Here is a 57,671-nt window from a genome sequence, read left to right as displayed (position 1 = left end):
TGCTGAGCAGCGGACGGCACCCGGAGCCGAGCGGGGAGTGGCCGGCGATTCCCTGGCCGCCGGTCTGAGCCGACACCGGCCCCGGCCGCCCAACGGCCGTATGCCTCCGGCACATCCGGTGGCACATCCGGCCGCGGATCGCAAGACCACCTTTCCAGCCAGAGAGGCCCCTCCGGTTCGTATGCGGAACATCCGTCCGGTTACGCTCAAGGCATGCATGCATGGCCCGCTTCTGAGGTCCCCGCCCTGCCCGGTCAGGGCCGCGACCTGAGGATCCACGACACCGCGACCGGCGGACGGGTGACCCTCGACCCCGGTCCCGTCGCCCGTATCTACGTCTGCGGCATCACGCCGTACGACGCCACCCACATGGGGCACGCGGCGACCTACAACGCGTTCGACCTCGTTCAGCGCGTGTGGCTCGACACGAAGCGCCAGGTGCACTACGTGCAGAACGTCACCGACGTCGACGACCCGCTGCTGGAGCGGGCGGTGGCGACCGGCGTCGACTGGACCGCGCTCGCCGAGCGCGAGACCGCCCTCTTCCGCGAGGACATGACGGCGCTGCGGATGCTGCCGCCGCGCCACTACATAGGCGCCGTCGAGTCGATACCGTGGATCGTCCCGCTGGTCGAGCGGCTGCGCGAGGCCGGTGCGGCCTACGAACTCGACGGCGACACCTACTTCTCGGTGGCCTCCGACCCGCACTTCGGCGAGGTCTCCGGCCTGGACGCCGAGGCGATGCGGCTGCTGTCCGCCGAGCGCGGCGGCGACCCGGAGCGCGAGGGCAAGAAGAACCCGCTCGACCCGATGCTGTGGATGGCCGCCCGCGACGGCGAGCCGAGCTGGGACGGCGGGTCGCTGGGCCACGGCCGGCCCGGCTGGCACATCGAGTGCGTCGCCATCGCCCTGGAGCACCTGGGCATGGGCTTCGACGTCCAGGGCGGCGGCTCCGACCTCGCCTTCCCGCACCACGAGATGGGCGCCTCGCACGCCCAGGCACTGACCGGCCGGCACCCCTTCGCCCAGGCGTACGTGCACGCCGGCATGGTCGCCCTGGACGGCCAGAAGATGTCCAAGTCCAAGGGCAACCTGGTCTTCGTCTCCGCGCTGCGCCGGGCCGGCACCGACCCGGCGGCGATCCGCCTGTCGCTGCTGGCCCACCACTACCGCAGCGACTGGGAGTGGACCGACGAGGTGCTCCGGGACGCCGAGGACCGGCTGGCCCGCTGGCGTTCCGCGGTCTCCCGCCCGGACGGCCCGCCCGCCGAGGCCCTCCTCGCGGAGATCCGCACCGCCCTGGCCGACGACCTGGACGCGCCGGCCGCGCTCGCCGCGGTGGACCGCTGGGCCGCCGCGCAGGAGGCCGACGGCGGCACCGACGAGGGCGCGCCCGGCCTCGTCTCCCGCGCGGTGGACGCCCTGCTGGGCGTGGCGCTGTAGGGACGGGGACGACGGCCGCACGGCCGTCGCCGGACGCGTGAGGGGCGCCCCCCGGAATGGGGGGCGCCCCTTCGTCGTGCGCCGGCCCGGTGCGGGGACCGGCTGCCGCCGGGCGGCCGGTCAGCGCTCGGCGCCGGAGTCCTCCGGGCCCTCGCCGTCGGTGCGGCCGCCGTCCGGTCCCGCGTCGCGCTCCCCGGTGCCCTCGCCGGCCTCCGGGCCGGTGGACGGCTTCGCGGGGCCGGACTCCTCCGGCGGCCGGGGCTCGCGAGGCTCCTTGGGCGTGGCGCGCGGGTGCCGGGTGCGGCCGCCGGCGGTGTCCCGGAGGTAGGAGCCGTCCCGGCCGTCGGCGACGCCGCCCTCGCTCGCCACCCCGGGGCCGGCCTGCGGGTCGCGGCGGCGCAGATAGCGCTCGAACTCCCGGGCGATGGCCTCGCCGGACGCCTCCGGCAGTTCGGCGGTGTCCCGGGCCTCCTCCAGCGACTGGACGTACTCGGCGACCTCGCTGTCCTCCGCGGCGAGTTGGTCCACGCCCAGCTGCCAGGCGCGGGCGTCCTCGGTCAGTTCGCCGAGCGGGATCCGCAGGTCGAGCAGGTCCTCCAGGCGGTTGAGGAGGGCGAGGGTGGCCTTGGGGTTGGGCGGCTGGGAGACGTAGTGCGGCACCGCGGCCCACAGGCTGACCGCCGGGACGCCGGCGTGTGTGCACGCCTCCTGGAGGATGCCGACGATGCCGGTGGGGCCTTCGTAGCGGGACTCCTCCAGATCCAGCCGGCGGGCCACGTCGGCGTCGGAGCTGACGCCGCTGACCGGGACCGGCCGGGTGTGCGGGGTGTCGCCCAGCAGCGAGCCCAGCACCACCACCATCTCGACGCCCAACTCATGGGCGAAGCCGAGGAGTTCGTTGCAGAACGAGCGCCAGCGCATGCTCGGCTCGATGCCGCGGACCAGGACCAGGTCGCGGGGGTTCCCCTTGCCGTCCGCGTCGCCGACCCGGACGACGGAGAGCCGCGTCGTGGGCCAGGTGATCTTGCGGACGCCGTTCTCCAGGAAGACCGTGGGGCGGTTCACCTGGAAGTCGTAGTAGTCCTCGGCGTCGAGCGCGGCGAAGACCTCGCCCTTCCACTCCCGGTCCAGGTGGGCGACCGCGGCGGAGGCGGCGTCGCCGGCGTCGTTCCAGCCTTCGAACGCGGCCACCATGACCGGGTCGATCAGCTCGGGCACCCCCTCCAGCTCGATCACCCAGCCCCTCCTTCCGGCCGGTCGGGCCGCCCGGGGCGGCCGCCGGCAGCAGTTCCATTGCGTGCGCTCCCAAGACTACGGCTTCCCCGGGGCCGATCCGCAGCCCCTTTACGAGCACGTGTGCGGACGGTGCGGAGCGGCGCACGGCCCGCCCCGCGGCCTGGCCGTCCGTATTCCGCCAGCACCGCCCGCCGCCGTACCGGAGGATCGAGCCGTACCGCGGAGGAAGCCCCCGGAAGCGCCGCAAAGCTTCCGGGTCGGCCCAACTCGGTACTTGTTGGTGGGATTTGGATATGGAACAGGTGAGGACGATGACGACGACGACTTCCGCCGGCCCGGTGGCCGGCACCCGCCCGCTGACCGGCAGGGCGGCCCTGGTGACCGGCGGCAGCCGGGGCATCGGCGCGGCCGTCGCGGTGCGGCTGGCGGCCGACGGGGCGGCGGTCGCGCTGACCTACCGTGACCGGGACGATCTGGCCGCCCGGGTCGTCAAGGAGATCGAGGAGGCCGGCGGGCGGGCCTGGGCGCTCCGGGCCGACGCCGCGGACCCGGAGGCGGTGCGGGCCTCGGTGGCCGCCGCGGCGGACCGGATGGGGCGGCTGGACGTCCTCGTCAACAACGCGGGTCTGGGCGTCCTGGGCCCCTTCGAGGGCATCGGGCTCGACGCCGTGGACCGGGTGCTGGCGACCAATGTCCGGGCCCCCTTCCTGGCGGCGCAGGCCGCGGCCGCCCACCTGGTCGAGGGCGGCCGGATCATCTCGATCGGCAGCTGCATGGCCGAGCGGGTGGCCTTCCCCGGCGGTTCCCTCTACGCCACCAGCAAGGCCGCGCTGACCGGCCTGACCAAGGCGCTGGCCCGGGAGTTGGGCCCGCGCGGCATCACCGTCAACCTCGTCCACCCGGGGCCCATCGACACCGACATGAACCCCGCGGACGGCGAGAGCGCCGCGTTCCAGGCGCAGTTGACCTCGCTCGGCAGCTACGGGCGGCCGGCGGACGTGGCGGCGACGGTGGCCCATCTGGCGGGCGACGGCGGCCGGTACATCACCGGTGCCGCGCTCGCGGTCGACGGCGGCTTCGCCGCCTGACGGGCGGCCGCGGGCGCCCGACGACGCCCGATCACGCCCGCGGTCACCGCCCGTCCCCGTCCGCCGGGGAGCCGTCCGCCGCGTCCGCCCACAGCGTGCTGGGCGCCTCGCGGCGGACCACGGGGGCGATCTCCTCGGCGAACCGGTGCAGGGTCTCCAGCTGTTCGGCGTGGTCCAGCCCGAAGCCGTCGACGCTGAGCGACTGCAGGTCGTGGCCGTACACCGCGTGCCAGCCGAGGATCTTGTCGATGATCTGCTGCGGCGAGCCGATCAGCTGCGGGCCGTTCGCGATGGCGTCCTCGATCGTGCGGAAGGGGGTGTTGTAGCCGGGCCGGCCCGCCAGGTGCGGCCGGAAGCTCTGCGCGACCTTCGCCTCGTAGAGGTCCTTGTAGCGGGCGATCGCCTGCCGTTCGCTGTCGGCGATCAGCAGCCCGCCGGAGCCCGCGGCCACCCGGGCCCGCGCCGGGTCGTGCCCGTACGCCGCGAACCGCTCGCGGTAGTACGCGATCAGCCCGGCGTAGGCGGCGCGCGGCTGGATCGCGTTGGCGGTGAACAGCGGATCGCCGTGCTTCGCGGCCAGTTCGGGGGAGTTGCGGCTGGTGGCCGAGCCGTGCCAGATCCGCGGCGGGTCGCCGTAGGGGCGCGGCAGGGTCGTGACGTTCTTCAGCGGCGGCCGGAACTCGCCCGCCCAGTCGACGTTCTCCTCGTGCCACAGCCGGCGCAGCAGCTCGTACTTCTCGGCCTGGAGGTCCCACTGCCGCTCCTCGTCGAGGCCGAAGAGGTCGAAGTGACCGGCCTCGGCGCCCTTGCCGACGACCAGCTCCAGCCGGCCGCGGGCGAGTTGGTCGAGCGTCGCGTAGTCCTCGGCGACCCGCACCGGGTCCAGGACCGCCACGACGGTGACCCCGGTCAGCAGCCGGATCCGGGACGTCCGGGCGGCCAGCGCGCCCAGCACCACCGACGGGCTGGAGGAGAGGAAGGGACCGGCGTGCCGTTCGCCGACGGCGTAAGCGTCGAAGCCCAGCCGCTCGGCCGCCTCGGCGGTCCCCACGACCTCGGCGAACCGGTCGGCGGGGGCGGCCAGTTGCCCGGTCAGCGGGTGTGGCGCATGGCCGATCAGGGAGAGCACGGAGAATTTCATGGCGTCCTTCCGGCGTGGGGGCCACCCCGGCGGTGGTCCTCCCACTGTGCGCGCCGGACGTTGCCGCGGTGTGTCGGCCGCGTGGCACCATGCCGCCGGACGGCCGCGGCGCGCGCCCCGAACGGGGCCGCGCGCCGCGGTGAGCTCCGGAAACAGGGGTCGGGGCGGCCCGTGGACCGCCCCGACTCACCTCACCCGTGCAGGTTCCTGACTGTTCGTCAGCGCTCCAGCATGCTCTCGACCCGGGCGCGGATGTCGTCCGTGGCCAGGCCGCGGATGGTCAGCGTGGTCCGGCGGCGCAGCACGTCGTCGGCGGTCTCGGCCCACTCGTGGTCCCGGGCGTAGGCGACCTGCGCCCAGATCTCCGGGGCGTCCGGGTGGATCCGCTCGGCCAGCGCCGGGTCCTCGTTCGCCAGCCGGGCGATGTCGAAGGAGAGCGACCCGTAGTGGGTGGCCAGGTGGCGCGCGGTGTCGGCGGCCATCCGCGGGCCGGGCGTGCCGCCGTCCACCAGCAGCCGGTGGGCGACCGCGTTGGGGTTGGCGATGCCGGGCAGCGGGAGCTTCTTCGGCAGCTGCGCGATCGGCTCCATGTCCTCGGCCAGCGGGTGGCCGGGCAGCGCGGCGAGCTTGTTCATCACCGTGCGGCCGATGTGCCGGAAGGTCGTCCACTTGCCGCCGGCCACCGACAGCATCCCGCCGCGGCCCTCGGTGACCACCGTCTCGCGCTTGGCCTTCGAGGTGTCGCCGGGACCGCCCGGCAGCACCCGCAGACCGGCGAACGAGTAGGTGATCAGGTCGCGGGAGAGCTGCTGGTCACGGACGGAGAAGGCGGCCTCGTCCAGGATCTGGGCGGTGTCCTTCTCGGTGACCGCGACGTCCGCCGGGTCCCCCTCGTACTCCTCGTCGGTGGTGCCGAGCAGCAGCATGTCCTCCCAGGGGAGGGCGAAGGTGATGCGGTACTTGTCGATGGGGGTCGCCAGCGCGGCCTTCCAGGGGGAGGTGCGCTTGAGGACGAGGTGCGCGCCCTTGGAGAGGCGGATGGAGGGGGCCGCGTTCGGGTCCTCCATCTTGCGCAGGTGGTCCACCCACGGGCCGGTGGCGTTGAGCACCAGGCGGGCGTTGACGCCGAACTCGGTGCCGTCCAGGCGGTCCTTGAGCTCGGCGCCGGTGACCCGGCCCTGGGTGAAGCGCAGGCCGGTGACCTCGGAGTGGTTCAGGACCGTGGCGCCGGCGGCGACCGCCGCGCGGACGGTCATCAGCGCCATCCGGGAGTCGTTCATCTGGTCGTCGCCGTACACGGCAACGGCCTTGAGGTTCTCCGTCCGCAGCTCCGGGACGTCGCGCTGGGCCTTGGCCGGGCTTATGACGTGGCCGACGCCGTCGCCGAACGCGGAGAGCGCGGAGTAGGCGAAGACGCCCGCGCCGAGCTTGGCCGCGCCGTGCGGGCCGCCCTTGTAGACCGGCAGGTAGAAGGTGAGCGGGTTGGCCAGGTGCGGGGCCACCTCGCGGGAGACCGCGCGGCGCTCGAAGTGGTTCTCCGCGACCAGCTTGACCGCACCGGTCTGCAGGTAGCGCAGACCGCCGTGCAGCAGCTTGGAGGAGGCGGAGGAGGTGGCGCCGGCGAAGTCGCCGGCGTCCACCAGGGCAACCCGCAGTCCGGCCTGCGCGGCATGCCAGGCGGTGGAGATGCCCAGGATGCCGCCGCCGATCACCAGGAGGTCGTACGTCGCCTTGGACAGCTGCTCCCGGGTTTCGGCGCGGCTCGGCAGGGAACCGGCGGCCGGGTGCGTCCCGAGGGCCGGGACGCTCTGCAGGGTGCTCATGATGTGCTCCTCAGTCAGCTCTCGTCGTCGAGCCAGCCCATGGTCCGCTCAACGGCCTTGAGCCAGTTCTTGTACTCGCGGTCACGGGTGGCCGCGTCCATGCGGGGGGTCCACTCGGCGGCCCGGCGCCAGTTGGCGCGCAGCTCGTCGGTGCTGGACCAGAAGCCGACGGCCAGTCCGGCCGCGTAGGCAGCGCCGAGGCAGGTCGTCTCGGCCACCATCGGGCGCACCACGGGTGCGTCCAGGAAGTCCGAGATGGTCTGCATCAGCAGGTTGTTGGAGGTCATTCCGCCGTCGACCTTGAGCGCGGTCAGGTCGACGCCGGAGTCCTTGGTCATGGCGTCGGTGATCTCGCGGGTCTGCCAGGCGGTGGCCTCGAGGACGGCACGGGCGATGTGCGCCTTGGTGACGTAACGGGTCAGACCGGCGATGACGCCGCGGGCGTCGGAGCGCCAGTAGGGCGCGAACAGGCCGGAGAAGGCCGGCACGAAGTAGGCGCCGCCGTTGTCCTCGACGGTGCTGGCCAGCGTCTCGATCTCGGCCGCGCTGTTGATCAGCCCCATCTGGTCGCGCATCCACTGGACGAGCGAGCCGGTGACGGCGATGGAGCCTTCCAGGGCGTAGACCGTCTGCTGGTCGCCGATCCGGTAGCCGACCGTGGTCAGCAGCCCGTTGTAGGAGTTCACCGGCTGGTTGCCGGTGTTCATCAGCATGAAGGTGCCGGTGCCGTACGTGGACTTGGCCTCGCCCTCGGCGAAGCAGGTCTGGCCGAAGAGCGCGGCCTGCTGGTCGCCGAGCGCGGAGGCGACCGGCACGCCCTGGAGGACGCCGGCGGCGGTGGTGCCGTAGACCTCGGCGGAGGACCGGATCTCGGGCAGCAGCGCGGCGGGGATGTCCAGGGAGGCGAGGATCTTCTCGTCCCACTGCAGGGTGTGCAGGTTCATCAGGAGGGTGCGCGAGGCGTTGGTCACGTCGGTGACGTGCTTGCCGCCGTTGACGCCACCGGTGAGGTTCCAGATGACCCAGGAGTCCATGGTGCCGAAGAGGATCTCGCCGCGCTCGGCGCGCTCGCGCAGGCCCTCGACGTTGTCCAGCAGCCAGCGGATCTTCGGACCGGCGAAGTACGAGGCCAGCGGCAGGCCGGTCTCGCGGCGGAAGCGGTCCTGGCCGACGTTGCGGCCCAGCTCCCGGCAGAGCGCGTCGGTGCGGGTGTCCTGCCAGACGATGGCGTTGTGGACCGGCTCGCCGGTGTTCTTGTCCCAGAGCAGAGTGGTCTCGCGCTGGTTGGTGATGCCGATCGCCTTGACGTCGTCGGGGGAGAAGCCGGGGTTGCTCTGCGCGGCCTTGTCGATGGCGCCCTCGACGACCTGCTGGACGTTGGTCCAGATTTCGGCGGCATCGTGTTCGACCCAGCCCGGCTTCGGGAAGATCTGCTCGTGTTCCTTCTGGTCGACGGAGACGATCCGGCCGTCCCGGTCGAAGACGATGCAGCGGCTGGAGGTCGTGCCCTGGTCGATCGCCGCGATGAAGGGGCCGTGGCTGTGCGAGGAGGTGCTGGGGGTGTCGCTCATGGTGTGCTCCAGGGGTCGGTGCGGGCGTGGTGGGCGGGGCGGCTCAGGCGAACGCCAGTTGGTAGATGCCCCCGGCGATGGCCCCGCCGATCAGCGGGCCCGCCACGGGGATCCAGGCGTAGCCCCAGTCGGAACCACCCTTGTTCGGCAGCGGCAGCAGCGCGTGCACGATGCGCGGGCCGAGGTCGCGGACCGGGTTGATGGCGTAGCCGGTCGGTCCGCCCAGGGACAGGCCGATTCCGGTGACGACCAGGGCGACCAGCAGTGTGCCGATCGCGCCCACGCCCTTGCCGTTGTCGCTCAGCCCGAGGGTGAGGATCGACAGCACGAGCACAGCGGTGGCGATGATCTCGGTGACGAGGTTCTGGACCACGTTCCGGATCTCCGGGCCGGTGGAGAAGATGCCCAGCACGGGGCCGGCCTTCGGTGCGGCGGCCGGGTCGACCATGCCCTCCTCGCCGAAGTGGCCGGTGAGGACCTCCGGGTCGGTCAGATGCGCCCGGAACTGCCCGTAGTAGACCAGCCACACCAGCACCGCGCCGATCATGGCGCCGAGGAACTCGCCGGCGAAGTACACCGGCACCTGGCTCCACTCGATGGCGCCCTTGATCGCGAGACCGATGGTCACGGCGGGGTTGAGGTGTGCGCCGGACTTGGCGGCGATGTAGGCACCCGTGAGGACGGCGAAGCCCCACCCGAAGGCGATGGCGACCCATCCGGCGTTGAACGCCTTGGAGCGCTTGAAGGTGACGGCGGCGCACACGCCACCGCCCATCAAGATCAGAACAGCGGTACCGATGGTCTCGCTGATGAAGATGTCGGAGCTGGACACCCGCGACTCCTTTGTCCTTCGTCCAGGGGAAGGCGAACCCCGGGTCCCTCCGGTGGTCCGCACCCTCCGAGAGGGCGTTGGTCGGCCCGCGGCAGTCCACACCATAACGCTTATTTCCGTCAGGTGTTCGGCAATGCCGACCGACGAACGGCAGTTTTGTTTACCTCCTAGACCCCGTCAAGGGTGCTGTGGCGAAAAACTTAGGTGAACATTTAGGGCGTAAGCGGTCAGAACCGTCCTGCCCCGAGGTCCCGGGAGACCGCTCGTGCGCAATCCCTCACAGCAGCGACGATTTCCGGCCGCAGTTCGCCGTCGCGGCACACCCGCTCGACGGCCCCGGTGACCCCCACCGCACCCACCGGCATCCGCCGCCGGTCGTGGATCGGCGCCGCGATCGAGGCCACGCCCTCCCAGGTCTCCTCCACGTCCGCGGCCCAGCCGCGCGCCCGCGTGAGGTCCAGCACCCCCTCGAAGTCCGCCAGCCCGGTCGTCGTGCGCGGGGTGAAGGACTCCCGCTCGGACTCCACGGCCTCGCTGTGCGCCACCGGGTCGTACGCCGACAGCACCTTCCCCAGGGCCGTGCTGTGCAGCGGCTGCATCGCGCCGACCTCCAGCACCTGCCGGCTGTCGTCGGGGCGGAAGACGTGGTGCACGATCAGCACGCCCTGCTGGTGCAGGACGCCGAGATAGACGCTCTCCCCGCTGGAGCGGGCCAGGTCGTCGGTCCACACCAGGGCGCGGGCCCGCAGCTCGTGGACGTCCAGGTAGCTGTTGCCCAGCCGCAGCAGCTCGGCGCCGAGCTGGTAGCGGCCCGAGGCGGCGTCCTGCTCCACGAAGCCCTCCTGCTGGAGGGTGCGCAGGATGCCGTGCGCCGTGCCCTTCGCCAGTCCGAGCGAGGAGGAGATGTCGGAGAGGCCCAGCCGCCGTTCTCCCCCTGCGAGCAGCCGCAGCATCGCGGCTGCTCGCTCCAGCGACTGGATGGTGCGTGCCATCGGGCGACCTCCGAAATATCTGGTTCGACAATGCTGAACGATATCGGCCCATGCCGACCATGGGGAGGGGACCCGGCAATCGACGATCATGGCCGACGGACCGGTCGGACCACCGGAACGGCTGTCCACGCCGTGGAACGGGGAACACCTGTCCCGGCCCGGAAGCTACGCTGGCCGGGTGCGCCCTCTTCAGGAGGGGGTGCAAAGCCGACAGCCGTCGCAACCACGGGAGCACTTCCATGGCTTCGAATTCGCCCGCGTCCACCAGCTCGTCCCGCGTCACCTCACTCCGCGAAGCACTCGCCTCACGGGTCGTGGTCGCCGATGGCGCCATGGGCACGATGCTGCAGGCACAGGACCCGACCATGGAGGACTTCCAGCAGCTGGAGGGCTGCAACGAGATCCTCAACGTCACCCGCCCCGACATCGTCCGGTCGGTCCACGAGGCGTACTTCGAGGTCGGCGTCGACTGCGTGGAGACCAACACCTTCGGCGCCAACTTCGCCGCGCTGGCCGAGTACGACATCCCCGAGCGGGTCTTCGAGCTGTCCGAGTCCGGCGCCCGGATCGCCCGCGAGGTCGCCGACGAGTTCACCGCCGCCACCGGCCAGCAGCGCTACGTCCTCGGCTCGATGGGCCCCGGCACCAAACTCCCCACTCTCGGCCACGTCGCCTACGTCACCCTGCGCGACGCCTACCAGCGCAACGCCGAGGGCATGATCGCCGGCGGCGCGGACGCCCTGCTGGTGGAGACCACCCAGGACCTGCTGCAGACCAAGGCCGCCGTGCTCGGCGCCCGCCGCGCCCTGGAGGCCACCGGCACCCACCTGCCCATCATCTGCTCCGTCACCGTCGAGACCACCGGCACGATGCTGCTGGGCTCGGAGATCGGCGCGGCGCTGACGGCGCTGGAGCCGCTGGGCATCGACATGATCGGCCTGAACTGCGCCACCGGCCCGGCCGAGATGAGCGAGCACCTGCGCTATCTGGCCCGCCACTCCCGCGTCCCGCTGTCCTGCATGCCCAACGCCGGCCTGCCGGTCCTGGGCAAGGACGGCGCGCACTACCCGCTGACCGCCGCCGAACTGGCCGACGCCCAGGAGACCTTCGTCGCCGAGTACGGGCTGTCGCTGGTGGGCGGCTGCTGCGGCACCACCCCCGAGCACCTGCGCCAGGTCGTCGAGCGGGTCCGGGGCTTCGCGCCCACCGGCCGCGAACCGCGCCCCGAGCCTGGCGCGGCCTCCCTCTACCAGACCGTCCCGTTCCGCCAGGACACCTCCTACCTGGCGATCGGCGAGCGCACCAACGCCAACGGCTCGAAGAAGTTCCGCGAGGCGATGCTGGACGGCCGCTGGGACGACTGCGTGGAGATGGCCCGCGACCAGATCCGCGAGGGCGCCCACATGCTCGACCTCTGCGTCGACTACGTCGGCCGGGACGGCGTCGCCGACATGGAGGAGCTGGCCGGCCGGTTCGCCACCGCCTCCACCCTGCCGATCGTCCTGGACTCCACCGAGGTCGACGTCCTCCAGGCCGGGCTGGAGAAGCTCGGCGGCCGCGCCGTGATCAACTCCGTCAACTACGAGGACGGCGCCGGCCCCGAGTCCCGCTTCGCGAAGGTCACGCGGCTGGCCGCCGAGCACGGCGCGGCGCTGATCGCCCTGACCATCGACGAGGAGGGCCAGGCCCGCACCGTGCAGAAGAAGGTCGAGATCGCCGAGCGGCTGATCGAGGACCTGACGGGCAACTGGGGCGTGCGGGAGTCCGACATCCTCATCGACTGCCTGACCTTCACCATCTGCACCGGCCAGGAGGAGTCGCGCAAGGACGGCATCGCCACCATCGAGGCGATCCGCGAGCTGAAGAAGCGTCACCCGGACGTCCAGACCACCCTCGGCCTCTCCAACATCTCCTTCGGCCTCAACCCGGCCGCCCGCATCGTCCTCAACTCCGTCTTCCTGGACGAGTGCGTCAAGGCCGGCCTGGACTCCGCCATCGTGCACGCCTCCAAGATCCTGCCGATCGCCCGGTTCGACGAGGAGCAGGTGACCACCGCCCTCGACCTGATCCACGACCGCAGGGCCGAGGGCTACGACCCGCTGCAGAAGCTGATGGAGCTCTTCGAGGGCGCCACCGCCAAGTCCCTCAAGGCCGACAAGGCCGCCGAGCTCGCCGCGCTGCCGCTGGAGGAGCGCCTCAAGCACCGCATCATCGACGGCGAGCGCAACGGCCTGGAGGCCGACCTCGCCGAGGCGCTGACGGAGCGTCCGGCCCTCGACATCGTCAACGAGACCCTGCTCGACGGCATGAAAGTGGTCGGCGAACTGTTCGGTTCCGGCCAGATGCAGCTGCCGTTCGTGCTCCAGTCCGCCGAGGTCATGAAGACCGCGGTGGCCTATCTGGAGCCGCACATGGAGAAGTCCGACGACGAGGGCAAGGGCACCATCGTGCTGGCCACCGTCCGCGGCGACGTCCACGACATCGGCAAGAACCTCGTCGACATCATCCTGTCCAACAACGGCTACAACGTCGTCAACCTCGGCATCAAGCAGCCCGTCTCCGCGATCCTGGAGGCCGCCGAGGAGCACCGGGCCGACGTCATCGGCATGTCCGGGCTCCTGGTCAAGTCCACGGTGATCATGAAGGAGAACCTCGAGGAGCTCAACCAGCGCAAGATGGCGGCCGACTACCCCGTCATCCTCGGCGGCGCCGCCCTCACCCGCGCCTACGTCGAACAGGACCTCCACGAGATCTACGAGGGCGAGGTCCGCTACGCCCGCGACGCCTTCGAGGGCCTGCGGCTGATGGACGCGCTGATCGCCGTCAAGCGCGGCGTGCCCGGCGCGACCCTCCCCGAGCTCAAGCAGCGGCGGGTGCCCAAGCGCACCGCGACGTCAGCGGCCGGCGCCGCGGGCCAGGCCGCCGAGCCGGAGCCGGAGGAGGGCACGGTCCGCTCGGACGTCGCCACCGACAACCCCGTGCCCACCCCGCCGTTCTGGGGCACCCGGGTCATCAAGGGCATCCAGCTGGCCGACTACGCCTCCTGGCTGGACGAGGGCGCCCTGTTCAAGGGCCAGTGGGGGCTGAAGCAGGCCCGCACCGGCGAGGGCCCCAGCTACGAGGAGCTGGTGGAGACCGAGGGCCGGCCGCGGCTGCGCGGCTGGCTGGACAAGCTCCAGACCGAGAACCTCCTGGAGGCGGCCGTCGTCCACGGCTACTTCCCATGCGTCTCCAAGGGCGACGACCTCATCCTGCTCCACGAGGACGGCACCGAGCGGACCCGCTTCACCTTCCCCCGCCAGCGCCGCGGCCGCCGCCTGTGCCTGGCCGACTTCTTCCGCCCGGAGGAGTCCGGCGAGACCGACGTCGTCGGCCTGCAGGTGGTCACCGTCGGCTCCCGGATCGGCGAGGCCACCGCCGGGCTGTTCGAGGCCAACTCCTACCGCGACTACCTCGAACTCCACGGCCTGTCCGTGCAGTTGGCCGAGGCACTGGCCGAGTACTGGCACGCCCGGGTGCGCGGCGAGCTCGGCTACGGGGGCGAGGACCCGGCGGACGTCGAGGACATGTTCGCGCTGAAGTACCGCGGCGCGCGCTTCTCGCTCGGCTACGGCGCCTGCCCCGACCTGGAGGACCGCGCGAAGATCGCCGACCTCCTCCGGCCGGAGCGGATCGGCGTCCAGCTCTCCGAGGAGTTCCAGCTCCACCCGGAGCAGTCCACCGACGCCATCGTCATCCATCACCCGGAGGCGAAGTACTTCAACGCGCGGTAACCAGGCCCCGCGGGCCGTACCGGAGCGCGTGGTGAGGTGCGGTGGTGCGGCGAGCCCGGCCGGAACGCCCGCGGAAGCGGATCCTCCGCGTTCCCCGGGCGTTCCGGCGCGCACGGTCGTACACTTGTCGATCCGGTAGTGGCCGGTCGCTGTCCCCCGCCGGGGGTGGCGGCCGGCCCTTTCGTCCCTCCGGGGACGTTGCAACGGAGGTGGACGGATGACCAACAGCATCCCCGCAGTCGGCGCCCTTCCCCGAACTCTCAACTCCGATCGAGCAGGGGAGACCCCCATGGCCGAAGCCGCGACCCTCCAGGCCGTCCTCCTGGATCTGGACGGCACCCTCGTCGACACCGAGGGCTTCTGGTGGGAGGCGGAGGCGCAGGTCTTCGCCCGGCTCGGCCATGTCCTCGACGACAGCCACCGGGAGGTCGTCGTCGGCGGACCGATGTCCCGCAGCGCCGGCTACCTGCTGCGCGCGACCGGCGCCGACATCGGCCTGACGGAGCTGAGCACCCTGCTCAACGAGGCGTTCGTGGCCCGGATCGGGAGCGGTGTCCCGCTGATGCCGGGCGCCCGCCGGCTGCTGTCCGAGCTGGCCGCGCACCGCGTGCCCACCGCGCTGGTGTCCGCCTCGCACCGGACCATCATCGAGCGGATGCTGTACTCCCTCGGCGCGGAGAACTTCCGCCTGACCGTCGCCGGCGACGACCTGATGCGGACCAAGCCGCACCCGGACCCGTATCTGACCGCCGCCGCCCGCCTGGGCGTCGACCCGACCCGGTGCGCCGTCGTCGAGGACACCCTCACCGGGGTGCGGGCGGGCGAGGCGGCCGGCTGCCAGGTGGTCGCGGTGCCGTCCGTGACCCCGATCCCGCCGGCCCCGGGACGGCGCGTGGTCGGCTCCCTCGAAGAAGTCGATCTTCCCTTTCTCCAGGCCCTCATCACGGAAAGCAAAGGTTCCGTGCACTGAGCGTACTGCGCGTATTGCCCGGAAACTCACGGCAGCGATCCGCTTATTTTCCGTGACGAATACCCGAGGGAATTCCGGGGGCGGACGGGGTGCTGGAGTGCGTGACGTTTCTCACGTGCCGGGCCGTCGACAGGGGGCTCGACGGGTGATCCAGGGGGTCCCGTCGGTGGTTTCTACGGGGGTAAGTGTCCGGATTGATGGGGCAACGCGCAATACGTTCCGCCATCCGGATATCGATCACGCCGTTCCCGTAATCCCACCGCCCTATCGATGTAACTTCCGTGCGTCGATGAGCCGCTGGCGGTGCCTACTAATCTCGACGCGAGCAACACCTCTGCGCTGATAAGGAACCTGTCGACGATGAATCGCAAGACCCTGGTGCTACCGGCGCTGGCCGGTCTCCTCGCCCCGGCTCTCGCCGCTTGCGGCAACGGCGACGGCGCGGGCTCGGGCGGCTCGCCGATCGTCGTCGGCGTCGCCTCGCAGATCGAGGCCACCAAGGCGGCCCCCGCACCGCTGGATCCCGCGCAGGCGTACGACGTCGACGCCTGGAACGTGTTGCGCAGCACCTTCCAGACGCTGATGCGACTGCCCCGCACCGGCACCGCCGTGGTGCCCGAGGCCGCCGAGTCCTGCGGCTTCCGGGACACCCAGAACGAGCAGTACCGCTGCACGCTGCGCAGCGGTCTGAAGTTCTCCAACGGCCACGACCTGACCGCACAGGACGTGAAGTTCTCCATCGACCGGATGCGGACCATCAACTACACCAACGGCCCGGTGTCGCTGCTCGACGACATCGACCGGGTGGAGACGCCCAGCAACCGCGAGGTGGTCTTCCACCTCACCAAGCCGGACGCCACCTTCCCGCAGAAGCTCGCGACCCCCGCCGCGGCCATCGTCGACAGCCAGGTGTACCCCAAGAACAGCCTCTACAAGGGCTGGGAGACGGCCGGCTCGGGTCCGTACACCGTCAAGACCGAGCACAGCGGCGACCGCCTCACCAAGGCCGTCTTCACCAAGAACCCCGAGTACAAGGGCGGGTTGCCGGTGAAGAACGACTCCGTCGAGATGCGGTTCTTCGACGACCCCGCGGACATGGAGGCCGCCCTCCGCAAGGGCGACATCGACCTGCTGACCCGCGGCCTGACGCCCGCCCAGGTCCAGGGCCTGCAGAACTCCCAGGACAAGCACCTGGTGCTCCAGGAGATGCCCGGCCAGGAGATCCGCTACATCGCCTTCAACACCAAGGACCCGGCCGTCTCCAACAAGGCCGTCCGCCAGGCGGTCGCACAGGTCGTCAACCGCTCCCAGCTGATGCGCGACGTCTACTCCTACACCGGCGACCCGCTCTACTCGCTCGTCCCCACCGGCCTCTCCGGGCACATCAACTCCTTCTACACCAAGTACGGCAGCACCCCCGACGTCGCCGCCGCCAAGCAGACCCTGCAGCAGGCGAACATCACCACCCCGGTGAAGTTCACCCTGACCTACAGCAAGTACCACTACGGCCCCAACACGGCCAAGGAGTTCGCCGCCCTCCAGAAGCAGCTCAACAGCACCAAGCTGTTCGACGTCAGCATCAAGGGCATCGACCGCTGGCAGCAGTTCCGCACCGACGCCTCCAGCGGCAAGTACACCGCGTACGGCATGGGATGGTTCGCCGACATCCCCGACGCGGACAACTACATCGCGCCGTTCGTCGGCAAGGGGAACTTCCTCAACTCCCCCTACCGCAACGACAAGATCGAGTCGCAACTGATCCCCACCACCCGACAGCAGACCGACCGCAACGCCGCCGGGGCCGGCTTCAAGCAGGCCCAGGACATCCTCGCCGACGACGTGCCCTTCCTCCCGCTGTGGCAGAGCAAGCAGTACGTCGCCGCCCGCGACAACATCACCGGCGTCGAGTGGGCGCTCAACTCCTCCTCGGCGCTGCAGCTCTGGGAGCTGGGCCGCGGTGTCTCCAGCTGACCGCGCGCACCTCCCGGCACCGTCCTCCGCCACGGCACCCCGCCGCGGCCCGACCGGCTCCACCAGAACGTGAGGAACCACCGAGTGAAGCGTGACCAGTGGCTGTCCGCCCCGATCGGAGCCGGGCTGGCGACAGTCCTGCTCGCGGTCGCCGGATGCGGCACGGACACCTCGCAGTCGTCCGGCCACGGCGAGCCCGTCGTCATGGGCACGACCGACAAGGTCAAGGCCACCGACCCAGCCTCGGGCTACGACCCCGGCTCCTGGCTGCTGTTCAACAACGTCTTCCAGTCACTCCTCAGCTTCCCCAAGGGTCAGACGACCCCGGAACCGGAGGCCGCCGAGAACTGCGGCTTCACCGGCTCCGACAGCAAGGTCTACCGCTGCACCCTCAAGGACGGCCTGACCTTCAGCAACGGGGACAAGCTCACCTCACAGGACGTCAAGTTCTCCTTCGACCGCATCCGGCGGATCAAGGACAAGGACGGCCCCGCCGTGATGTTCGCCGCCCTGGACAACGTCGAGACCCCGGACGCCAAGACCGTGGTCTTCCACCTCAAGACGCCCGACGCCACCTTCCCCATGAAGATCGCCTCGGGCGCCGGCTCCATCGTCGACCACACCGCCTACCCCGCCGACCGGCTGCGCACCGACGGCAAGGCCGTCGGCTCCGGCCTCTACAGCCTCGACTCCTACGGCACCGAACAGGCCAAGTTCTCCGTCAACGCGTCCTACAAGGGCCCCGCCAAGGCCAAGAACTCCGGGATGACCCTGAAGTTCTTCACCGGCCCCGAGCCGCTCCGCAAGGCCGTCGAAAGCGGCAAGGTGGACCTCGCCTACCGCGGTCTGGCCATGAAGGACATCGCCGCGCTCGACAAGGCGTCCCGGGACCAGCAACACGGCACCCAGGTCGTCGAGGGCGGCAGCGCCGAGGTCATGCACCTGGTCTTCAACCTCAAGGACCCGGTCGCCGGCAAGCTCGGCGTCCGCAAGGCCGTCGCCTACCTCCTGGACCGCTCCACCCTCGTCCGGGACGTCTACCAGCGCACCGCCGAACCCCTCTACTCGGTCGTCCCGGCCGGCATCACCGGCCACAACACCGCCTTCTTCAACACCTACGGCGACCGCCCGCAGCCCGACAAGGCCGCCGCCGCGCTGCACGACGCCGGCCTCCAGGGCAAGGTTCCGCTCACCCTCTGGGCCACCCCCGACCGCTTCGGCCCCGGCACCGTCGCCGCCGTCCAGGAGATCGCCCAACAGCTCAACGCCAGCGGCCTGTTCGACGCCAAGGTGCGCAGCGTGCCCACCGGCGACTACGACCAGGGCGTGGCCGCCGGCCGCTTCGGCGTCTACGTCAAGGGCTGGGTCCCCGACTACCCGGACCCGGACAACTTCACCCAGCCGTTCTTCGGCAAGGACAGCGTGCTGGCCAACCACTACAGCTCGCCGGAGATCACCGGCCGGCTGCTGCCGGAGACCGCCGACCAGCCCAACCGCGGTGCCACCAAGGCCGCCTTCCGCGAGCTGCAGGACATCATCGCCAAGGACCTGCCGGTCATCCCGATCTGGCAGGGCAAGCAGTACGCGGTCGCCCGCCGGGGAGTCTCCGGCCTGGAATGGACCCTGGACTCCTCGACCGTCTTCCGCTTCTGGGAGATCAGCAAGTCCGCCGAGGCCTGAGCCGGCCGGACCGGCGAGCACCACGACGGCAGAGGACCACGACGGCGGGGCCGGACCGGGACGATCCCGGACCGGCCCCGCCGCCGCATCGGCCGCCGCGCCGCCCCTACTGGGCGCCCGGCCGCACCAGCCCGCTCTCGTACGCGTACACCGCCGCCTGCACGCGGTCCCGCAGCCCCAGCTTCGTCAGCACATGCCCGACGTGCGTCTTGACCGTCGTCTCGCTGACGAACAGGTCCGCCGCGATCTCCGCGTTGGACAACCCGCGGGCCACCAGCTTCAGGACCTCCACCTCCCGCTCGGTGAGCGTGTGGAGGGTGTCCGGCACCTGCTCCTCGCCCGACGGCAGATGCCCGGCGTACTTGTCCAGCAGCCGCCGGGTGATGCTCGGCGCGAGCATCGCCTCGCCCGCCGCCACCACCCGGATCGCCTGCACCAGTTCATCGGCCGGGGCGTCCTTCAGCAGGAAGCCGCTGGCCCCGGCCCGCAACGCCTCGACGACGTACTCGTCCAGGTCGAACGTCGTCAGCACCAGCACCTTCGCCGGACCGTCCTTCGCCGGGCCGGTGATCTGCCGGGTCGCCTCGACGCCGTCCATCCGTGGCATCCGGATGTCCATCAGGACCACGTCGGGCTGCAGCGCCCGCACCTGCTCCAGCGCCTGGAGCCCGTCGCCCGCCTCGCCGACGACCGCCAGATCCTGCTCGGCCTCCAGAATCATCCGGAAACCCGTACGCAGCAGGGGCTGGTCGTCGACCAGCAGGACGCGAATGGCCACAAGCTCTCCTTCGGCGGGGCGGGATCTCCTCGGTCCGCTCCATTCTGCCCTGCGGACCACCCCCACCGTCCGCCGGGCACACCGTAGGCACCGCCGCCCCCCGGGGGCGCCCCCGGGCCAACCCCCGGACCCCCGGCCCGGTCAGCCCCCGCCGGCCACCGGCAACGGGTACACCGGGGGAGTGCCGCCGAACTCGGGGCAGTGCGCCTGGTGGTCGCACCAACCGCACAGCTTCGTCGGCCGCGGGCGCCAGTCGCCGGACTCCGTCGCCTGCCGGATCGCCTCCCACAGCGCCAGCAACTTCCGCTCCACGCCCCGCAGATCACGCTCGTCCGGGTCGTACGTCAGCACCTCGCCGCTGCCCAGATACACCAGTTGGAGCCGGCGCGGCACCACACCCCGCAACCGCCACATCACCAGCGCGTAGAACTTCATCTGGAACAGCGCGCCCTCGGCGAACTGCGGCCGCGGCGCCTTGCCGGTCTTGTAGTCCACCAGCCGGACCTCGCCCGTGGGCGCCACATCGACCCGGTCGATGAACCCCCGCAGCCGCAGCCCGGAATCCAGCACCGTCTCCACATACAGCTCACGGTCGGCCGGCTCCAGCCGCGTCGGATCCTCCAGCGTGAACCACCGCTCCACCAGCGCCTCGGCCTCCGCCAGCCACTGCGCCAACTGCGCCCCGTCCGCGTCCTGCGCGAACAGCTCGGCCAACTCCGGGCGCTTGGCCAGCAGCTTCTCCCACTCGACCGGCACCAGCGCGCGGGCCCCGGCGGCCGTGCGCTCCACCGCGGGGGCGTCGAAGAGCCGCTCCAGCACCGAGTGCACCACCGTGCCCCGGGTCGCCGCCGGACTCGGCTTCTCCGGCAGCCGGTCGATCACGCGGAAGCGGTAGAGCAGCGGGCACTGCATGAAATCGCTCGCCCGCGACGGCGACAACGCCACCGGCGGCTGCGCCCCGCCCCGCGCCGGCTCCCCGCCCTGCGCCGGCACCGCGGCCGCCGCCGGCCCGCTGCCCGGCGCCGCCGCCTCGGTCTTCTCCGTGCTCCATCCCATGCCACCGAACCCTACGGCCCGCCACTGACAATCGCCGAAGCGTCACCGGCCGTGAGCCCGCGCCCGGCCGCCCCCGCGTCGGCTCGCGGCCGGAAGCTCCGCATACCATCGACGTCGGGCACCTTTGCCCTGCATGATCGAGTTGTCAGACAGTGCAGGTGCCGAAGCCGTATCGACGAGGGGACGCCGTGGACGAGAGCGGGAAGCCGCAGGACCCCCAGGAGTCCGGGCAGGACCGGCCGCCGCGGCCGACGGAGCACGCCCCCGACGGACCCCGGACGCAGCCACCGGCCGCGCCGGCCCGCCCCCAGGGCACCGGACGGGGCCGCCCCGAGCGCAAGGCCCCCGGCGGCGGCATCCTCATGGGCCGCCCCTTCGGCGTGCCCGTCTACGTCGCGCCCAGCTGGTTCCTCGTCGCCGCCCTGATCACCTGGGTCTTCGGCGGCCAGCTGGAGCGGGTCCTCCCCGAGCTCGGCGCCGCCCGCTACCTCGTCTCCCTCTTCTTCGCGGTCGCCTTCTACGCCTCCGTGCTCGTCCACGAACTCGCCCACACCGTCGCCGCGCTGCGCTTCCGGCTCCCCGTGCGCCGCATCCAGCTGCAGTTCTTCGGCGGCGTCTCCGAGATAGAGAAGGAGACCGAGACCCCCGGCCGGGAGTTCGTCCTGGCCTTCGTCGGCCCGCTGCTCTCCCTCGTCCTCGCCGGCGTCTTCTACGCCGGCATGAAGGTCGTCGAGCCCGGCACGGTCCCCGGCGTCCTGCTCGCCGGCCTGATGATCTCCAACCTCATCGTCGCCGTCTTCAACCTCCTCCCCGGCCTCCCGCTGGACGGCGGCCGGATGCTGCGCGCCGTCGTCTGGAAGCTCACCGGCAAGCCGATGAGCGGCACCATCGCCGCCGCCTGGGTCGGCCGCGCACTGGCCGTCACCGTCCTCATCGGTCTGCCGCTGCTCACCCACACCGGCGCCCTCGGCCGCGCCCCCGAGGAGATCGGCGGCGCCGACTCGCTCACCGACGCCCTGCTCGCCGCGATCCTCGCCGCCATCATCTGGACCGGTGCCGGCAACAGCCTCCGCATGGCCCGCCTGCGCGAACGCCTCCCCGACCTCACCGCCCGTACGCTCACCCGCCGCGCCATCCCCGTCGAGAGCGACACCCCGCTCTCCGAGGCCCTGCGCCGCGCCGACGACGCCGGTGCCCGCGCCCTGGTCGTCGTCGACCGCCAGGGATTCCCCACCGCCCTGGTCCGCGAGGCCGCCATCGTCGGCATCCCCGACCACCGCCGCCCCTGGGTCGCCGTCGGCACCCTCGCCCAGGACCTCAAGGACGGCATGCGGGTCGCCGCCGAACTCGCCGGCGAGGACCTCCTGGACCACCTCCGCGCCACCCCCGCCACGGAATACCTCGTCGTCGAACCCGCCGGCGAGATCTACGGCGTCCTCTCCACAGCCGACGTGGAACGCGCCTTCGTGGCCGCCATGGCCCGCACCCCCTGACCGGCCGCCCGGAGGGCCCGCCCCCGTCCGACGGGCCTCTTCTCCGGGCCGCCCGGCCGCCCGTGGTACGGCGCACGCCAAACGGCCGGTAGGCTGGTCACATGTCCGAACCGACCGGTGCCGCCCGCCGTCGCGGGCCCTTCAAGGTCGGGGACCAGGTCCAGCTCACCGACCCCAAGGGACGCCACTACACCTTCACGCTCGAAGAGGGCAAGAGCTTCCACACCCACAAGGGAGCCTTCCCCCACGACGAGCTGATCGGCGCGCCCGAGGGCAGTGTTGTCCGTACCACCGGAAACGTCGCCTACCTCGCGCTGCGTCCCCTGCTCCCCGACTACGTCCTGTCCATGCCCCGCGGTGCCGCCGTGGTCTACCCCAAGGACGCGGGGCAGATCCTGGCGATGGCCGACATCTTCCCCGGCGCCCGCGTCGTCGAGGCGGGGGTGGGCTCCGGCTCGCTCAGCAGCTTCCTGCTGCGCGCCATCGGCGACGACGGCATGCTGCACTCCTACGAGCGCCGCGCCGACTTCGCCGAGATCGCCACCCAGAACGTGGAGCGCTACTTCGGCGGCCCGCACCCCGCCTGGACGCTCACCGTCGGCGACCTCCAGGACAACCTCTCCGACACCGACGTCGACCGCGTCATCCTGGACATGCTCGCCCCCTGGGAGTGCCTGGAGGCCGTCTCCAAGGCCCTGGTGCCCGGCGGCATCCTCTGCGCCTACGTGGCGACGACGACGCAGCTGGCCCGCACCGTGGAGGCGATCCGCGAACACGGCACCTTCAACGAGCCGTCGGCCTGGGAGACCATGGTCCGCACCTGGCACGTCGAGGGCCTCGCCGTCCGCCCCGACCACCGCATGATCGGCCACACCGGCTTCCTGCTGACCGCCCGCCGCCTGGCAGACGGCGTCGAGCCCCCGCTGCGCCGCCGCCGGCCCGCCAAGGGCGCCTACGGCGAGGACTACACCGGACCGGGCGGCGGAACCCCCCAGGGCGGCCGGGAGAAGCCCACCGCCGGCAAGCCCGACGGCACCGCCGCGGCCGACCTGACCGCCGACCTCGCCGACGGCTCGCCCGAGCACGGCTGACGCCACCCGGCAGGCCACCGAACCGACCGGCGCCGCCGACGAGTTCCGCTTCGCGGGAACCGTCGGCGGCGCCGCTTCGTCGCCCCTGCGGGAGGTCGCGGAAAACTCCGCAAACTCCGTCCCCGCCGGTTCCTTGCCGCCGCCCGCTGTGGAACGATGCTGGGCACTCCCACCGCCACAGCACCTCACAGGAGTTACCCCACGTGCAGCCCTTGGCAGGCCAGGACCTGTTGCACACCCAGCCCCACCCCATCCACTGGCTCGCCACCGCCACCGCCATCTCGGCGGTGATCGCGGTCTCGTCCCTCCTGCAACCCACCGGCGCCCTCGCCACGACCACCGGCCCGTCGTCCGCCGAGGCCGCCCCCGTCCCCGCCGCCCCCGACCCGAGCCGGGTCGTCTTCCCGGTGAACTGCGGCCCCAACCGCCTCGACGTGGTCCGCAAGGTCTCCGGCGACCTCGACGGCACCGGTGGCACCCAGACCGTCGCCGTGGTGCGCTGCCACAGCGAGGCCGGCACCCCGCCCAGCGGTGTCTACGTCCTCGCCCGGCCCTCCGACCCCACCGACCCCACGGCCGCGCCGCGCGTCGTGGCGACCCTCCTGGCGCCCTCCCAGCGCCTCTCCGTCCAGGACATCACCCTCGACGCCCGCGTCGTCTCAGCGACCGTCCAGGGCTACTCCTCACCCGACGTGCCGCGCTACATGCCGGACGTGCACAAGACCATCAAGTGGCAATGGCAAGGCGGGAAGTTCGTCCAGAGCGAACTCCCCGCCGATACTGCAACTGACGGTGTCTGACCCCTCACACGCCGTGCGTGCGTCCGCTGTTCCGCTACGCCGCGCCTACGTCGTATCCACGCCGCGTCCGCGCGGCGTCCACGGCGCGGGCGCGGCCCGTCACTCCGCGTCCGGCCCGTAGACCTCGACGAGATCCGTGACCCTGCGCACGTGGATGCACTCGCCGGGGCACTCCTTGGCCGAGTCCCGCACGTCGTTGAGCAGCGGCAACGGGACGCGCGTTGTGGCGCCCTTCTCCTGCAGCAGCTCGTCGTCGGGGCTCTTGACATAGGCCAGGCCGTCGATGTCCAGCTCGAAGACCTCCGGCGCGTACTGCGCGCAGATCCCGTCCCCGGTGCACAGGTCCTGGTCGATCCAGACTTCCAGCTCCGGTGCTTCGTCCTGCGCGGTCATCTCGCCTGCCGTTCCTGCGTACGTGAACCGTTTTTGTCTAAGTGGCGCCAGCCCTGACGGGTGTTGACCGACTCGACGATACAACCGGTCGCTTTCCGATGTTGTTGGGTGGGTATTCCCCTGGCGTGAGGACGTGCGCAAGGGTGAAGATCGGACACACCCCGACAGTCTTTTCGATCTAGGGGTTTCAACCTGCACCGGCCCAGGTAGGGTCTGGAAGCGTCCAGCTCCTTGGAGGAGGTGAGGACCGTGGCAGCCCACGACGACGACATCAACCGCGGCATCCGGCCGGGGCGCGGGTCTGAAGATCCAGCCGGTCAGGTTGCCTATCTTGAGCAGGAGATCGCCGTCCTGCGACGCAAGCTCGCCGACTCTCCGCGGCACACGAGGATTCTCGAAGAGCGGATCGTCGAGCTGCAGACCAACCTGGCCGGCGTCTCCGCCCAGAACGAACGCCTCGCCAACACGCTCCGCGAGGCCCGCGACCAGATCGTCGCCCTCAAAGAAGAGGTCGACCGGCTCGCACAGCCGCCCGCCGGCTTCGGTGTCTTCCTGCGCGCGAACGACGACGGCACCGTCGACATCTTCACCGGGGGCCGCAAGCTCCGGGTGAACGTCAGCCCCAGCGTCGAGGCCGAGGACCTCCGGCGCGGCCAAGAAGTGATGCTCAACGAAGCACTCAACGTGGTCGCGGCCATGGAGTTCGAGAGCGCCGGCGACATCGTCACCCTCAAGGAGATCCTGGAGGACGGCGAGCGCGCGCTGGTCATCGGGCACACCGACGAGGAGCGGGTGGTGCGGCTCGCCGAGCCGCTGCTGGACATCACCATCCGCCCCGGCGACGCCCTGCTCCTCGACTCCCGCTCCGGCTACGTCTACGAGGTCATCCCCAAGAGCGAGGTCGAGGAGCTGGTCCTCGAAGAGGTCCCGGACATCGACTACACCAAGATCGGTGGTCTGAGCGGCCAGATCGAGCAGATCCGCGACGCGGTCGAGCTCCCCTACCTCTACCCGGACCTCTTCAAGGAGCACGAACTCCGGCCGCCCAAGGGCGTCTTGCTCTACGGCCCGCCCGGGTGCGGCAAGACCCTCATCGCCAAGGCGGTCGCCAACTCCCTTGCCAAGAAGGTCGCCGAGGTCACCGGCCAGCCCGCCGGGAAGAGCTTCTTCCTGAACATCAAGGGCCCCGAACTCCTCAACAAGTACGTCGGCGAAACCGAGCGGCACATCCGCCTGGTCTTCCAACGCGCCCGGGAGAAGGCGAGCGAGGGCACGCCCGTCATCGTCTTCTTCGACGAGATGGACTCCCTCTTCCGCACCCGCGGATCCGGCGTCAGCTCGGACGTGGAGAACACCATCGTCCCCCAGCTGCTCTCCGAGATCGACGGCGTGGAGGGCCTGGAGAACGTCATCGTCATCGGCGCCTCGAACCGCGAGGACATGATCGACCCGGCGATCCTGCGTCCCGGCCGCCTCGACGTGAAGATCAAGATCGAGCGTCCGGACGCGGAGGCCGCCAAGGACATCTTCTCGAAGTACCTCACGGAAAACCTCCCGCTGCACTCCGACGATCTCGCCGAACACGGAAATTCCCGCAAGGCGGCGGTCAGCGGAATGATCCAGTCGGTCGTCGAGCAGATGTACGCGGAATCCGAGGAAAACCGCTTCCTGGAGGTCACCTACGCCAATGGTGACAAGGAAGTCCTCTACTTCAAGGACTTCAACTCCGGCGCGATGATCGAAAACATCGTGGGCCGCGCAAAGAAGATGGCCATCAAGGCATTCCTCGAACACAATCAGAAAGGTCTGCGAGTCTCCCACCTCCTCCAGGCATGCGTGGACGAGTTCAAGGAGAACGAGGACCTGCCCAACACCACCAACCCGGACGACTGGGCCCGGATCTCCGGAAAGAAGGGCGAGCGGATCGTCTACATCCGCACCCTCGTCACCGGAAAGCAGGGCGCGGACACCGGCCGCTCCATCGACACGGTGGCGAATACCGGCCAATACCTGTAACACCGCTCGCCGGCTGCGGATGTCCTGCACGGGGCGTCCGCAGCCGGACGCTTTTCCGGGGGCGGCCCACCGCCCCGGCGAGCCGGCGACGGAACAGGGAAAACCGGACTGGAGCAATGACTGTAATGATCTCCCCAGCGCCGCAAAGGCGTTCTAGGCTCTTCGGTACCGCTGCGTCCCACTGTGCGGGCGCGGGGGCCGGACACGGACCGGAAGCGCAGCGGTTGAGGAGCGCCCGCCCCACCCTGGGGCGCCGCCGGGCAAGGAGGGCCGCATGACCGTACGGCGAGTAATGGGAATCGAGACGGAGTACGGGATCTCCGTCCCCGGCCACCCGAACGCCAATGCCATGCTCACCTCGTCCCAGGTCGTCAACGCCTACGCGGCCGCGATGCACCGGGCACGACGTGCCCGCTGGGACTTCGAGGAGGAGAACCCGCTGCGGGACGCCCGCGGCTTCGACCTCGCCCGCGAGGCCGCCGACTCCAGCCAGCTCACCGACGAGGACATCGGCCTGGCCAACGTCATCCTCACCAACGGGGCCAGGCTCTACGTCGACCACGCCCACCCCGAGTACAGCGCCCCCGAGGTCACCAATCCGAGGGACGCCGTCCTCTGGGACAAGGCCGGCGAACGGATCATGGCCGAGGCCGCCGAGCGCGCCGCCCAGGTCCCCGGCGCCCAGCCCATCCACCTCTACAAGAACAACACCGACAACAAGGGCGCCTCCTACGGGACGCACGAGAACTACCTGATGAAACGGGAGACCCCGTTCTCGGACATCGTGCGCCACCTGACGCCGTTCTTCGTCTCCCGGCAGGTCGTCACCGGCGCCGGACGCGTCGGCATCGGCCAGGACGGCCACGAGCACGGCTTTCAGATCAGCCAGCGCGCCGACTACTTCGAGGTGGAGGTGGGCCTGGAGACGACCCTCAAGCGGCCCATCATCAACACCCGCGACGAACCGCACGCCGACGCCGAGAAGTACCGCCGGCTGCACGTGATCATCGGCGACGCCAACCTCTCCGAGATCTCCACGTACCTCAAGCTGGGCACCACCGCGCTGGTGCTGTCCATGATCGAGGACGGCTTCATCGCCGTCGACCTCGCCGTCGACCAGCCCGTACGCACCCTCCACCAGGTCTCCCACGACCCCTCGCTGCGCCACCTGATCACCCTCCGCAGCGGGCGCACGCTGACCGCGGTGCAGCTCCAGATGGAGTACTTCGAGCTCGCCCGCAAGTACGTCGAGGACCGCTACGGCGCCGACGCCGACGAGCAGACCCGGGACGTGCTCGCCCGCTGGGAGGACGTGCTGGGCCGGCTGGAGAACGACCCGATGAGCCTGTCCGGCGAGCTGGACTGGGTCGCCAAGCGGGAGCTGATGGAGGGCTACCGCCGCCGTGACGGCCTGGACTGGGACGCCGCGCGGCTGCACCTCATCGACCTCCAGTACGCCGACGTACGCGCCGAGAAGGGCCTCTACAACCGCCTGGTGGCCCGCGGCAGGATGAAGCGGCTGCTGGACGAGGCCGCGGTGGAACGGGCCGAGCTGAAGCCTCCGGAGGACACCAGGGCCTACTTCCGCGGCCGCTGCCTGGAGCAGTACGCCGACGACGTGGCCGCCGCCTCGTGGGATTCGGTCATCTTCGACCTGCCCGGCCGTGACTCTCTGCAACGAGTGCCCACGCTGGAGCCGCTGCGCGGGACCCGGAAGCACGTGAAGGAGCTGCTGGACCGCTGCCGGACGGCAGAAGAGCTGGTCAGGACGTTGTCCGGGCGCTGAAACGGGGCAGGTTCATGGCAATTCCGTCGTGATCCACGGCTGATCGACGGCTGAAAAGGCCGCGCCGCGGGAATCATCGAGGTGACTCCCGGGCGTTGCAGCAAGTGCAGGGCCGATGTCGGACCCTGCTTGTAGGGTCGGATCTTGAAGGTCACATCGAGCGGGGCAAACCGAGCGGGGTGAGGGATATGGCGACCAAGGACAGCGGCGGCGGACAGCAGCGGGCCACCCGGTCGACCGAAGAGGTCGAGGAGCAGACCCAGGACGCGCAGGTCTCGGAGGACCTCAAGGAACGCCAGGAGAAGCTGAACGACGACGTGGACTCCGTCCTGGATGAAATCGATGATGTGCTCGAAGAGAACGCTGAGGATTTCGTGAGGTCGTTCGTTCAGAAGGGTGGAGAGTAGATTCCCCTTCGATTCGAAGGGGATCGGGGGGCTGGTGGATAGAGAGGCAGGGGCGAAGCGGTGCTCGCGATGTCGTATGCACAAGACACGAGCGGGCTTCGCGTCCAACAAGGCGATGAGCGACGGCTTGCAGGCGTACTGCCGGGAGTGCTCTGCGGAGTACTACCGGCAGCGCCAGATCGCCAAGGGGCGGACGGTGCGCGAGAAGGCGCCCGTGCCTCGGGGGTACAAGCGGTGTCCGCAATGTCGTGAAGTGAAGTCGCACGATCAGTGGGAACGCAACAAATCGTCGTCGGATGGCTGGGCGAGTTACTGTCGCTCATGCCGGGCGGAACGCAATCGCGAGAGTTATTTCCGGCGCAAGTACGGCCTCACGCCAGCCGAATTGGAAGCACTGATCGCGAAGCAGCAGGGTCTGTGTTGCATTTGTCTGGCCGCTCCAGCGGAGCATGTGGATCACTGCCACCAGACGGGTAGAGTCCGTGGCGTACTGTGCTTCGGCTGCAATGCAGCCCTAGGACAGTTCAAGGAGCGCCCCGACGTCATACGGCGAGCCATCGCATACCTGGAAGGAAACTCGTGGAAGCCAACCCTCTGAGCACCGGGCGTCTACCGGCTGCCTTCCTGACGCCCGGATCGTCCTCGTTCATGGACTTTCTCAGTGAGCACTCGCCCGAGCTGCTGCCGGGCAAGCGCCCGCTGCCGACCGTGCAGGGCGCCTTCGAGGCCCCGCACGGCACGACGATCGTGGCGGTCTCGTTCCCCGGCGGTGCGGTGCTCGCCGGTGACCGCCGGGCGACGATGGGCAACGTCATCGCCCAGCGCGACATGGAGAAGATCTTCCCGGCGGACGAGTACAGCGCGGTCGGCGTCGCCGGTACCGCCGGCCTCGCCATCGAGATGGTCAAGCTGTTCCAGCTGGAGCTGGAGCACTTCGAGAAGGTCGAGGGGGCCCAACTCTCCCTGGAGGGCAAGGCGAACCGGCTCTCGACGATGATCCGCGGCAACCTCGGGATGGCCATGCAGGGCCTCGCCGTGGTGCCGCTGTTCGCCGGCTACGACCTCGACCGCGAGAAGGGCCGGATCTTCTCCTACGACGTCACCGGCGGGCGTTCGGAGGAGCACGGATTCGCGGCCACGGGCTCCGGCTCGGTCTTCGCGCGCAGTGCGCTGAAGAAGCTGTTCCGGGAGGACTTCACGGAGCAACAGGCCGCCACCGCCGTCGTCCAGTCGCTCTACGACGCCGCCGACGACGACTCGGCGACCGGCGGGCCGGACATGGCGCGGCGGATCTACCCGATCGTCACGGTGATCACCGAAGAGGGCTTCAAGAAGCTGACCGAGGCCGAGGTCTCGGAGATCGCCCGCGCGGTGCACGAGCGCCGCCTCGACCAGCCCGACGGCCCGCGTGCCGCGCTGCTCTGACGGGACGGATGATTTGCGGTGAGCCCCCAGACAGCGAGAGAGCTTTTGACAGGAAGGGACGGATAGCCGGTGTCGACGCCGTTCTATGTCTCACCCCAGCAGGCCATGGCCGACCGTGCCGAGTACGCCCGCAAGGGCATCGCGCGCGGCCGCAGCGTCGTGGTGCTGCAATACACCGACGGCGTGCTCTTCGTCGCCGAGAATCCCTCCCGGGCCCTGCACAAGGTCAGCGAGATCTACGACCGGATCGCCTTCGCGGCGGTCGGCAAGTACAACGAGTTCGAGAACCTCCGGATCGGCGGCGTCCGTTACGCCGATCTGCGCGGTTACACCTATGACCGGGAGGACGTGACCGCCCGCGGGCTGGCCAACGTCTACGCCCAGACGCTCGGCACGATCTTCTCCAGCGCGGCCGAGAAGCCGTACGAGGTCGAGCTGATCGTCGCCGAGGTCGGCAACGCCCCCGAGGACGACCAGATCTACCGGCTGCCGCACGACGGTTCCATCGTGGACGAGCACGGTTCGGTCGCGGTGGGCGGCAACGCCGACCAGATCAGCAGCTATCTCGATCAGCGACACCGGGACGGGATGAGCCTGGCGGAGGCGTTGCGGCTGGCGGTCGACTCGCTCGCCCGGGACACCAACGGCGGTGAGCGGACGCTGACCGCCGAGCAGCTCGAGGTCGCGGTGCTGGACCGCACCCGCCCGCAGAAGCGGAAGTTCAAGCGGATCCTGGGGCGTCAGCTGTCCCGGCTGCTGGAGGAGCAGGCCGCTGCCGAGGGGGAGAAGGGCGCGCCCGCGGCGGATGCGGGGGAGTCCTCGGGTGCCTCCGCGGCGGGTGGGAACGGCAAGGGTGCCGGCAAGGGCACGGCCGCGGGGAAGAGCGGCTCGGGTGCGGCGGACGCGGACGCCGGTGAGCCGGAGTCCGGCTCCGCGGACGACTGACGATCGCGGTACTCCGTTTCCGGGCCCCGGGCCCGGATCGCGCGCCCCGGTGGGTCAACTCCCGCCGGGGCGCGCGGTGTTGTGCGGGGCGTCCGGCGGCGGTGCCGTGGAGCCGCGTGGGACGAGGGTGACGGGGAGGGTGGCCGCGTCGGCCGGGGCGCCGTCCAGGACGGCCATCAGGGCCCGGAGTCCGGCCTCGCCGAACTCCTCGGCGGGGAGCCGGACGGTCGTCAGTTCCGGTTCCACGGCGACCGCGAGGGCCAGGTCGTCGTAGCCGGTGACCGAGATGTCCTCGGGGATCCGCAGGCCGAGGCGGCGGACGGCCTTGCAGGCGCCGGCGGCGATGATGTCGTCGTCGCAGAGCAGGGCGGTGGGGCGGGGGCCGGGGGCGGTCAGCGCGGTGTGCGCGGCGCGGAGTCCGGCGTCGACGCCCAGTGCGGTGGGGACGCGGCGCAGCTCGACGTCCGGGACGCCGGCCAGGGCGTCGGCGAGGGTGCGGGCGCGGACGGCGAAGGTCCAGGAGTCGACGTCGGCCGCGAGGTGGGTGATCCGGCGGTGGCCGAGGCCGGTGAGGTGGGCGGCCAACTGCCGTACACCGTCGGCGATGTCGAGGTTCACGGTGGCCGAGGCGGTCGTGTCGGCGGGGTCGCTGTCGAGCATGACCAGCGGGAGTCCGGCGGGGCGCAGGGCGGTGAGGGCGTCGGCCGCCATGGAGGAGGCGATGACGCCGTCGAGGGCGGCGGAGGCGGAGGCGAACGGGTCGCGGGCCGGGCCGATGCCCTCGGGGGAGGGGTAGAGGACCACGCCGAAGTCGTGGTCGGCGGCGATCCGGGCGGCTCCGGTGTAGACGCGTGCGAAGAACTCGGTGGTGAGGGCGGGGACCACGAGCAGGGCGGTGCGGGTGCGGCCGGTGCGCAGGCTGCGGGCGGCGAGGTTGGGGCGGTAGCCCAGCTCGCGGGCGGCGGCGCGGACCGCGTCCGCCTTGCCGGGGGAGACCCGGCCGCGCCACTTCTCGCCCAGGACCAGGGAGACCGCGGCCTGCGAGACGCCGGCGGCGCGGGCGACGTCCCGGCTGGTGACCCGGGCGGGGGGCCGGCCGGGGGTGTCCTGCGGGGACGGTGGGACAGCGGCCGCGGCGGCCTCGTGGCTGGTCACCGGGTGCGTCACTCCTTGGGGCCGGTGCTGCGGGGGTGGACCCGCGGGTTGCCGCCATGGTACGTATGACGCCGGACGTTATACGTAACACTTCCAGTGTGGGACCGGGCGGAGAGGGGCAGCCGTGGCTGCGGGATATGCGGATTTGCTCAGGACCCGGTATGCCGCCCGGCTGCTGACCGGGACCCTGGTCGGCAGGTTGCCGAACGCCACCGCGCCGCTGGCGCTGGTCCTCTTCGTCCGCGCCCAGGGCGGCAGTTACGCCCTGGCCGGCGCGCTCTCCGCGGTCTACGGCGTCTGCACCGCCCTCGGCCAGCCGCTGCTGGGCCGCGCGGTGGACGTCCACGGGCAGCCCCGGGTGATGCTGCCCGCCTCGGTGGTCTCCGCGCTGGGCATGGCGCTGCTGGTCGTCGTCGGGGTGGCACCGCGGTGGGCCGCCTGTCTGGCCGTGGCGGTCGCCGGGTTGTTCACGCCGCCGCTGGAGGGCGGGCTGCGGGCGCTGTGGCCGGTGGTGCTCCGGCGGGCGGACCGGGTGCATGCCGCGTACGCGCTGGACGCGGTGGCGCAGGAAGTCATGTTCGCCGTCGGGCCGTTGCTGGTGACGCTGTGCGTGGCGGCCTGGTCGCCCGGGGCGGCGCTGCTGGTGGTCAACGCGATCGGGGTGCTGGGCGCGCTCTCGGTCGTGGTCTCCGCGCCGTCGCGGGAGTGGCGCAGTGCGCCCCGGGAGGCGCACTGGTTGGGCGCGTTGCGGTCGGCCGGGATGCTGGTGCTGATCGGCGCGTTCTTCTTCGTCGGGCTGGCGCTGGGGTCGATCGGGGTGGCCGCGGTCGGCTATGCCGACGGGCACGGCGGCGGCATGGTCTCCAGTTGTCTGCTCTCCGCGCTCGGTGTGGGCGCGTTGGCCGGCGGTCTGGTCTACGGGGCCCGGCAGTGGCCGGGGCGTCCGGAGACCCGGCTGCGGCTGCTCGTCGCGCTGCTGGCCCTGGGTTATCTGCCGCTGTTCCTGGTGCCGGGGGTGGTCGGGATGACGGTGCTCAGCGGGCTCGCCGGGGTGTTCCTGGCGCCGGCGCTGGCCTGCGCGTTCGTGGTGGTGGACCGTCATGCGCCGACGGGGACGGTGACGGAGGCGTTCTCGTGGCTGGTGACGACGTTCGGGGTCGGTTCGGCGGTGGGGGCCTCGGTGGCCGGGCCGGCGCTGGAGGTCGGTGGACCGGCCGCGGGGTTCGCGGTCGCGGGCGCCTCCGGAGTGGCCGCTCTGCTGGTGCTTTTGTCGATGAAGCGATTGCTCGGGGATCCGGTGCAGCCCGCCGTGGGCGCGGTCCGGGCGGAAAATGATCGAAACGGGGCTGTCGAACCCGGTTTCAGAGCAGGCCATCAGGCGTAATGTTCAGTCATGGACCGCCGCATTTTCGGGCTGGAGAACGAGTACGGCGTCACGTGCACGTTCAGGGGACAGCGCCGACTGTCGCCTGACGAAGTGGCGCGGTACCTCTTCCGCCGTGTCGTGTCATGGGGCCGCAGCAGCAATGTCTTCCTGCGGAACGGCGCGCGCCTGTACTTGGACGTGGGATCACACCCGGAATACGCAACTCCCGAGTGCGACAACGTGACCGAGCTGGTCACCCACGACAAGGCCGGCGAACGCATTCTCGAAGGTCTGCTCGTCGACGCCGAACGCCGCCTGCACGAGGAGGGAATCGCGGGCGACGTCTATCTCTTCAAGAACAACACCGATTCGGCGGGAAACTCCTACGGCTGCCATGAGAACTATCTCGTGGCCCGGCACGGTGAGTTCTCCCGGCTCGCGGACATCCTCATTCCGTTCCTGGTCACCCGGCAGCTGCTGTGCGGTGCCGGCAAGGTGCTGCAGACGCCGCGCGGCGCGGTCTACTGCGTCAGTCAGCGCGCCGAGCACATCTGGGAGGGCGTCTCCTCGGCGACCACCCGGTCCCGGCCGATCATCAACACCCGGGACGAACCGCACGCGGACGCCGAGCGCTACCGCCGGCTGCACGTCATCGTCGGCGACTCCAACATGTCCGAGACCACGATGATGCTCAAGGTCGGGGCCACCGACCTGGTGCTGCGGATGATCGAGGCGGGCACCGTCATGCGCGATCTGACGCTGGAGAACCCGATCCGGGCGATCCGTGAGGTGAGTCATGACACCACCGGTCAGCGCAAGGTGCGGCTGGCCAGCGGGCGTGAGGCGTCGGCGCTCGAAGTGCAGCAGGAATACTACGAAAAGGCCGTCGATTTCTGCGATCGCCGCGGAATCCGCACCGGTACCGTCGAGCGTGTCCTGGAGTTGTGGGGCCGTACTCTGGAAGCCGTTCGGGACCAGGAACTGGACCGGATCGCGACCGAGATCGACTGGGTGATGAAACATCAGCTCATCGAGCGGTACCGCACGAAGAACAACATCAGCATGTCCCATCCGCGGGTGGCGCAGATAGACCTCGCGTATCACGACATCCACCGCCGTCGGGGGCTTTATTACCTCCTGGAGCGGAAGGGGCAAGCGGCGCGGATCTGCAACGACTTGAAGATCTTCGAGGGCAAGTCGGTGCCGCCGCAGACCACGCGTGCGCGGCTGCGTGGGGACTTCATTCGTCGGGCCCAGGAACAGCGCCGTGATTTCACGGTCGACTGGGTGCATCTGAAGTTGAACGACCAGGCGCAGCGGACGGTCCTGTGCAAGGACCCGTTCCGTTCCGTCGACGACCGGGTGGAGAAGTTGATCGCCGGGATGTGAGCGTCCGGAATGCGGGCGGATGCGCCGGGAGCGTGAATGCTCTCGGCGCATCGTCGTGTCGTGGCGGGCCGCTGTGTTCACCGGAGGCGGCCATGGCGACAGGTCGTAGAGTGGCGGGCATTGCCCACCTTCCCCACGAGCCCGAGTTGGACAGATGCTGAATTCTCCCGGGGGGCGCTTCGTCCGCCCCTTCGCCACGCACACCCGCCGTGCCGCCGCTGCCGCGCTGGCGGTGCCCGTTCTGCTCCTCACCGCCGCCTGCGGGTCCGACGACGGCAAGACCTCCGACGAGGCGGTGGTCAAGGTGACGGGCACGCCCGGTGCGAAGCCGACGATCTCCGTGCCCAAGGACGCCAAGCCGGCGGACAAGGCCGTCACCAAGACCCTGGTCGAGGGCAAGGGCGCGGTCGTGAACAAGGGCGATCTGGTCCGGCTGGACTTCTCCGCGCAGACCATGAAGGGCCAGAACCTCGGCAGCAGCTGGACGCCGCAGCCCGGCGCGAAGCCGGGTGCGCCGCGTACCCAGGTCGTCACCGAGGTCACCGACCAGATGACGCAGCAGATGCTGCCGCCGAAGGTGCTGACGGCCGCGGCCGGGCAGAAGGTCGGCGGCCGGTTCGAGGTCGAGGGCACCGCCAAGGCGCTGATCGGCGAGGGCCTCAACCCGCAGTCGGGGATCAAGCCGGAGGACGGCCTGGTCTGGGTGGTCGACGTGGTCGGCGCGAAGAAGGTGGACAAGAAGGCGAAGGCCGAGGGCACCCAGGCGGCGCCGGAGGACGGTATGCCGGAGGTGAAGGCCGCGGACGACAAGGCCGCCGAGATCACCGTCCCCAAGGGGGAGAAGGCGCCCACCGACCTGGAGCAGCAGGTGCTGATCAAGGGCAAGGGCCCGGAGGTGAAGGCCGGTGACGGTCTGATCGCCCAGTACACCGGGGTGAAGTGGGAGGACGGGAAGAAGTTCGACTCGTCGTGGGACCACGGCGGTGCGACGGCCTTCCAGATCGGCACCGGGCAGGTCGTCCAGGGCTGGGACCAGGCGCTGGTGGGCAAGCACGTCGGGGATCGGGTGGAGATCGTGATCCCGCCGAAGCTGGGTTACGGCGCCAGCCCGCAGCACGAGCTGGCGAAGAACACCCTGGTCTTCGTGGTCGACATCGTCGGCACGGTCTGACCGGGCGGTCCGCGGGATCTGCAAGACTGGCCCGGTAATCGAAAAGATTCGCAAGTAGGAGCACATTCGTGAGCATCGACAAGCCCGAGATCGACTTCCCCGAGGGCCCGGTCCCCACCGACCTGGAGATCGTGGACCTGTGGGAGGGCGACGGGCCGGTCGCCAAGGCCGGGGACATGGTCTCCGTGCACTACGTCGGCGTCTCCTTCAGCACCGGTGAGGAGTTCGACGCGAGCTGGAACCGCGGCAAGCCGCTCCAGTTCCAGCTGGGCGCCGGCCAGGTCATCGCGGGTTGGGACCAGGGTGTGCAGGGCATGAAGGTGGGCGGCCGGCGCCGGCTGACCATCCCGCCGCACCTCGCCTACGGCGAGCGCGGCGCCGGCGGTGGCCGGATCGCGCCCAACGAGTCGCTGATCTTCGTGTGCGACCTGGTCTCCGTCTGAGACCTCGTACGACACCGGGAGGGTCCGTGCCGGCCGGCACGGACCCTCCGCTTTTGCCGGACGCACCCAGGGCGGTACGGTCACCCGTTGGGAGCCAACGAGAAAGGGCGTCGATGGCGATTGCCAAGGCCGAGCGGCTGATGAATCTGGCGCTGTGCCTGCTGGGGACGCGACGCCCGCTGACCAAGCACGAGCTGCGGTCGTCGATCGAGGCCTACGTCGAGGGTTTTGGGCCGGGCGCGGGGACCGCCTTCGGGCCGGGCGGCACGGCCGGTGACGACGCCTTCAACCGGATGTTCGAGCGGGACAAGGACGACCTGCGCGAGCTGGGCCTGGTCATCGAGACCGTGGACGGCATCGACGGCGAGGTCGGCTATCTGGCCCGCCGGGACAGCAACCGCCTGCCCCCGATCACCCTGGACGCCGAGGAGTCCGCGGCCCTCGGACTGGCCGCCAAGGTCTGGCAGCAGGCCCGGCTGGCCGGCGCGGCCAGCGGCGCGCTGCAGAAGCTGCGGGCGGCCGGGATGCCGCTCGCCGGGGAGCCCGACGAGCCGGACGCGGGGCAGCCGCACAGCGCGCTGGAGCCCCGTATCCCCACCCACGAGGCGGCCTTCGAACCCCTGATGCTGGCGTGCCGGGACCGCCGCCCGGTCGTCTTCGACTACCGCAAGTCCAACGCCGCCCACCCCGAGCCGCGCCATGTCGAGCCCTGGATCCTGGAGTGCTGGCGCGGCCACTGGTACGTCGCCGGCTGGGACCGGGACCGCGGCGCGGAGCGGGTCTTCCGGCTCTCCCGGATCACCGGCAAGGTCCGTTCCCGGCAGGGGAAGTTCACCGTTGCGGTGCCCGACCACGTCACCGTGCGGGAGACCGTCGAGCGCTGGGCGGGGGAGACCGCCACCGGCACCGCGCGGATCAGGCTCCGCACCGGTCACGGCTATCCGCTGCGGGCCCGCGCGCTGGCCGTCCGCGAGCTGGACGGCGACTGGGACGAGCTGGAGATCCCCTACGGGCACGGACTCGACGCCTGGCTGGTGGAGTTCGGGCCGGACGTGGTCGTGCTGGAGCCGGCGGAGCTGCGGGCCGAGGTCGTCGACCGGCTGCGCGCGGTGGCCAAGGGCTGAGAGGGGCACGGAACATGGCTGCGAACGCGATCGACCAGACCCGCCGGATGCTGTCGCTGGTGACGTATCTGCGCGAGCGTCCCGGCGCGCGCGTCGAGGACGTCGCCCGCGCCTTCGGCATCACCGAGGACGAGCTGATCGCCGACCTCGACGTGCTGCCGATGTGCGGGACGAGCTTCCGCGGCGGCGATCTGATGGACATCGACACCGACGGCGACCGGATCTGGTGGCACAACCCCGACGACGTCGCCGAGCCGCTGCGGCTGGCCGCCGACGAGGCCACCGCGCTGCTGGTCGCGGCCCGTGCGGTGGCGACCCTGCCGGGGCTGCGCGAGGGCGACCGGCAGGCGCTGCTGCGGGCCACCGCCAAGCTGGAGGCGGCGGCCGGGGAGGCGGCCGGGGCCAGCTCCCGGCTGTCGGTGACCTTCGAGTCCGAGGGCGGGGTGTTCGCCGACGTGGACCGCGCCATCGCCGAGCGGCGCCGGCTGTGGCTGCGTTACTACTCGCCGGCCCGCGACGAGCTGACCGAGCGCGAGGTGGACCCGATCCGGCTCTTCGCCGTCGGCCACACCTATATGGAGGCGTGGTGCCGGCTCTCCGAGGCCCGGCGCACCTTCCGGCTCGACCGGGTCGCCGAGATCAGGCTGCTGGACGCGCCCGCCGACCCGCCGCCGGTCGAGCTGCGCGATCTCTCCGAGGGGTTGGTGCAGCCGGCGGCCGAGGACCCCGAGGTCGCCGTCGAGGTGGGGCCCGGCGGGCGCTGGGTCGCCGAGTACTACCCGCACGACAGCGCCGAGGAACTCCCCGACGGGGGCCTGCGGATCACGCTGCGCACGCCCGATCCGGCGTCGCTGCGGCGGCTGGGGCTGCGGCTGGGCGGGGACGGCCGGATCGTGTCGCCGCCGGCGCTGGCGGCGAGTGCCCGGGAGGCCGCCCGGCAGGCGCTCGCGGCGTACGGCGAGTGAGACCGGCCCGCCCGGGAGGCGGGCCGGCGCACCGATGACCGTAGGAGAAGGCAGCGAAGGATGACGACCACGATGGCGACGACCACTCTGGCGGACATGGCCGCTCCGGTGCTCTTCAAGGCGGCCTGCCCGGAGTGCCGGGGGCGCTTCGAGCTGGCCTCCGACGCCTTCCGGCTGGCCATCGGCGCCAGCCGTCGCACCACCTTCTACTCCTTCACCTGTCCCGACTGCGGGCGCGCGGTGCGCAAGCCGGCCGGGGAGCGGATCGTGGAGCTGCTGACCGGCGGCGGGGTGCGCACGCTGCGGCTGCACATCGGCTGACCGGCGGCCGGGCCGTGTACCGCGCCGCCGCCGGGCCCTCCGGGGCGGGCGGTCCCGCCCGATAGGCTCGTCCCATGTTCTGGCCCATGCTCGCTGTCGCCCTCGGTTTCCTGGGGATCGCCGTCCTCGGCGTCCTCGCCGTCCGCGTCTTCGCGGAGGTACGGCGGCTGGCCCGGGAGGTGGGCACGGCGACCGCGCGGATCCAGCGGGCGACGGAGGATCTGGAGCGGTCCGCGGTGCCGCTCGCGGCGCGGCTCCACGACGTGGCACGCGACCGGACCTGAGGGCGGCACCCCGCTGTCGGGGTCGTCCGGAAGGTAGGCTGCCCAACGGTTCGAACGATGAGGCGGCGCGGGCAATCCACAGGATGCACGGGGATTGCCGGACGTTCACCGCCGGACGTTACGATCGAGGGACCACCAGGACGCCAGTCCGACCCCATCGGCAGGCACCACAGGAGACGCCGCCCCGGCGAGAAGGTAGTCGCACATGCTAGCCAACCTGAGGCTCCCCGAGATTCTGCTGATCATCGCCGTGATCTTTCTGCTGTTCGGCGCGAAGAAGCTTCCGGACATGGCGCGTTCGCTCGGCAAGTCGGCTCGCATCCTCAAGAGCGAGGCCAAGGCGATGAAGAAGGAGAGCGAGGCGGAGCGTGCGGCCGACGGCGGCGCGGCGCAGGCTCCTGCCGACGCCGCCCAGCAGGCGCCTCGTACGATTCAGGCTGCGCCCGGTGACGTGGCCAGCTCGCGCCCCGTGGCCGAGCCGAACCGCACCACCCAGAGCTGACCGAGCCGATCCGGCCGCGCCGACGCCGTCGGTGCGGCTGACGTACGAGACGAGGAAGTGGGTTGCTCAAGTCTGCCCGCAATCAGCAGAAGGACCCCGAGGGGCGGATGCCCCTCGCGGCGCATCTGCGTGAGCTGCGCAACCGGCTGCTGAAATCGGTATTGGCGATCCTCGTGGTCACGGCCGTCGCCATGTGGAAGTACGAGCCGATCGCGCACTTCATCACGGGGCCGACCATCGCGGCCGTCGGCTGCCCGGAGGGCGGCGGGCATCCCCACCCCTGCGCGCAGATCGTCGCGAACGGCTTCATCGCGCCGTTCACCATCATGCTCAAGCTGTCGCTGACGGTGGGCCTGGTCGCCGCCAGCCCGCTGTGGCTCTACCAGCTCTGGGCGTTCCTCGCGCCCGGTCTGCACCGGCACGAGAAGAAGTACGCGCTGGGCTTCGTGGGCGCCGGCGTGCCGCTCTTCCTCGGCGGTGCCTACCTCGCCTACGCGGTGCTGCCGACCACCGCCGGTGCCCTGGTGGGGCTGACTCCCAGCGACTGGTCCAACCTCTTCCCGGCCGACGACTTCTTCGACATCGTCACGCGCATGGTGCTGGTCTTCGGCTTCTCCTTCGAGCTGCCGCTGCTCCTGGTGCTGCTGAATCTCGGCGGTGTGCTCACCGGCAAGCGGGTGCTGAGCTGGTGGCGGTTCATGGTCATGGGGATCACGATCTTCGCGGCGGTGGCCACCCCGACCGGTGACCCGCTGACCATGTCGCTGCTGGCCGCGCCGATCGTGCTGCTGTACTTCGGCGCCGTGGGCATCTGTCTCTTCAACGACCGCCGGCGCCAGCGTGCCAACCCCGACCGGGCGCTGGCCGACGACGAGGCGTCCGAGCTCGACCTGACCCCGTCCGAGGTCGACGCGATCGAGCCGGTCGCGCCGAGCCGGATGCTGCCGGAGCAGTCCGGCGGGGAGGGCGCCGAGGGCGGCCGCCGCGGTTACGACGACGTCACATGAGGTGACGGGTAGTCGCGGGGTCACGTGAAGTGACGTACCGCGGACCGGATTTCGTGGCCCCCGTGCTCTGTGAGCCGGGGGCCGCGCCATATGCGGGCGAGGGGCGGGGGAGGTGTCGCCGGGCGCCGGCGGTGGGTAAAGGGCCGCCATAAAGATCCGGTCGATGTCAGAGGTGGCCGGTAGGCTCGTAAGCACGATGACCGAGGACATGTCCCCTGCTGAGCGCTATGCCGCCGCGAAAATCCGCGCGGCGGAGCAGGCCACCGCACTCGCGCCGTTCCGGGAGCTGTACGACTTCGAGCTGGACCCGTACCAGATCGAGGCGTGCCAGGCCCTGGAGGCGGGCAAGGGTGTGCTGGTCGCCGCTCCCACCGGATCCGGCAAGACGATCGTCGGCGAGTTCGCCGTCCACCTGGCCCTGGAGCAGGGCCGAAAATGCTTCTACACCACGCCCATCAAGGCGTTGTCCAACCAGAAGTTCCAGGACCTGGTCAAGCGCTACGGCCCCGAGAAGGTCGGCCTGCTGACCGGCGACAACAGTGTCAACGGCGAGGCCCCGGTGGTCGTGATGACCACCGAGGTCCTGCGGAACATGCTCTATGCCGGCTCGCAGTCGCTGGCCGGCCTGGGCTACGTGGTGATGGACGAGGTGCACTACCTCTCCGACCGGTTCCGCGGTGCCGTCTGGGAAGAGGTGATCATCCACCTCCCGGACTCCGTGACGCTGGTGTCCCTGTCGGCGACGGTCTCCAACGCCGAGGAGTTCGGCGACTGGCTGGACACCGTCCGCGGCGACACCTCAGTGATCGTCTCCGAGCACCGCCCGGTCCCGCTGTGGCAGCACGTGCTCGCCGGCCGCCGGATCTACGACCTCTTCGAGGAGCGGGACGGCGCCGCCGGCGGCCGCCGCGAGGTCAATCCCGACCTGGAGCGGCTGGCGCGGATGGAGAACAGCCGGCCGACGTTCGGCCGGGACAAGCGGCGCGGCCGGGCGATGCGCGAGGCCGATCGCGAGCGGGAGCGGCGGCAGCGCGCCCGGATCTGGACACCGAGCCGGCCCGAGGTGATCGAGCGGTTGGACAACGAAGGGCTGCTGCCGGCGATCACCTTCATCTTCAGCCGGGCCGGTTGCGAGGCGGCCGTCCAGCAGTGCCTGTACTCCGGCCTGCGGCTCAACGACGCGGAGGCCCGCGAGAAGGTCCGTCGGATAGTCGAGGCCCGGACGGCCGGCATCCCGGACGACGACCTGCATGTGCTCGGCTACTTCGAGTGGCTGGAGGGCCTGGAGCGGGGCATCGCGGCGCACCACGCCGGGATGCTGCCGACCTTCAAGGAGGTCGTCGAGGAGCTGTTCGTCAAGGGCCTGGTGAAGGCCGTCTTCGCGACCGAGACGCTGGCGCTGGGCATCAACATGCCGGCGCGGTCGGTGGTGCTGGAGAAGCTCGTCAAGTGGAACGGCGAGCAGCACGCCGACATCACCCCCGGCGAGTACACCCAGCTGACCGGCCGGGCCGGGCGGCGCGGGATCGACGTCGAGGGCCATGCGGTGGTGCTGTGGCAGCGCGGGATGAACCCGGGCGCGCTGGCCGGCCTCGCCGGGACCCGTACCTATCCGCTGCGCTCCTCCTTCAAGCCGTCGTACAACATGGCCGTCAACCTCGTCTCGCAGTTCGGGCGGCACCGTTCGCGGGAGCTGCTGGAGATGTCGTTCGCGCAGTTCCAGGCCGACAAGTCGGTGGTCGGCATCACCCGCCAGGTGCAGCGCAACGAGGAGGGCCTGAGCGGCTACCGCGAGGCGATGGTCTGCCACCTCGGCGACTTCGAGGAATACTCCCGGCTGCGGCGGGAGTTGAAGGACCGTGAGACCGATCTCGCCCGGCAGGGCGCGGTCCAGCGGCGGTCGGCGGCCGCGGCGGCGCTGGAGAAGCTCCGGCCGGGCGACGTCATCCATGTGCCGACGGGGAAGTACGCCGGGCTGGCGCTGGTGCTCGATCCCGGCATGCCCTCCGGGCGGACCGACGGCCACCGTGGCATGGAGGCCCATGACGGCCCGCGGCCGCTGGTGCTCACCGCCGAGCGGCAGGTCAAGCGGCTCGGTTCGATCGACTTCCCGGTGCCGGTGGCGGCCCTGGACCGGATGCGCATCCCGCGTTCGTTCAACGCCCGCAGCCCGCAGTCGCGCCGTGATCTGGCGTCCGCGCTGCGCACCAAGGCCGGCCATCTGGTGCCCTCGCGGCACCGCAAGCCCCGTGCGGAGGCGGCCGACGACCGCGAGATCGCCCGGCTGCGCAAGGAGATCCGCTCCCACCCCTGCCATGGGTGCGACGAGCGGGAGGACCACGCCCGCTGGGCGGAGCGCTACCACCGGCTGCTGCGGGACACCCGCCAGCTGGAGCGCCGGATCGAGGGCCGGACGAACACCATCGCGCGCACCTTCGACCGGATCTGCGCGCTGCTGACGGAGCTGGACTACCTCGAAGGCGACACCGTCACCGACGAGGGCCGCCGACTGGCCCGGCTCTACGGCGAGTTGGACCTGCTGGCCAGCGAGTGCCTGCGGGACGGCATCTGGGAGGGCCTCGGCCCCGCCGAGTTGGCGGCCTGCGCCTCGGCGCTGGTCTACGAGGCGCGGCAGGCGGACGACGCGGTGGCGCCCAAGCTGCCGGCCGGCCGGGCGCGGGACGCCCTCGCGGAGATGGTGCGCATCTGGGGCCGGCTGGACGCCCTGGAGGAGGAGCACCGGATCAGCCAGGCCGAGGGCGTCGGCCAGCGCGAGCCCGATCTGGGCTTCGCCTGGGCCGCGTACCGCTGGGCCTCCGGCGCCGGCCTCGACGAGGTGCTGGGCGAGGCGGACATGCCGGCCGGCGACTTCGTCCGCTGGTGCAAGCAACTGGTCGACGTCCTCGGGCAGATCGCCGCGGCGGCACCGGCCGACGGCACGGTGGCCCGGTCCGCCCGCAAGGCGATGGACGGCGTGCTGCGCGGGGTCGTGGCGTACTCGTCGGTGGGGTGACGGCCGCCGGGCCGCGCCGTCGGAACGGGAGGTTCCGGCGGCGCGGCCCGGCGCATGTCGTGGCGGGGGTGATCAGGACGCCGCGCGGGCCGCCGCCCGGTCGGTGCCGTTCTCGGTGTGCCGCTCGGCATCGGACCCGGCAGTACGCTCGGCGTCGCGCTTGGCGACCTCCTCGCGGACGAGCGGGATGACCTGCCGGCCGAAGTCGATGGCGTCGTCGAGCAGGTCGTAGCCGCGCGCGGAGAGGATGGTCACACCAAGGTCGTAGTAGTCCAGCAGCGCCTGGGCGACGGTCTCCGGCGTGCCGACCAGGGCGGTGGAGTTGCCGGCGCCGCCGGTCTCCGCGGCGGTCGGCGTCCACAGCGCGCGGTCGTGCCGTTCGCTCTGCGCCGCCACCGCCAACAGCCGCTGCGAGCCAGCATTCTGAGGTTGTGTCAGCGGGTGTCGGCGGCTGAGCGTGCCGCCCGCCTTGCGGGCCCTGATCCGGGCCAGGGTGTGGTGCGCCTTCTCCCAGGCCAGCTCCTCGGTGGGCGCGATGATCGGCCGGAAGGCGACCTGGATCCTGGGCACGTCGGTGCGGCCGGCCGCCGCGGCCGCCGCCCTGACCGAGGCGATCTGCTCGGCGGTCTGCGCCAGCGGCTCGCCCCACAGGCAGTAGATGTCCGCCTCGGCGCCGCCCGCCGTGTACGCCGCCGGCGACGAGCCGCCGAACGACACCAGTGGGTGCGGCTGCTGGAGGGGGAAGGTGTCGGAGACGAAGTCCTGGAAGGCGTAGTGCGCGCCCTCGTGGTCGAAGGGCTCGTGGCGCGTCCAGACCTTCTTGACGATCTGGATGTACTCGCGGGTGCGGGCGTAGCGCTCGTCCTTGGTGAGGGTGTCGCCCTCGCGGCGCTGCTCGTGGTCGTTGCCGCCGGTGATGAAGTGCACCGCGAGCCGGCCGTCGCTGATCCGGTCCAGCGTGGCGAAGGTCTTGGCGGCGAACGTCGGGTAGGAGACGTTGGGGCGGTGTGCCACCAGGAGTTGGAGCCGCTCGGTGTGGGCGGCGACGTAGGCGGCGGCCGGGGAGGGATCGGGGGAGCCGGAGCCGTAGGCGAACAGGACCCGGTCCCAGCCGTGGTCCTCGTGGGCGCGGGCGAGTCGGCGGGTGTAGTCCGCCTCGAAGGAGGCGCCGGAGCGGGGGGTGACTTCGGAACCGTCATGGGTGGCGGCTATGCCGAGGAACTCGACAGGCATGGGTGCGGCCTCGTCTTCCGGTCTCGTCGATCATGCGTGGGAGGGCATGCGAGCGCATGCGGTCTGCCGGGGAATGCCGGTGCAGAGGGGGCATGCGGGTGCGCGCGGGGCGGGGCGCCCGGCGCGGCACCGGGACGTCAGAGGCAACAGGAGGCGGACCACACGCGACCGAAGTCGATGTGGTCCCGGGTGACCAGCCGTTGCCGAGGTCGCATGCAGCCAGTGGAACAGGCGGATCCATGCGCCGTCAACCATTGCTCGGGAAGGCAAGTCCCTGGCGGGGCCGATCCTTTGGCGTGGTGGCGTGGTGGCGTGGCGCCAAGGGGGGATCACCCCGCGGCCGGCGGAGAGCGGGCCGGCGTGGGTGCCGGCGAGAAGGAGACCGCGGTGCCGACGCGGGTGCGGAGAAGGGCGGCGCGGGCTCGTCGTGAGCCGCGCCGCCCTCAGGGCCGGCGGGGTGGGTCAGGCGGCCGTCGCGGGCTCCTGTTCGGCCTCGACCTGCTGGTTCCAGGCGCGCTTGCCGGCCTGCCAGCCGTCCTCGTCGTGGCCGGTGCGCCAGTAGCCGGAGATCGACAGTGCCTCGCGGGGGACGGCGTGCTCGATCCGGAGCAGCCGGCGCAGCTCCTTGACGAAGCCCGCCTCGCCGTGCACGAAGGCGTGGACGCGGCCGGCGGGGAAGTCCAACGCCCGTACGGCGGCGACCAGTTCGCGGCCGACCGGGGCGGTGTCGCGGTACAGCCAGGTGATCTGCGCGCCGGGCGGCACGGTCAGCTCCTGCCGCTCCTCGGGGCCGGCGACCTCGATGAAGGCGTGCACCACGGCGTCCGCCGGCATCCGCTCCAGTGCGGCGGCGAGGGCCGGCAGGGCACTCTCGTCGCCGGCGAGCAGGTGCCAGTCGGCCGTCGGGTCCGGGGCGTAGGCGCCGCCGGGGCCGAGGAACATGATCTCGTCGCCCGGCCGCGCGGCCAGCGCCCACGGCCCGGCCAGCCCGGTGTCGCCGTGCACGACGAAGTCCACGGTCAGCTCGCGCGCCTCGGGGTCCCAGGCGCGCACGGTGTAGGTGCGGGTCCGGGGCCACTGGTCGCGCGGCAGCTCGGCCCGGATGCGCCCCATGTCGAACGGCTCGGGGTAGCCGATGTGCGGCAGCGGGAAGACGAGTTTGACGTAGTGGTCGGTGTACGGGCCGGTGTCGAACGCGGCCAGTCCCTCGCCGCCCAGGACGACGCGCATCATGTGCGGGGTGAGACGCTCGGTGCGCCGCACCCGGGCGCGGTGCAGTGTGGGCGTGCTGCGGGCCGGTCGCTCTGCTGCCACGGTGTCTCCCCTGACGCGGTCGAGGGCGGCGCGCCCCGTGGCCGCGCCGCCGCTTAGGTATACCTAACCTAACAGGTCATCGGGCGAGAGTGATCAGCAACCGCTGCAATGCGCCACCCAGGCCCCACCGGGCGGCCAGCGCCTCCAGCCGCTCGGGGTCGGCCGGCTCGTCCGGCAGGGCGAGGTCGACGTCCGGGACCGGTACGTCGGTCGCCACCCGGACGACCTTCGGGGCGACGGCCAGATAGGGGCCCGCCTCGACGATCCGTTTGCGCTGCGCCGGGGTGATCCGCGAGGCCGGGTCCTGGGCGGCGGCCACGACGCCGGCCAGGTCGCCGTAGGCGTCCAGCAGCTTGGCGGCGGTCTTCTCGCCGATGCCCGGGACGCCCGGCAGGCCGTCGCTGGGGTCGCCGCGCAGCAGCGCCAGATCCGCGTACCCCGGGCCGTCCACGCCGTACTTCTCGCGCAGCAGCGCCCCGTCGGTGAGTTGGAGGGTGCCGACGCCCTTGAGCGGATAGAGCACGCGGATGCCGCGGGCGTCGTCGACGAGCTGGAAGAGGTCGCGGTCGCCGGTGACGATGTCGACCGGCCCCTTGGCCCGCGCGGTCAGGGTGCCGATGACGTCGTCGGCCTCGTAGCCCGCGGCGCCGATCCGGGCGATGCCCAGCGCGTCCAGCACCTCCTCGATCACCGGGACCTGCGGGGAGAGGGTGTCCGGGATCTCTTCCTCGTCGGGAGCGGTCGAGCCGGCGGGGGCCTCCTCGGCGACCCGGTGTGCCTTGTAGGAGGGGATCAGGTCGACCCGCCACTGGGGGCGCCAGTCGAAGTCCATACAGGCGACGAGGTCGTCGGGGTGGTGGTCCTGGACGAGCCGGGCGACGAAGTCCAGCAGGCCGCGCACCGCGTTCACCGGGGTGCCGTCCGGGGCTCTGACCGATTCCGGTACCCCGAAGTAGGCGCGGAAGTAGAGGGAGGCGGTGTCGAGGAGCATCAGGCGTCGAGTCACACCCCGCATGATGCCGTATGCCCCAAACGTGCCTTCGTTGTGAGGTGAATCACCGATGTGTTTGAGCCTGATGAACCCGGGCAGGCGCGCAGCCGGAGCGGACCCGGCTGCGCTGTGCAACGGGCGGCCGGTGAAGACGAGCCGAACTCGTCCCGCACCACGACCTGCCAGCGGGGGCGGCAGGTCGTTTCTCGTGCGACAAGAGAGGTATATGTGTCCAGGCTGCAAGCCGAGCACCTCTTCAAGGTGTTCGGCAGACGACCCGAGGACGCCGTCCACCGACTCCAGGCCGGCGCGAGCCGGGACGAACTGCGGGCCGAAGGCGCCACCGCCGCGGTGATCGACGCCTCCATCGAGGTGGACGAGGGCCAGATCTTCGTCGTCATGGGTCTGTCCGGATCCGGCAAGTCCACGCTGCTGCGCATGCTGAACGGGCTGCTGGAGCCGACCTCGGGCACCGTCCGCTTCGACGGCCAGGACCTCACCTCGCTCAGCGACAAGGAGCTGCGCGCCGTCCGCTCCCGGAAGATCTCCATGGTCTTCCAGCACTTCGCGCTCTTCCCGCACCGCAGCGTGCTGGAGAACGCCGCCTACGGCCTGGAGGTCCAGGGCGTGCCGCGCGCCGAGCGGGAGCAGCGTGCGACCCAGGCGCTGGAGCTCGCCGGGCTCAAGGGCTGGGAGAAGTCCTGGCCGGACGAGCTGTCCGGCGGTATGCAGCAGCGGGTCGGGCTGGCCCGCGCGCTGGCCACCGACGCCGATCTGCTGCTGATGGACGAGTCGTTCAGCGCGCTCGACCCGCTGATCCGCCGCGACATGCAGGACCAGCTGCTGGAGCTGCAGAAGACGCTGAAGAAGACCATCGTCTTCATCACCCACGACCTCAACGAGGCGATGCGGCTCGGCGACCGGATCGCGGTGATGCGCGACGGCCGGATCGTCCAGACCGGCAGCGCCGAGGACATCCTGGTACGGCCCGCCAACGACTACGTCGCCTCCTTCATCCAGGACGTCGATCGCAGCCGGGTGCTGACGGCCGGCGCGGTGATGGCCGAGGTCGGCACCGTGCTCGGGATGACCGGTCCGGACGGTGCGAAGCTCACCACCGCCGCCGAGTTCCGGGCCGCCGCGCCCGCCACCGTCGGCACCGGGACCCCGCTCGTGGAGCTGTTCGGCGCCTGCTCGGCCAGCTCCGTACCGGTCGCGGTGACCGACGAGGGCGGCGAACTGGCCGGCGCGGTCACCGCGGAGCGGCTGCTCGCCGTGCTGGGGGAGCCGGGCCGGCCGGCGGCGCAGGCCGGCGCGGTGCCGCCCCCGTCGGGCCCGGCATCCTCCGGTGCGAGCACCGGCTCCACCGGAGCGGCTGACGCCGCGCCCCATGGTCGGACCGAGGGGACGGTGGCCGCCGATGCCTAGGATCCAGATAGGCAGCTGGGCGAACGACGCCGTCAACTGGCTGCGGGACAACCTCGACTGGCTGTTCAACCTCCTCACCACCGTCCTGAACGGCCTCTACAACGCCATCCACACCGTCCTCGCGGCCCCCCAACCGCTGCTCCTGGCCGGCATCCTGGCGGTGCTCGCCTGGTGGCTGCGCGGGCTGCCGGCCGCGGTGCTCACCTTCCTCGGCTTCGCGCTGATCGACTCCATCGAGCAGTGGAGCCCGACCATCGAGTCGCTCTCGCTGGTGCTGGTGGCCTGCCTGATCACCGTCGTGGTCGCGGTGCCGCTGGGCATCTGGGCGGCCCGCAGCCGGATCGTCGGCGGCATCCTGCGCCCGGTCCTGGACCTGATGCAGACCATGCCGGCGATGGTCTACCTCATCCCCGGCATCCTCTTCTTCGGCCTCGGTGTCGTCCCCGGCATCGTCGCCACCATCGTCTTCTCGATGCCGCCCGCGGTGCGGATGACCGAGCTGGGCATCCGGCAGGTGGACGAGGAACTCGTCGAGGCGGCCGAGGCGTTCGGCACCCACCCGCGGCGCACCCTGCTGCGGGTCCAACTGCCGCTGGCGCTGCCCACGATCATGGCCGGTGTCAACCAGGTCATCATGCTCGCGCTGTCCATGGTCGTGATCGCCGGCATGGTCGGCGGCGGCGGCCTCGGCGCGTCCGTCTACAACGCCATCAGCTCGGTCAACGTCGCGCTGGGCGCCGAGGCCGGCCTCGCCGTGGTCATCCTCGCGATGTACCTGGACCGGATGACCGGCGCGCTCAACCAGCGGGTCTCGCCGCTCGGCCGGCGGGCGTTGGCCAAGGCGCAGGCGGCGCTGGGACGTTGGAAGTTCCTGCACTGGCGGCCGGCGACCTCGGTGGCCATGGTCGGCATCGTCGTCCTGGCGCTGCTGGCCGGCGGGATGCGCTTCATGGACAACGGCGGCAGCGGCTCCGGCGGCGGCAACGGCAAGCCGATCACCCTGGGCTACGTCAACTGGGACGAGGGCAAGGCCACCACCTACCTCTGGAAGGAGATCCTGGAGGAGCGCGGCTACAAGCCCAAGGCCCAGGCCCTGGAGGCCGGCCCGCTCTTCGCCGGGCAGGCCCGCGGCGACATCGACGTCCAGACCAACGCCTGGCTGCCGGTCACCCACGCCGAGTACTGGAAGAAGTACAAGGACAAGCTGGAGGACCTCGGCACCTGGTACGACAAGACCTCGCTGGAGATCGCCGTCCCGTCGTACGTCAAGGACGTCCACACGCTCGACGATCTCAAGGGGAAGAGCGCCGAGTTCGGCGGCAGGATCACCGGCATCGAGCCGGGCGCCGGCGAGATGAAGATCCTCAAGGACAAGGTGCTGCCGGAGTACGGCCTGACCGGCGACTACCAGGTGCAGGAGTCCAGCACCGCCTCCATGTTGAGCGAGCTGGACCGCGCCGTCCACCAGAAGAAGCCGATCGCGGTCACGCTGTGGTCCCCGCACTGGGCGTACGACAAGTACCAGCTCACCAAGCTCAAGGACCCCAAGGGCGCCTTCGGTTCCGGCGACGGCCTGCACATGCTGGGCCGCAAGGGCTTCGCCGAGGACATGCCCGAGGTCGCCAGGTGGATGAAGAACTTCCACCTGGACGAGAAGCAGCTCACCAGCCTGGAGAACGCCATCAAGTCGGCCGGTGAGGGCCACGAGCAGGACGGCGTGCGCAGCTGGCTGAAGCAGCACCCCGGTCTCGTCGAGAAGATCGCCCCGTCCGCGCACGCCACCTACGCCAAGGGCGCGGACGCCGGCAAGGCACCCGGCATCGGCTACCCGGCGTGGGACGAGGGCATCGCCACCGCCTACCTGTGGAAGAACGTCCTGGAGAAGCGCGGCTACCACCCCAACCTGCGCAACCTCGACATCGGGCCGATGTGGACCGGCCTGTCCAGCGGCCAGATCGACGTGGAGACCGACGCCTGGCTGCCGGTCGCCCAGAAGCAGTACTGGGACAAGTACCAGAACGACCTCACCGACGTCGGCGCCTGGTACGACAAGACCTCGCTGGAGATCGCCGTCCCGTCGTACGTCAAGGACGTCAAGTCCATGGACGATCTGCGGGCCCACAAGGACGAGTTCAAGGGCAGGATCGTCGGCATCGAGCCGGGCACCGGTGAGATGCAGCGCCTGAAGAGCACCGTGCTGCCCGCCTACGGCCTGTCGGACTTCGAGGTCACCTCGGCCGGCACCAGCGCGATGCTCGCCGAGCTGGACCGGGCGTACCACAAGAAGGAGCCGATCGCGGTCGTCCTGTGGTCGCCGCACTGGGCGTACAGCAAGTACCAGCTCACCAAGCTCGCCGACCCCAAGGGCACCTGGGGCGCCAACAACCAGATCAAGACGCTCGGCAACAAGAGCTTCCCGAAGAAGTTCCCGGAGTTCCACGGCTGGCTGAAGAACTGGAAGATGACCCCCGACGAGCTCGGCAGCCTGGAGAAGGACATCCAGGACGCCGGAAAGGGCAACGAGGACAAGGGCGTCGAGAAGTGGATCGACGACCACCCGGGCATCGTGGACAAGATGGCGCCGGTGAAGTAGTCCGGCGCCGGGCGGCCACCTGACCGGGCGCGCCCGGCTGGCCGGGCGGGCCGGCGGGTGGTTCGCTCGGCCTGGGCCGGTGTCCGTCCCCGGCGGCCGGAGCGGCCGCGGCCGGCCCGGGAGCCGAACGTGCCGAACGCCCGCCCCGTCGCCGCCGTGCTGCTCGGCCTGCTCGCGCTCGGCGCGGCCGCACCCGCCGCCCGGGCCGGGGCCCTGCCGGATCCGGTGGTGGCCGGCGAGCGGGTCAGCATCAGCGACGGCGGGCGGTGCGGGCCGGCCCGGGAGGCCACCGCGGCCTCGGAGTTGTTCGGGGCGGTGGCGCTGCGGCCCGTCGCCCGGGGGATGGCCGCGGAGGTCCGGGTCGGCGAGAAGGCGGAGCCGGGCCGCTACCGGGTGACCATCGAGTGCGGGCGCGGTGGGGTCCGGCACGTGGACACCGTCACGGTGACCGAGGGGCGGGCCGAGGGGGTCGGTGTGGCGCAGGCGGTCGGGGGGTTGGCGCTGTTGGCGGTGGCGGGTGGGGCGTATCGCCTCTGCCGGCGGGGGTGAATCCCACGTTGTCGGCTTTCCCGTCGTAGGGGTTCGCCGTTTGCGCCTGCGGCGCGGTGTCCGCTGCGCGGGCCCGTCACCTCCCGTGGGTGGTCATGAAGAGGGTGGGTGGGGGTGATGTGGGTGGGGCGGTGCTGGTTGTGTCAACGGTCGGTTCCGGGCGGGGGGTTGGGTGGGTGCGTACGGTGGGGGGATGGAGTTGTGGGTGGTGTCGTTGGTGCCGTCGTTGAGTGAGGCGGTGGGGGTGAGTGCGCCGGGTGCGTTGGTGGGGGCGACGGACTGGTGCAGTCGGCCGGCGGGGCTCGACGTGGTGCGGGTCGGGGGGACGAAGAATCCCGATGTCGGGCGGATCGTGGGGCTGGCGCCGGATCTGGTGGTGGCCAACGAGGAGGAGAACCGGGCGCAGGATCTCGATGCGTTGCGGGGGGCCGGGCTGGAGGTCATGGTGACCGAGGTGCGGAGCGTGGCGCAGGCGTTTTCGGAGTTGGGGCGGGTGTTGGCCGGGTGCGGGGTGGCTCGGCCGGGGTGGTTGGACGCGGCGGAGGACGCCTGGCGGGCGTTGCCGGTGCGGCCGCCGGAGCGGGCCGCGGTGGTGCCGGTGTGGCGGCGGCCCTGGATGGTGCTGGGGCGGGACACCTTCGCCGGGGACGTGCTGGCCCGGCTGGGGGTGCGGAACGTCTACGCCGGCCATGCGGAGCGGTATCCGCGGATCGCGTCGGCGGAGCTCGACGCCGTCGCGGCGGACCTGGTCGTGCTGCCCGACGAGCCGTACCGCTTCACGGCGGAGGACGGGCCCGAGGCGTTTCCCCGGTTGCCCGCCGCGCTGGTCAGCGGGCGTCATCTGACGTGGTACGGGCCCTCGTTGGTGACGGCGCCGGGGGTGCTGGCGGCGGCGCTGGACGAGGCGGCGCTGCTCCGGACCGGCGGGGCGTGAGGGTCAGGCCGACGGCCGGGGCGGGGAGAGCAGGGTGCCGCGCAGCAGTCCGTGGGCGGTGCGGGCGCCAGCCACCGCGACGGCCGTCACCAGGAACACGTACAGCGCCACCGCGAGCCAGCCGAAGGCGAGCAGGCCGGTGTGCCGGGCCAGGCCCGTGGCACCGGTGACGCAGGTGCCGACCGGGAAGGTGAAGGCCCACCAGGTCATCGCGAAGCCCATGCCGTGCCGGACGGCGCGCACCACCATGGCCGCCGCCAGCGCCAGCCACAGCAGGGCGAAGCCCATCACGGGGACGCCGTAGAGCATCGCGAAGGCGCTCATGGCGTGTGCGTACGCGGGGGCGACGATGCCGGGGGCGGCGTCGGCGAGGTTGTTCACGGCGGTGGTGGACTGGCCGAGCGGGCCGAGGACGAGGAAGAGGGTCGGGGTGAGGGCGAGCGGCAGCGGCCCGTGGTGGAACAGCCGGCCGAGCACCATCGGCACGATGGCCAGGGTCGCCAGCAGCGACATCCCGAACAGCGCGTAGCAGGCCAGGAGCATGGCCTCGCGCGGCTGGCCGGCCGGCAGGTGCGGAATCAGCGCGGGGCCGAGCGCCGCCGAGACCATCGGGGCGACCACCGGCAGCAGCCACACCGGTGAGGCGCTGCCCTCGGTGATGCGGTGCCGGGCCACCATCAGATACGGGACGCCCACGGCAGCGGCCAGACCGACCAGCGTGCCGGCGGTCCACAGCACCGCGTCGGCGGCGACCGCGGCGGGCTCGCCGAGGAGGTCCCGGCCGACCGCCAGGGTGCCGCCGCCGACCGCGAGCAGCGCCATCGACAGGCACCCGTAGAACGGGGCGACGGCGGGGTCGAGCAGATGGCCGCGGGCCTGGTCGCGGTGGCGGGCCCAGTGGACGGTGCGTGCCGTCATCAGGGCGAGCAGCATCAGGGCGGACAGCACCCACACCGCGCGGAGCGCCGGGCGGAGGCCGGGGGCGGACAGCGGCAGCGTCGCGCCGGCGTTGGCGACGATCGCGGTGCCCATGACGGCGGCGTACCAGTTGGGGCCGAGGTGGCGGACCGAAGGGCCGGTGCCGGGGGCATCACCGCTGGTGGCGGGAGTCCCGGCGGGGGCGTGGACGAGCGTTTGCATGAGAAAAGCGTCGCGCGGGCCGGCCGTGGCCACCAGGGATCTTGTGTCTATGAGGGCATAAGGTGGGGTTATGAGCGGTGAGAGTAATGGGCGGTCGGAGCGGGCGGCGGGTTCCGGTGGGCCGCTGCACCACCGGGTGCCGGATCTCGGGGCGATGGAGCTGCTGCTGGCCGTCGCCCGGCTCGGCAGCCTGGGCCGGGCCGCCCGGGCGCTGGGCATCACCCAGCCCGCCGCCAGCAGCCGGATCCGGGCGATGGAGCAGCAGCTGGGGGTGGCGCTGGTCGAGCGGTCGCCGCGCGGTTCCCGGCTCACCGACGCCGGGGCGCTGGTCACCGACTGGGCGCGCCGGGTGGTGGAGGCCGCCGAGGAGTTCGACGCGGGCGCCCAGGCGCTGCGCGGGCGGCGCGACTCCCGGCTGCGGGTCTCGGCCAGCATGACCATCGCCGAGTACCTGCTGCCCGGCTGGCTGATCGCGCTGCGCGCCCAGCGTCCGGGGACGGCCGTGTCGCTGCTGGCGGGCAACACGACGGCGGTGGCCGCGCGGCTGCTGGCGGGCGAGGCGGACCTCGGCTTCGTGGAGGGGCTGGACGTCCCGCAGGGGCTGGACGGCGCGGTGATCGGGCACGACCGGCTGATCGTGGTGGCCGCCCCGTCCCACCCGTGGACCCGGCGGCGCACCGAGCTGACCCCCGCCGAGCTGGCCGCGACCCCGTTGATCCTGCGGGAGCGCGGTTCGGGCACCCGGCAGGTGCTGGACGCGGCGCTGGCCGACGCCGGCGGGCTGGCCGAGCCGCTGCTGGAGCTGGCCTCCACCACCGCGGTGAAGTCCGCGGTGGTCAGCGAGGCGGCCCCGACGGTGCTCAGCGAGCTGGCGGTCCGTGAGGAGCTGACCGCCCGCCGGCTGGTGGAGGTGCCGTTGCGCGGGCTGCGGCTGGGGCGTGAGCTGCGCGCGGTGTGGCCGGCCGGCCACCGTCCGGCGGGGCCGGCCCGGGATCTGCTGGGGTTGACGCGGCGTACGGGCTGACGCGGCGTACGACCTGATGGGGCGTACGACCTGATGCGGCAGGGGCCGAGCCGCGGGGCTGCCGGTCCGGGGGTGGCCGGCCGGCCGGTCGGCGTCGGGCGGCGTCAGTTCGCGCCGGTCGGGGCCGGCGCCGGGTGGTGCGCGGCCAGGCGGTGGAGGAGCGCCGTGAGCACGGCGGCGGTCAGGGCCGCGGCCGGTACGCCGCTGCCGAGGAGGGCGTGCGCCCAGCCGGGCAGGGGCGCGTAGAGCCGCGGGGCCAGCACCGGGAGCAGGCCGGCGAGGAGGGTGAGGGCGACGACGGTGGAGGCGGCGCGGTCGGCGAGGTCGGTACGGCGCAGCATGTCGACGCCCATGGCGGCGATCACCGCGTAGATCACCAGGGCGGCCCCGCCGACGACCGGCACCGGGAGCGCCGCCACCAGCCGGGCGACCGGGGCCAGCAGCCCGCAGGCCACCAGCAGCGCCCCGGCGGCCGCGGTCACCGAGCGGCTGCGTACGCCGGTGAGTCGGACGATGCCGATGTTCTCCGCACTGGTCACCATGGTCGTGCCGCCGAACAGCCCGGCGGCGAGCGAGGCCACCGCGTCCGCGCGGGCGGTGCGCGGCACGTCGCGGGACGGTTGCGGGGTCCGGCCCACCGCCTCGCTGTTGAGCACCGTCTGACCGGTCGCCTCGGCCAGCGAGGCGAGCGCGAAGACCAGCAGCGGGAGCGCGGCGAGCAGGTCGAAGTGCGGTGCGCCGTAGGGGAGGAGGCGGGGCAGGGCCAGCACCCCGTCGCCCGGTACGGCGCGGAACGGGGTGCCGGCCAGGGCCGCGGCGGCGGAGCCCACCGCCATGCCCAGCAGGACCGACAGCTGCCGCCGGACGCCGCGCAGCAGCAGAAGGCCCAGCGCGGTGGCGGCGACGGTGACCAGCGCCGGGACGCTGCCGGCGGCCGCCATCGGGGCCGTCGTGGCGACCATGTCGATGCCGATGACCAGCACCGTCGAGCCCATCACCAGCGGTGGGAAGTACCGTACGATCCGCCCGTACAGCGGCAGTACGGCCAGCAGCAGCGCGGCCGCGAGCAGTACCGCGCCGGAGGCGGTGGCCGCGCCGTGCTCGCGGGCGATCTGCAGGAAGATCGCGGCCGCCGCGCCGCCGGGCAGCATCATGAACGGCAGCCGGGCGCCGATCCGCAGCACCCCGAAGGACTGCAGCAGCGCCCCGGCCCCGCACAGCACGAGCGTGGCGCTCAGCAGGGCGGCGGTGCGCGCGGGCGGCAGCCGCAGTCCGCCGGCCAGCAGGAAGACGGTGGAGATCGGGGCGGCGATCATCGCCAGGACGTGCTGGACGGCGAGCGGCAGCAGCCGGGACGGGGGAACCCGTGCGTCGACCGGTGCGACGACGGGCGCGGGGACGGCCATCGCTCACGCCCGCCGCGGCAGCCAGGGGAGTTCCCCGGCGGCGTAGCGGTAGGCGCGGAAGACCGCGTTGTTCTGGCTGGGGAACAGCTCGCCGACCTCCGGCTCCCGGTACGCGCCGAACTCCGGGACGACGTACTCCCAGCACACCCGGCCCTCGGCGGTGACCTCGAAGAGCCGGCCGGCGGGGGAGTCCGTGACCAGGGTGTTGCCGTTGGGCAGCCGCTGGGCGCTGCCCATGAAGGGCGCGAAGAACGCCTCCCGGGCCGGGTCGTGGTACTCCCAGACGATCGCGCCGGTGGCCCGTGCCACCTCGATGACGCGGGAGTAGGGGACGTCGCAGCCGGGCCGGAAGACGCCGTTGTCGAAGATCAGGAGGTTGCCGTCGGGCAGTTCGGTGGGATGGTGCTGCTGGGCGACCAGCCCGGGCTCGGTCCGCCACAGGACCTCGCCGGTCGCCCGGCTGATGACGATCACCGCCGAGGTGCTGCGCAGACTGGCCAGGATGTTGCCGTCGGCCAGCGGCTGCACGGAGTTGATCAGCGGCCAGTGCTCGCGGGAGTAGGCGGGGTGCAGCGCATAGGCGTCCGGGTCGAGGTGGTCGGCGGCGCGCCAGGACCACAACAGCCGCCCGTCCGCGTCGACTTCGCGCAGGGTGTCGGCGTGGACCGTGCCGTTCGGTGCGGAGCCCGGGACGCCGCCGCGGACCGCCGCGGCCCGGTCGCCGGTCAGCGGCTCCAGCGCGGAGTAGAGGATCCGCCCGTCGCCGAGGTGATGGGCGTCGTGGTGCTGGAGCGGGTCGGTGAAGGACCGCAGCACCGTGCCGTCGGGGGCGATCTCCTGCATCAGCCCGCCGCGGTACTTGTGCCACATGGGGAAGAGCGCGTCCTGGTCGGGGAGGGCGGCGTTGTAGGCGAGGTTGCCGTTGGGGAGGATGCGGGCGTGCCGGCCGGGGCGGTGCGGCAGTCGCCAGCGGTGGACGACGGTGCCGTTCAGGTCGATCAGCAGGACCTGGCCGCCGCCGGTGAGCGGGGCGTAGAGCGTGTAGCCGTCGTGGGCGGCGTCGGCGTCGAGCGCGATCAGGCCGGTGCCGCGGCGGCGGCGTGTGTTTTGATCGACTGCGGTCAGGCCGGAGGTCATGCGAATTCCCCTCGTCAAACTGCGTCTTGTCAAACTTTGTTTGATGGGATCAAACAGCGTAGACGCTAGGGGCGGTCTGTTGCAGTGCTGTGAACGGCGCGATAAGGAGTCCGCGGATGCGCGAGGGCGAGGGTGCGGGGCAGGGGATGGGCGGGACCGGGGCCGCGGCGGAAGTGCCGCGGGTGGGGGCGGCGGTGCGCCGGCGGCGTCGCGCGCGCGAGCTGACGCTGGCCGAACTCGCCCGCGCGACGGGGCTGTCCGCCCCCTTCCTCAGCCAGGTCGAGAACGACCGGGCCCGCCCCAGCATGCGCTCGCTCCAGCTCATCGCCGACGCCCTGGAGACCACCGCGGTCCGGCTGCTGGCCGCCGCCGACGGGCCGCGCACCGTCGATGTGGTGCGGGCCGGCTCGGCGGCGGTCCCCGAGGACGGCGAGACCGGCCGGGTGCGCCCGCTGGTCCGCGGCCACCAGCA

48 protein-coding genes and 1 pseudogene (2 of these 49 only partly in view) are annotated in these 57,671 nt (G+C 71.6%); 33 read left to right on the top strand and 16 right to left on the bottom strand.

Annotation, left to right across the window (positions count from 1 at the left end; all coding sequences use genetic code 11):
• Both K2224_RS24105 and mshC read left to right on the top strand, forming a co-directional pair.
• Positions 1 to 68: pseudogene (locus K2224_RS24105) on the top strand (SCO1664 family protein); it begins 809 nt to the left of the window's first position.
• A 145-nt stretch (positions 69 to 213) separates the two neighbouring features.
• A complete protein-coding gene (mshC, locus tag K2224_RS24100; RefSeq protein WP_221908594.1) occupies positions 214 to 1,443 on the top strand; it encodes a cysteine--1-D-myo-inosityl 2-amino-2-deoxy-alpha-D-glucopyranoside ligase in 1,230 nt (409 codons plus the stop codon).
• Positions 1,444 to 1,563: 120 nt separating this feature from the next.
• Here mshC and K2224_RS24095 read toward each other — a convergent pair whose 3' ends face one another.
• Positions 1,564 to 2,679 (bottom strand): PAC2 family protein, encoded by a 1,116-nt coding sequence (locus K2224_RS24095; RefSeq protein WP_221908593.1) that lies wholly within the window; start codon positions 2,677 to 2,679, stop codon positions 1,564 to 1,566.
• A 311-nt stretch (positions 2,680 to 2,990) separates the two neighbouring features.
• On the opposite strand from K2224_RS24095, the gene K2224_RS24090 reads away from it, so the two are divergent.
• Complete coding sequence (locus K2224_RS24090) at positions 2,991 to 3,767, top strand: SDR family NAD(P)-dependent oxidoreductase (RefSeq protein ID WP_221908592.1); 777 nt, start codon at positions 2,991 to 2,993, stop codon at positions 3,765 to 3,767.
• Positions 3,768 to 3,810: 43 nt separating this feature from the next.
• Here K2224_RS24090 and K2224_RS24085 read toward each other — a convergent pair whose 3' ends face one another.
• From K2224_RS24085 to K2224_RS24065, 5 genes are all read right to left on the bottom strand, one after another.
• Positions 3,811 to 4,908: an LLM class flavin-dependent oxidoreductase gene (locus K2224_RS24085; protein ID WP_221908591.1), complete on the bottom strand. Its 1,098-nt coding sequence runs from the start codon at positions 4,906 to 4,908 to the stop codon at positions 3,811 to 3,813.
• 218 nt (positions 4,909 to 5,126) lie between these two features.
• Positions 5,127 to 6,731: a glycerol-3-phosphate dehydrogenase/oxidase gene (locus tag K2224_RS24080; protein WP_221908590.1), complete on the bottom strand. Its 1,605-nt coding sequence runs from the start codon at positions 6,729 to 6,731 to the stop codon at positions 5,127 to 5,129.
• A gap of 14 nt (positions 6,732 to 6,745) precedes the next feature.
• Positions 6,746 to 8,302 (bottom strand): glycerol kinase GlpK, encoded by a 1,557-nt coding sequence (gene glpK, locus K2224_RS24075; protein ID WP_221908589.1) that lies wholly within the window; start codon positions 8,300 to 8,302, stop codon positions 6,746 to 6,748.
• Between the two features lie 43 nt (positions 8,303 to 8,345).
• The gene (locus tag K2224_RS24070) at positions 8,346 to 9,134 is read right to left on the bottom strand and encodes an MIP/aquaporin family protein (protein WP_221908588.1); all 789 of its coding nucleotides are present in this window, start codon (positions 9,132 to 9,134) and stop codon (positions 8,346 to 8,348) included.
• Between the two features lie 227 nt (positions 9,135 to 9,361).
• Positions 9,362 to 10,126: an IclR family transcriptional regulator gene (locus K2224_RS24065; protein ID WP_221908587.1), complete on the bottom strand. Its 765-nt coding sequence runs from the start codon at positions 10,124 to 10,126 to the stop codon at positions 9,362 to 9,364.
• A 239-nt stretch (positions 10,127 to 10,365) separates the two neighbouring features.
• Between K2224_RS24065 and metH the strand changes: the two genes are divergently transcribed.
• The 4 genes from metH to K2224_RS24045 all read left to right on the top strand — a co-directional run bounded on the left by metH (position 10,366) and on the right by K2224_RS24045 (position 18,520).
• The gene (gene metH, locus K2224_RS24060) at positions 10,366 to 13,899 is read left to right on the top strand and encodes a methionine synthase (protein ID WP_221908586.1); all 3,534 of its coding nucleotides are present in this window, start codon (positions 10,366 to 10,368) and stop codon (positions 13,897 to 13,899) included.
• A gap of 217 nt (positions 13,900 to 14,116) precedes the next feature.
• Positions 14,117 to 14,869: an HAD family hydrolase gene (locus tag K2224_RS24055; RefSeq protein ID WP_399019485.1), complete on the top strand. Its 753-nt coding sequence runs from the start codon at positions 14,117 to 14,119 to the stop codon at positions 14,867 to 14,869.
• A gap of 360 nt (positions 14,870 to 15,229) precedes the next feature.
• Entirely contained in the window at positions 15,230 to 16,840 is a 1,611-nt protein-coding gene (locus tag K2224_RS24050; protein ID WP_221908584.1) for an ABC transporter substrate-binding protein, read from the top strand.
• 84 nt (positions 16,841 to 16,924) lie between these two features.
• Positions 16,925 to 18,520 (top strand): ABC transporter substrate-binding protein, encoded by a 1,596-nt coding sequence (locus K2224_RS24045; RefSeq protein WP_221908583.1) that lies wholly within the window; start codon positions 16,925 to 16,927, stop codon positions 18,518 to 18,520.
• Between the two features lie 106 nt (positions 18,521 to 18,626).
• Here K2224_RS24045 and K2224_RS24040 read toward each other — a convergent pair whose 3' ends face one another.
• Together K2224_RS24040 and K2224_RS24035 are read right to left on the bottom strand one after the other, a co-directional pair.
• Positions 18,627 to 19,298 carry a response regulator transcription factor gene (locus tag K2224_RS24040; RefSeq protein ID WP_221908582.1) on the bottom strand — a complete coding sequence of 224 codons (672 nt, stop codon included), beginning with the start codon at positions 19,296 to 19,298 and terminating at the stop codon, positions 18,627 to 18,629.
• A gap of 141 nt (positions 19,299 to 19,439) precedes the next feature.
• Positions 19,440 to 20,354, bottom strand: a complete 915-nt coding sequence (locus K2224_RS24035; RefSeq protein WP_221908581.1) for a RecB family exonuclease — start codon at positions 20,352 to 20,354, stop codon at positions 19,440 to 19,442.
• 188 nt (positions 20,355 to 20,542) lie between these two features.
• On the opposite strand from K2224_RS24035, the gene K2224_RS24030 reads away from it, so the two are divergent.
• The 3 genes from K2224_RS24030 to K2224_RS24020 all read left to right on the top strand — a co-directional run bounded on the left by K2224_RS24030 (position 20,543) and on the right by K2224_RS24020 (position 23,738).
• Positions 20,543 to 21,847, top strand: a complete 1,305-nt coding sequence (locus K2224_RS24030) for a site-2 protease family protein (RefSeq protein ID WP_221908580.1) — start codon at positions 20,543 to 20,545, stop codon at positions 21,845 to 21,847.
• Positions 21,848 to 21,948: 101 nt separating this feature from the next.
• Positions 21,949 to 22,938, top strand: coding sequence for a tRNA (adenine-N1)-methyltransferase (locus K2224_RS24025; protein WP_221908579.1), 990 nt, complete (start codon positions 21,949 to 21,951; stop codon positions 22,936 to 22,938).
• Between the two features lie 203 nt (positions 22,939 to 23,141).
• Positions 23,142 to 23,738, top strand: coding sequence for a hypothetical protein (locus K2224_RS24020; protein WP_221908578.1), 597 nt, complete (start codon positions 23,142 to 23,144; stop codon positions 23,736 to 23,738).
• Between the two features lie 99 nt (positions 23,739 to 23,837).
• On the opposite strand, the gene K2224_RS24015 is transcribed toward K2224_RS24020, so the two are convergent.
• A complete protein-coding gene (locus K2224_RS24015) occupies positions 23,838 to 24,131 on the bottom strand; it encodes a ferredoxin (RefSeq protein ID WP_221908577.1) in 294 nt (97 codons plus the stop codon).
• Positions 24,132 to 24,380: 249 nt separating this feature from the next.
• Here K2224_RS24015 and arc point away from each other — a divergent pair, with 249 nt between their 5' ends.
• The 6 genes from arc to prcA all read left to right on the top strand — a co-directional run bounded on the left by arc (position 24,381) and on the right by prcA (position 30,710).
• Complete coding sequence (arc, locus tag K2224_RS24010) at positions 24,381 to 26,147, top strand: proteasome ATPase (RefSeq protein WP_221908576.1); 1,767 nt, start codon at positions 24,381 to 24,383, stop codon at positions 26,145 to 26,147.
• Between the two features lie 274 nt (positions 26,148 to 26,421).
• Entirely contained in the window at positions 26,422 to 27,933 is a 1,512-nt protein-coding gene (dop, locus tag K2224_RS24005) for a depupylase/deamidase Dop (protein WP_221908575.1), read from the top strand.
• 188 nt (positions 27,934 to 28,121) lie between these two features.
• On the top strand, positions 28,122 to 28,340 hold the full coding sequence (locus tag K2224_RS24000; protein ID WP_221908574.1) for a ubiquitin-like protein Pup: 219 nt from the start codon (positions 28,122 to 28,124) through the stop codon (positions 28,338 to 28,340).
• A gap of 76 nt (positions 28,341 to 28,416) precedes the next feature.
• Positions 28,417 to 28,938 carry an endonuclease VII domain-containing protein gene (locus K2224_RS23995; RefSeq protein ID WP_221908573.1) on the top strand — a complete coding sequence of 174 codons (522 nt, stop codon included), beginning with the start codon at positions 28,417 to 28,419 and terminating at the stop codon, positions 28,936 to 28,938.
• Positions 28,920 to 29,765, top strand: a complete 846-nt coding sequence (prcB, locus tag K2224_RS23990) for a proteasome subunit beta (RefSeq protein WP_221908572.1) — start codon at positions 28,920 to 28,922, stop codon at positions 29,763 to 29,765. Before K2224_RS23995 ends, prcB begins: the two co-directional genes overlap by 19 nt.
• Positions 29,766 to 29,834: 69 nt before the next feature.
• The gene (gene prcA, locus K2224_RS23985) at positions 29,835 to 30,710 is read left to right on the top strand and encodes a proteasome subunit alpha (protein ID WP_221908571.1); all 876 of its coding nucleotides are present in this window, start codon (positions 29,835 to 29,837) and stop codon (positions 30,708 to 30,710) included.
• Positions 30,711 to 30,764: 54 nt separating this feature from the next.
• Here the strand turns inward: prcA and K2224_RS23980 are convergent, their stop codons facing one another.
• The gene (locus K2224_RS23980) at positions 30,765 to 31,865 is read right to left on the bottom strand and encodes a LacI family DNA-binding transcriptional regulator (RefSeq protein ID WP_221908570.1); all 1,101 of its coding nucleotides are present in this window, start codon (positions 31,863 to 31,865) and stop codon (positions 30,765 to 30,767) included.
• 124 nt (positions 31,866 to 31,989) lie between these two features.
• Here K2224_RS23980 and K2224_RS23975 point away from each other — a divergent pair, with 124 nt between their 5' ends.
• The 11 genes from K2224_RS23975 (at position 31,990) to K2224_RS23925 (ending at position 43,450) form a co-directional block, all read left to right on the top strand.
• Positions 31,990 to 33,249, top strand: a complete 1,260-nt coding sequence (locus K2224_RS23975; RefSeq protein ID WP_221908569.1) for an MFS transporter — start codon at positions 31,990 to 31,992, stop codon at positions 33,247 to 33,249.
• A 9-nt stretch (positions 33,250 to 33,258) separates the two neighbouring features.
• On the top strand, positions 33,259 to 34,620 hold the full coding sequence (pafA, locus tag K2224_RS23970; RefSeq protein WP_221908568.1) for a Pup--protein ligase: 1,362 nt from the start codon (positions 33,259 to 33,261) through the stop codon (positions 34,618 to 34,620).
• 154 nt (positions 34,621 to 34,774) lie between these two features.
• Positions 34,775 to 35,791 (top strand): FKBP-type peptidyl-prolyl cis-trans isomerase, encoded by a 1,017-nt coding sequence (locus tag K2224_RS23965; protein WP_221908567.1) that lies wholly within the window; start codon positions 34,775 to 34,777, stop codon positions 35,789 to 35,791.
• Positions 35,792 to 35,859: 68 nt separating this feature from the next.
• Positions 35,860 to 36,234, top strand: coding sequence for an FKBP-type peptidyl-prolyl cis-trans isomerase (locus K2224_RS23960; RefSeq protein WP_221908566.1), 375 nt, complete (start codon positions 35,860 to 35,862; stop codon positions 36,232 to 36,234).
• Positions 36,235 to 36,347: 113 nt separating this feature from the next.
• Positions 36,348 to 37,358: a YafY family protein gene (locus K2224_RS23955; RefSeq protein ID WP_221908565.1), complete on the top strand. Its 1,011-nt coding sequence runs from the start codon at positions 36,348 to 36,350 to the stop codon at positions 37,356 to 37,358.
• A gap of 14 nt (positions 37,359 to 37,372) precedes the next feature.
• Positions 37,373 to 38,323, top strand: a complete 951-nt coding sequence (locus K2224_RS23950; RefSeq protein WP_221908564.1) for a YafY family protein — start codon at positions 37,373 to 37,375, stop codon at positions 38,321 to 38,323.
• Between the two features lie 72 nt (positions 38,324 to 38,395).
• Complete coding sequence (locus K2224_RS23945) at positions 38,396 to 38,644, top strand: hypothetical protein (RefSeq protein ID WP_260692978.1); 249 nt, start codon at positions 38,396 to 38,398, stop codon at positions 38,642 to 38,644.
• A 74-nt stretch (positions 38,645 to 38,718) separates the two neighbouring features.
• Entirely contained in the window at positions 38,719 to 38,928 is a 210-nt protein-coding gene (locus K2224_RS23940; protein WP_221908562.1) for a hypothetical protein, read from the top strand.
• Between the two features lie 205 nt (positions 38,929 to 39,133).
• On the top strand, positions 39,134 to 39,430 hold the full coding sequence (gene tatA, locus K2224_RS23935; RefSeq protein ID WP_221908561.1) for a Sec-independent protein translocase subunit TatA: 297 nt from the start codon (positions 39,134 to 39,136) through the stop codon (positions 39,428 to 39,430).
• Positions 39,431 to 39,492: 62 nt separating this feature from the next.
• Positions 39,493 to 40,437 (top strand): twin-arginine translocase subunit TatC, encoded by a 945-nt coding sequence (tatC, locus tag K2224_RS23930; protein ID WP_221908560.1) that lies wholly within the window; start codon positions 39,493 to 39,495, stop codon positions 40,435 to 40,437.
• 196 nt (positions 40,438 to 40,633) lie between these two features.
• Positions 40,634 to 43,450 (top strand): RNA helicase, encoded by a 2,817-nt coding sequence (locus K2224_RS23925; RefSeq protein WP_221908559.1) that lies wholly within the window; start codon positions 40,634 to 40,636, stop codon positions 43,448 to 43,450.
• A 72-nt stretch (positions 43,451 to 43,522) separates the two neighbouring features.
• Here K2224_RS23925 and K2224_RS23920 read toward each other — a convergent pair whose 3' ends face one another.
• From K2224_RS23920 to K2224_RS23910, 3 genes are all read right to left on the bottom strand, one after another.
• Positions 43,523 to 44,683 carry an LLM class flavin-dependent oxidoreductase gene (locus K2224_RS23920; protein WP_221908558.1) on the bottom strand — a complete coding sequence of 387 codons (1,161 nt, stop codon included), beginning with the start codon at positions 44,681 to 44,683 and terminating at the stop codon, positions 43,523 to 43,525.
• Between the two features lie 462 nt (positions 44,684 to 45,145).
• Entirely contained in the window at positions 45,146 to 45,997 is an 852-nt protein-coding gene (locus tag K2224_RS23915) for a siderophore-interacting protein (protein ID WP_221908557.1), read from the bottom strand.
• A 76-nt stretch (positions 45,998 to 46,073) separates the two neighbouring features.
• Positions 46,074 to 46,988 carry a 5'-3' exonuclease gene (locus K2224_RS23910; RefSeq protein WP_221909898.1) on the bottom strand — a complete coding sequence of 305 codons (915 nt, stop codon included), beginning with the start codon at positions 46,986 to 46,988 and terminating at the stop codon, positions 46,074 to 46,076.
• 228 nt (positions 46,989 to 47,216) lie between these two features.
• Between K2224_RS23910 and K2224_RS23905 the strand changes: the two genes are divergently transcribed.
• The 4 genes from K2224_RS23905 to K2224_RS23890 all read left to right on the top strand — a co-directional run bounded on the left by K2224_RS23905 (position 47,217) and on the right by K2224_RS23890 (position 52,492).
• Complete coding sequence (locus K2224_RS23905) at positions 47,217 to 48,416, top strand: glycine betaine/L-proline ABC transporter ATP-binding protein (protein ID WP_221908556.1); 1,200 nt, start codon at positions 47,217 to 47,219, stop codon at positions 48,414 to 48,416.
• A complete protein-coding gene (locus tag K2224_RS23900; protein WP_221908555.1) occupies positions 48,409 to 51,009 on the top strand; it encodes an ABC transporter permease/substrate binding protein in 2,601 nt (866 codons plus the stop codon). The genes K2224_RS23905 and K2224_RS23900 overlap by 8 nt, the downstream gene beginning before the upstream one ends.
• 129 nt (positions 51,010 to 51,138) lie before the next feature.
• Positions 51,139 to 51,558, top strand: a complete 420-nt coding sequence (locus K2224_RS23895; protein WP_260692974.1) for a hypothetical protein — start codon at positions 51,139 to 51,141, stop codon at positions 51,556 to 51,558.
• A gap of 193 nt (positions 51,559 to 51,751) precedes the next feature.
• On the top strand, positions 51,752 to 52,492 hold the full coding sequence (locus K2224_RS23890) for a helical backbone metal receptor (RefSeq protein WP_221908554.1): 741 nt from the start codon (positions 51,752 to 51,754) through the stop codon (positions 52,490 to 52,492).
• A 3-nt stretch (positions 52,493 to 52,495) separates the two neighbouring features.
• Here K2224_RS23890 and K2224_RS23885 read toward each other — a convergent pair whose 3' ends face one another.
• Positions 52,496 to 53,632, bottom strand: a complete 1,137-nt coding sequence (locus K2224_RS23885; RefSeq protein ID WP_221908553.1) for a TDT family transporter — start codon at positions 53,630 to 53,632, stop codon at positions 52,496 to 52,498.
• Between the two features lie 70 nt (positions 53,633 to 53,702).
• Between K2224_RS23885 and K2224_RS23880 the strand changes: the two genes are divergently transcribed.
• Positions 53,703 to 54,656 (top strand): LysR family transcriptional regulator, encoded by a 954-nt coding sequence (locus K2224_RS23880; RefSeq protein WP_221908552.1) that lies wholly within the window; start codon positions 53,703 to 53,705, stop codon positions 54,654 to 54,656.
• A gap of 104 nt (positions 54,657 to 54,760) precedes the next feature.
• Here K2224_RS23880 and K2224_RS23875 read toward each other — a convergent pair whose 3' ends face one another.
• Positions 54,761 to 56,062 (bottom strand): uracil-xanthine permease family protein, encoded by a 1,302-nt coding sequence (locus tag K2224_RS23875; protein ID WP_221908551.1) that lies wholly within the window; start codon positions 56,060 to 56,062, stop codon positions 54,761 to 54,763.
• Positions 56,063 to 56,065: 3 nt separating this feature from the next.
• Positions 56,066 to 57,199: an aryl-sulfate sulfotransferase gene (locus K2224_RS23870; RefSeq protein ID WP_221908550.1), complete on the bottom strand. Its 1,134-nt coding sequence runs from the start codon at positions 57,197 to 57,199 to the stop codon at positions 56,066 to 56,068.
• Positions 57,200 to 57,345: 146 nt separating this feature from the next.
• Between K2224_RS23870 and K2224_RS23865 the strand changes: the two genes are divergently transcribed.
• On the top strand, positions 57,346 to 57,671 hold the 5' portion of the coding sequence (locus tag K2224_RS23865; protein WP_221909896.1) for a helix-turn-helix domain-containing protein. 238 nt of this gene lie beyond the right edge of the window; 326 of the gene's 564 nt are visible here — the first part of the coding sequence; it begins with the start codon at positions 57,346 to 57,348; its stop codon lies beyond the right edge, outside the window.

Source organism: Streptomyces sp. BHT-5-2, from assembly GCF_019774615.1.
Lineage (GTDB): Bacteria > Actinomycetota > Actinomycetes > Streptomycetales > Streptomycetaceae > Streptomyces.
Note: the sequence above shows the minus strand (reverse complement) of the source record. Positions and strands in the feature narration are given on the sequence as shown.

Excerpts from the sequence above, each read along its gene's own strand:
- mshC (WP_221908594.1), top strand. The coding sequence starts at position 214 with ATGCATGCATGGCCCGCTTCTGAGGTCCCCGCCCTGCCCGGTCAGGGC.
- K2224_RS24090 (WP_221908592.1), top strand. The coding sequence starts at position 2,991 with ATGACGACGACGACTTCCGCCGGCCCGGTGGCCGGCACCCGCCCGCTG.
- K2224_RS24085 (WP_221908591.1), bottom strand. The coding sequence starts at position 4,908 with ATGAAATTCTCCGTGCTCTCCCTGATCGGCCATGCGCCACACCCGCTG.
- K2224_RS24080 (WP_221908590.1), bottom strand. The coding sequence starts at position 6,731 with ATGAGCACCCTGCAGAGCGTCCCGGCCCTCGGGACGCACCCGGCCGCC.
- glpK (WP_221908589.1), bottom strand. The coding sequence starts at position 8,302 with ATGAGCGACACCCCCAGCACCTCCTCGCACAGCCACGGCCCCTTCATC.
- K2224_RS24065 (WP_221908587.1), bottom strand. The coding sequence starts at position 10,126 with ATGGCACGCACCATCCAGTCGCTGGAGCGAGCAGCCGCGATGCTGCGG.
- metH (WP_221908586.1), top strand. The coding sequence starts at position 10,366 with ATGGCTTCGAATTCGCCCGCGTCCACCAGCTCGTCCCGCGTCACCTCA.
- K2224_RS24055 (WP_399019485.1), top strand. The coding sequence starts at position 14,117 with ATGACCAACAGCATCCCCGCAGTCGGCGCCCTTCCCCGAACTCTCAAC.
- K2224_RS24050 (WP_221908584.1), top strand. The coding sequence starts at position 15,230 with ATGAATCGCAAGACCCTGGTGCTACCGGCGCTGGCCGGTCTCCTCGCC.
- K2224_RS24035 (WP_221908581.1), bottom strand. The coding sequence starts at position 20,354 with ATGGGATGGAGCACGGAGAAGACCGAGGCGGCGGCGCCGGGCAGCGGG.
- K2224_RS24025 (WP_221908579.1), top strand. The coding sequence starts at position 21,949 with ATGTCCGAACCGACCGGTGCCGCCCGCCGTCGCGGGCCCTTCAAGGTC.
- K2224_RS24015 (WP_221908577.1), bottom strand. The coding sequence starts at position 24,131 with ATGACCGCGCAGGACGAAGCACCGGAGCTGGAAGTCTGGATCGACCAG.
- dop (WP_221908575.1), top strand. The coding sequence starts at position 26,422 with ATGACCGTACGGCGAGTAATGGGAATCGAGACGGAGTACGGGATCTCC.
- K2224_RS24000 (WP_221908574.1), top strand. The coding sequence starts at position 28,122 with ATGGCGACCAAGGACAGCGGCGGCGGACAGCAGCGGGCCACCCGGTCG.
- K2224_RS23995 (WP_221908573.1), top strand. The coding sequence starts at position 28,417 with ATGCACAAGACACGAGCGGGCTTCGCGTCCAACAAGGCGATGAGCGAC.
- pafA (WP_221908568.1), top strand. The coding sequence starts at position 33,259 with ATGGACCGCCGCATTTTCGGGCTGGAGAACGAGTACGGCGTCACGTGC.
- K2224_RS23965 (WP_221908567.1), top strand. The coding sequence starts at position 34,775 with ATGCTGAATTCTCCCGGGGGGCGCTTCGTCCGCCCCTTCGCCACGCAC.
- K2224_RS23955 (WP_221908565.1), top strand. The coding sequence starts at position 36,348 with ATGGCGATTGCCAAGGCCGAGCGGCTGATGAATCTGGCGCTGTGCCTG.
- K2224_RS23950 (WP_221908564.1), top strand. The coding sequence starts at position 37,373 with ATGGCTGCGAACGCGATCGACCAGACCCGCCGGATGCTGTCGCTGGTG.
- K2224_RS23945 (WP_260692978.1), top strand. The coding sequence starts at position 38,396 with ATGGCGACGACCACTCTGGCGGACATGGCCGCTCCGGTGCTCTTCAAG.
- K2224_RS23940 (WP_221908562.1), top strand. The coding sequence starts at position 38,719 with ATGTTCTGGCCCATGCTCGCTGTCGCCCTCGGTTTCCTGGGGATCGCC.
- tatA (WP_221908561.1), top strand. The coding sequence starts at position 39,134 with ATGCTAGCCAACCTGAGGCTCCCCGAGATTCTGCTGATCATCGCCGTG.
- K2224_RS23925 (WP_221908559.1), top strand. The coding sequence starts at position 40,634 with ATGACCGAGGACATGTCCCCTGCTGAGCGCTATGCCGCCGCGAAAATC.
- K2224_RS23920 (WP_221908558.1), bottom strand. The coding sequence starts at position 44,683 with ATGCCTGTCGAGTTCCTCGGCATAGCCGCCACCCATGACGGTTCCGAA.
- K2224_RS23910 (WP_221909898.1), bottom strand. The coding sequence starts at position 46,988 with ATGCTCCTCGACACCGCCTCCCTCTACTTCCGCGCCTACTTCGGGGTA.
- K2224_RS23900 (WP_221908555.1), top strand. The coding sequence starts at position 48,409 with ATGCCTAGGATCCAGATAGGCAGCTGGGCGAACGACGCCGTCAACTGG.
- K2224_RS23890 (WP_221908554.1), top strand. The coding sequence starts at position 51,752 with ATGGAGTTGTGGGTGGTGTCGTTGGTGCCGTCGTTGAGTGAGGCGGTG.
- K2224_RS23885 (WP_221908553.1), bottom strand. The coding sequence starts at position 53,632 with ATGCAAACGCTCGTCCACGCCCCCGCCGGGACTCCCGCCACCAGCGGT.
- K2224_RS23880 (WP_221908552.1), top strand. The coding sequence starts at position 53,703 with ATGAGCGGTGAGAGTAATGGGCGGTCGGAGCGGGCGGCGGGTTCCGGT.
- K2224_RS23875 (WP_221908551.1), bottom strand. The coding sequence starts at position 56,062 with ATGGCCGTCCCCGCGCCCGTCGTCGCACCGGTCGACGCACGGGTTCCC.
- K2224_RS23870 (WP_221908550.1), bottom strand. The coding sequence starts at position 57,199 with ATGACCTCCGGCCTGACCGCAGTCGATCAAAACACACGCCGCCGCCGC.